The sequence below is a fragment of the Mesorhizobium sp. M0051 genome (assembly GCF_040323235.1).
Classification (GTDB): domain Bacteria; phylum Pseudomonadota; class Alphaproteobacteria; order Rhizobiales; family Rhizobiaceae; genus Mesorhizobium.
The window spans coordinates 1-55011 of record NZ_JAMYUT010000002.1; the positions used below are offsets into that span (position 1 = coordinate 1).

At 62.4% G+C, this 55011-nt stretch carries 52 protein-coding genes and 2 pseudogenes; 27 read left to right on the forward strand and 27 right to left on the reverse strand.

Annotated elements, in window-relative coordinates:
* Positions 1 to 115: 115 nt before the first annotated feature.
* Positions 116 to 559, forward strand: coding sequence for a bifunctional adenosylcobinamide kinase/adenosylcobinamide-phosphate guanylyltransferase (gene cobU / locus NKJ90_RS01865; protein ID WP_352485680.1), 444 nt, complete (start codon positions 116 to 118; stop codon positions 557 to 559).
* A gap of 1 nt (position 560) precedes the next feature.
* A complete protein-coding gene (gene cobO / locus NKJ90_RS01870) occupies positions 561 to 1175 on the forward strand; it encodes a cob(I)yrinic acid a,c-diamide adenosyltransferase (RefSeq protein ID WP_023757166.1) in 615 nt (204 codons plus the stop codon).
* Between the two features lie 128 nt (positions 1176 to 1303).
* Here the strand turns inward: cobO and cbiB are convergent, their stop codons facing one another.
* Positions 1304 to 2272, reverse strand: a complete 969-nt coding sequence (gene cbiB / locus NKJ90_RS01875; protein WP_023757791.1) for an adenosylcobinamide-phosphate synthase CbiB — start codon at positions 2270 to 2272, stop codon at positions 1304 to 1306.
* Between cbiB and cobD the strand changes: the two genes are divergently transcribed.
* The gene (gene cobD, locus NKJ90_RS01880; RefSeq protein ID WP_023757790.1) at positions 2271 to 3317 is read left to right on the forward strand and encodes a threonine-phosphate decarboxylase CobD; all 1047 of its coding nucleotides are present in this window, start codon (positions 2271 to 2273) and stop codon (positions 3315 to 3317) included. The genes cbiB and cobD overlap by 2 nt on opposite strands.
* Positions 3314 to 3823, forward strand: a complete 510-nt coding sequence (locus NKJ90_RS01885) for a tyrosine phosphatase family protein (protein ID WP_023757789.1) — start codon at positions 3314 to 3316, stop codon at positions 3821 to 3823. The genes cobD and NKJ90_RS01885 overlap by 4 nt, the downstream gene beginning before the upstream one ends.
* Here NKJ90_RS01885 and NKJ90_RS01890 read toward each other — a convergent pair whose 3' ends face one another.
* Both NKJ90_RS01890 and NKJ90_RS01895 read right to left on the reverse strand, forming a co-directional pair.
* Entirely contained in the window at positions 3824 to 4627 is an 804-nt protein-coding gene (locus NKJ90_RS01890; RefSeq protein WP_352485587.1) for a creatininase family protein, read from the reverse strand.
* A gap of 55 nt (positions 4628 to 4682) precedes the next feature.
* Positions 4683 to 5066, reverse strand: a complete 384-nt coding sequence (locus NKJ90_RS01895; RefSeq protein WP_023757787.1) for a RidA family protein — start codon at positions 5064 to 5066, stop codon at positions 4683 to 4685.
* Between the two features lie 266 nt (positions 5067 to 5332).
* Here NKJ90_RS01895 and NKJ90_RS01900 point away from each other — a divergent pair, with 266 nt between their 5' ends.
* The 7 genes from NKJ90_RS01900 to NKJ90_RS01930 all read left to right on the forward strand — a co-directional run bounded on the left by NKJ90_RS01900 (position 5333) and on the right by NKJ90_RS01930 (position 12090).
* Positions 5333 to 6337 carry an ABC transporter substrate-binding protein gene (locus NKJ90_RS01900; protein WP_023757786.1) on the forward strand — a complete coding sequence of 335 codons (1005 nt, stop codon included), beginning with the start codon at positions 5333 to 5335 and terminating at the stop codon, positions 6335 to 6337.
* Between the two features lie 11 nt (positions 6338 to 6348).
* Positions 6349 to 7176 (forward strand): ABC transporter ATP-binding protein, encoded by an 828-nt coding sequence (locus NKJ90_RS01905; protein WP_023757785.1) that lies wholly within the window; start codon positions 6349 to 6351, stop codon positions 7174 to 7176.
* Positions 7163 to 8014, forward strand: coding sequence for an ABC transporter permease (locus NKJ90_RS01910; RefSeq protein WP_023757784.1), 852 nt, complete (start codon positions 7163 to 7165; stop codon positions 8012 to 8014). Before NKJ90_RS01905 ends, NKJ90_RS01910 begins: the two co-directional genes overlap by 14 nt.
* A gap of 78 nt (positions 8015 to 8092) precedes the next feature.
* A complete protein-coding gene (locus NKJ90_RS01915) occupies positions 8093 to 9394 on the forward strand; it encodes a cytosine deaminase (protein ID WP_023757783.1) in 1302 nt (433 codons plus the stop codon).
* A complete protein-coding gene (locus tag NKJ90_RS01920; protein ID WP_031259671.1) occupies positions 9394 to 10797 on the forward strand; it encodes an FAD-binding oxidoreductase in 1404 nt (467 codons plus the stop codon). The genes NKJ90_RS01915 and NKJ90_RS01920 overlap by 1 nt, the downstream gene beginning before the upstream one ends.
* A gap of 202 nt (positions 10798 to 10999) precedes the next feature.
* Positions 11000 to 11503, forward strand: a complete 504-nt coding sequence (locus tag NKJ90_RS01925; RefSeq protein WP_023757781.1) for an NAD(P)H-dependent oxidoreductase — start codon at positions 11000 to 11002, stop codon at positions 11501 to 11503.
* Entirely contained in the window at positions 11503 to 12090 is a 588-nt protein-coding gene (locus NKJ90_RS01930; RefSeq protein WP_023757780.1) for an NAD(P)H-dependent oxidoreductase, read from the forward strand. Before NKJ90_RS01925 ends, NKJ90_RS01930 begins: the two co-directional genes overlap by 1 nt.
* Positions 12091 to 12259: 169 nt before the next feature.
* On the opposite strand, the gene NKJ90_RS01935 is transcribed toward NKJ90_RS01930, so the two are convergent.
* The 5 genes from NKJ90_RS01935 to NKJ90_RS01955 form a co-directional block, all read right to left on the reverse strand.
* Positions 12260 to 14710 (reverse strand): GcvT family protein, encoded by a 2451-nt coding sequence (locus NKJ90_RS01935; RefSeq protein WP_023757779.1) that lies wholly within the window; start codon positions 14708 to 14710, stop codon positions 12260 to 12262.
* Positions 14707 to 15888 (reverse strand): pyridoxal phosphate-dependent aminotransferase, encoded by a 1182-nt coding sequence (locus NKJ90_RS01940; protein ID WP_023757778.1) that lies wholly within the window; start codon positions 15886 to 15888, stop codon positions 14707 to 14709. The genes NKJ90_RS01935 and NKJ90_RS01940 overlap by 4 nt, the downstream gene beginning before the upstream one ends.
* Positions 15881 to 16786 carry a homocysteine S-methyltransferase family protein gene (locus tag NKJ90_RS01945; RefSeq protein ID WP_023757777.1) on the reverse strand — a complete coding sequence of 302 codons (906 nt, stop codon included), beginning with the start codon at positions 16784 to 16786 and terminating at the stop codon, positions 15881 to 15883. The genes NKJ90_RS01940 and NKJ90_RS01945 overlap by 8 nt, the downstream gene beginning before the upstream one ends.
* Positions 16783 to 19236, reverse strand: a complete 2454-nt coding sequence (locus tag NKJ90_RS01950) for a GcvT family protein (protein WP_023757776.1) — start codon at positions 19234 to 19236, stop codon at positions 16783 to 16785. The genes NKJ90_RS01945 and NKJ90_RS01950 overlap by 4 nt, the downstream gene beginning before the upstream one ends.
* A 99-nt stretch (positions 19237 to 19335) precedes the next feature.
* Complete coding sequence (locus NKJ90_RS01955) at positions 19336 to 19932, reverse strand: helix-turn-helix domain-containing protein (protein WP_352828469.1); 597 nt, start codon at positions 19930 to 19932, stop codon at positions 19336 to 19338.
* Positions 19933 to 20103: 171 nt separating this feature from the next.
* Between NKJ90_RS01955 and NKJ90_RS01960 the strand changes: the two genes are divergently transcribed.
* Positions 20104 to 20808: a nitroreductase gene (locus NKJ90_RS01960; protein WP_352485591.1), complete on the forward strand. Its 705-nt coding sequence runs from the start codon at positions 20104 to 20106 to the stop codon at positions 20806 to 20808.
* A 111-nt stretch (positions 20809 to 20919) separates the two neighbouring features.
* Here NKJ90_RS01960 and NKJ90_RS01965 read toward each other — a convergent pair whose 3' ends face one another.
* The 5 genes from NKJ90_RS01965 to NKJ90_RS01985 all read right to left on the reverse strand — a co-directional run bounded on the left by NKJ90_RS01965 (position 20920) and on the right by NKJ90_RS01985 (position 26371).
* A complete protein-coding gene (locus NKJ90_RS01965; RefSeq protein WP_023757773.1) occupies positions 20920 to 21537 on the reverse strand; it encodes a sarcosine oxidase subunit gamma in 618 nt (205 codons plus the stop codon).
* Positions 21530 to 24523, reverse strand: a complete 2994-nt coding sequence (locus NKJ90_RS01970; RefSeq protein ID WP_023757772.1) for a sarcosine oxidase subunit alpha — start codon at positions 24521 to 24523, stop codon at positions 21530 to 21532. Before NKJ90_RS01970 ends, NKJ90_RS01965 begins: the two co-directional genes overlap by 8 nt.
* On the reverse strand, positions 24520 to 24816 hold the full coding sequence (locus NKJ90_RS01975; RefSeq protein ID WP_023757771.1) for a sarcosine oxidase subunit delta: 297 nt from the start codon (positions 24814 to 24816) through the stop codon (positions 24520 to 24522). Before NKJ90_RS01975 ends, NKJ90_RS01970 begins: the two co-directional genes overlap by 4 nt.
* Positions 24817 to 24884: 68 nt before the next feature.
* Positions 24885 to 26144 (reverse strand): sarcosine oxidase subunit beta, encoded by a 1260-nt coding sequence (locus NKJ90_RS01980; protein ID WP_023757770.1) that lies wholly within the window; start codon positions 26142 to 26144, stop codon positions 24885 to 24887.
* A gap of 14 nt (positions 26145 to 26158) precedes the next feature.
* Positions 26159 to 26371, reverse strand: a complete 213-nt coding sequence (locus tag NKJ90_RS01985) for a hypothetical protein (protein ID WP_156938482.1) — start codon at positions 26369 to 26371, stop codon at positions 26159 to 26161.
* On the opposite strand from NKJ90_RS01985, the gene NKJ90_RS01990 reads away from it, so the two are divergent.
* The 9 genes from NKJ90_RS01990 (at position 26354) to NKJ90_RS02030 (ending at position 37473) form a co-directional block, all read left to right on the forward strand.
* Positions 26354 to 28843, forward strand: coding sequence for a mechanosensitive ion channel family protein (locus tag NKJ90_RS01990; protein WP_023757769.1), 2490 nt, complete (start codon positions 26354 to 26356; stop codon positions 28841 to 28843). The genes NKJ90_RS01985 and NKJ90_RS01990 overlap by 18 nt on opposite strands.
* Before the next feature lie 174 nt (positions 28844 to 29017).
* Positions 29018 to 29281 (forward strand): hypothetical protein, encoded by a 264-nt coding sequence (locus NKJ90_RS01995; protein WP_023757768.1) that lies wholly within the window; start codon positions 29018 to 29020, stop codon positions 29279 to 29281.
* 293 nt (positions 29282 to 29574) lie between these two features.
* The gene (locus tag NKJ90_RS02000) at positions 29575 to 32136 is read left to right on the forward strand and encodes a GcvT family protein (protein WP_023757767.1); all 2562 of its coding nucleotides are present in this window, start codon (positions 29575 to 29577) and stop codon (positions 32134 to 32136) included.
* 105 nt (positions 32137 to 32241) lie between these two features.
* Positions 32242 to 33063: a site-2 protease family protein gene (locus tag NKJ90_RS02005; RefSeq protein WP_198032178.1), complete on the forward strand. Its 822-nt coding sequence runs from the start codon at positions 32242 to 32244 to the stop codon at positions 33061 to 33063.
* A gap of 107 nt (positions 33064 to 33170) precedes the next feature.
* Positions 33171 to 34019 carry a DUF1194 domain-containing protein gene (locus NKJ90_RS02010; protein ID WP_023757765.1) on the forward strand — a complete coding sequence of 283 codons (849 nt, stop codon included), beginning with the start codon at positions 33171 to 33173 and terminating at the stop codon, positions 34017 to 34019.
* Between the two features lie 343 nt (positions 34020 to 34362).
* Positions 34363 to 34707 carry a peptidase inhibitor family I36 protein gene (locus NKJ90_RS02015; protein WP_023757764.1) on the forward strand — a complete coding sequence of 115 codons (345 nt, stop codon included), beginning with the start codon at positions 34363 to 34365 and terminating at the stop codon, positions 34705 to 34707.
* A 163-nt stretch (positions 34708 to 34870) separates the two neighbouring features.
* Entirely contained in the window at positions 34871 to 35821 is a 951-nt protein-coding gene (locus tag NKJ90_RS02020) for an ABC transporter substrate-binding protein (RefSeq protein ID WP_023757763.1), read from the forward strand.
* A 90-nt stretch (positions 35822 to 35911) separates the two neighbouring features.
* Positions 35912 to 36685: an ABC transporter permease gene (locus tag NKJ90_RS02025; protein WP_023757762.1), complete on the forward strand. Its 774-nt coding sequence runs from the start codon at positions 35912 to 35914 to the stop codon at positions 36683 to 36685.
* Positions 36682 to 37473 carry an ABC transporter ATP-binding protein gene (locus NKJ90_RS02030; RefSeq protein WP_023757761.1) on the forward strand — a complete coding sequence of 264 codons (792 nt, stop codon included), beginning with the start codon at positions 36682 to 36684 and terminating at the stop codon, positions 37471 to 37473. Before NKJ90_RS02025 ends, NKJ90_RS02030 begins: the two co-directional genes overlap by 4 nt.
* 18 nt (positions 37474 to 37491) lie before the next feature.
* Here NKJ90_RS02030 and NKJ90_RS02035 read toward each other — a convergent pair whose 3' ends face one another.
* The 3 genes from NKJ90_RS02035 to NKJ90_RS02045 form a co-directional block, all read right to left on the reverse strand.
* The gene (locus NKJ90_RS02035) at positions 37492 to 38430 is read right to left on the reverse strand and encodes a GlxA family transcriptional regulator (RefSeq protein WP_502904883.1); all 939 of its coding nucleotides are present in this window, start codon (positions 38428 to 38430) and stop codon (positions 37492 to 37494) included.
* Between the two features lie 343 nt (positions 38431 to 38773).
* Positions 38774 to 38908 carry a hypothetical protein gene (locus tag NKJ90_RS02040; RefSeq protein ID WP_013531161.1) on the reverse strand — a complete coding sequence of 45 codons (135 nt, stop codon included), beginning with the start codon at positions 38906 to 38908 and terminating at the stop codon, positions 38774 to 38776.
* 339 nt (positions 38909 to 39247) lie between these two features.
* Positions 39248 to 39433 carry a hypothetical protein gene (locus NKJ90_RS02045; protein ID WP_023757759.1) on the reverse strand — a complete coding sequence of 62 codons (186 nt, stop codon included), beginning with the start codon at positions 39431 to 39433 and terminating at the stop codon, positions 39248 to 39250.
* A gap of 219 nt (positions 39434 to 39652) precedes the next feature.
* Between NKJ90_RS02045 and NKJ90_RS02050 the strand changes: the two genes are divergently transcribed.
* A complete protein-coding gene (locus NKJ90_RS02050) occupies positions 39653 to 40552 on the forward strand; it encodes a LysR substrate-binding domain-containing protein (RefSeq protein WP_023757757.1) in 900 nt (299 codons plus the stop codon).
* 33 nt (positions 40553 to 40585) lie between these two features.
* Here the strand turns inward: NKJ90_RS02050 and NKJ90_RS02055 are convergent, their stop codons facing one another.
* The 9 genes from NKJ90_RS02055 to NKJ90_RS02095 all read right to left on the reverse strand — a co-directional run bounded on the left by NKJ90_RS02055 (position 40586) and on the right by NKJ90_RS02095 (position 49098).
* A complete protein-coding gene (locus NKJ90_RS02055) occupies positions 40586 to 41539 on the reverse strand; it encodes an alpha/beta hydrolase (RefSeq protein WP_023757756.1) in 954 nt (317 codons plus the stop codon).
* Positions 41540 to 41767: 228 nt separating this feature from the next.
* Positions 41768 to 41953: a hypothetical protein gene (locus NKJ90_RS02060; protein ID WP_023757754.1), complete on the reverse strand. Its 186-nt coding sequence runs from the start codon at positions 41951 to 41953 to the stop codon at positions 41768 to 41770.
* Positions 41954 to 42189: 236 nt separating this feature from the next.
* Entirely contained in the window at positions 42190 to 44343 is a 2154-nt protein-coding gene (locus tag NKJ90_RS02065) for an ASKHA domain-containing protein (protein WP_032907039.1), read from the reverse strand.
* On the reverse strand, positions 44294 to 45268 hold the full coding sequence (locus tag NKJ90_RS02070; RefSeq protein WP_023757752.1) for a methyltetrahydrofolate cobalamin methyltransferase: 975 nt from the start codon (positions 45266 to 45268) through the stop codon (positions 44294 to 44296). The genes NKJ90_RS02065 and NKJ90_RS02070 overlap by 50 nt, the downstream gene beginning before the upstream one ends.
* Positions 45269 to 45347: 79 nt before the next feature.
* Entirely contained in the window at positions 45348 to 46439 is a 1092-nt protein-coding gene (locus tag NKJ90_RS02075) for a methylenetetrahydrofolate reductase (RefSeq protein ID WP_023757751.1), read from the reverse strand.
* On the reverse strand, positions 46436 to 47047 hold the full coding sequence (locus tag NKJ90_RS02080; protein WP_352485596.1) for a methylenetetrahydrofolate reductase C-terminal domain-containing protein: 612 nt from the start codon (positions 47045 to 47047) through the stop codon (positions 46436 to 46438). The genes NKJ90_RS02075 and NKJ90_RS02080 overlap by 4 nt, the downstream gene beginning before the upstream one ends.
* Positions 47040 to 47342, reverse strand: a complete 303-nt coding sequence (locus NKJ90_RS02085; RefSeq protein WP_023757749.1) for a virulence factor — start codon at positions 47340 to 47342, stop codon at positions 47040 to 47042. Before NKJ90_RS02085 ends, NKJ90_RS02080 begins: the two co-directional genes overlap by 8 nt.
* A 306-nt stretch (positions 47343 to 47648) precedes the next feature.
* Positions 47649 to 48428, reverse strand: a complete 780-nt coding sequence (locus NKJ90_RS02090; RefSeq protein ID WP_023757748.1) for a formyl transferase — start codon at positions 48426 to 48428, stop codon at positions 47649 to 47651.
* A 94-nt stretch (positions 48429 to 48522) separates the two neighbouring features.
* Positions 48523 to 49098 carry a DUF4893 domain-containing protein gene (locus NKJ90_RS02095; RefSeq protein ID WP_023757747.1) on the reverse strand — a complete coding sequence of 192 codons (576 nt, stop codon included), beginning with the start codon at positions 49096 to 49098 and terminating at the stop codon, positions 48523 to 48525.
* A 147-nt stretch (positions 49099 to 49245) separates the two neighbouring features.
* Between NKJ90_RS02095 and NKJ90_RS02100 the strand changes: the two are divergent.
* Positions 49246 to 49512, forward strand: a pseudogene (locus NKJ90_RS02100) (NAD-dependent epimerase/dehydratase family protein); the annotation flags it as partial.
* A gap of 133 nt (positions 49513 to 49645) precedes the next feature.
* On the opposite strand, the gene NKJ90_RS02105 reads toward NKJ90_RS02100, so the two are convergent.
* Positions 49646 to 50278 carry a DUF1638 domain-containing protein gene (locus tag NKJ90_RS02105; protein ID WP_023757745.1) on the reverse strand — a complete coding sequence of 211 codons (633 nt, stop codon included), beginning with the start codon at positions 50276 to 50278 and terminating at the stop codon, positions 49646 to 49648.
* A gap of 64 nt (positions 50279 to 50342) precedes the next feature.
* On the opposite strand from NKJ90_RS02105, the gene NKJ90_RS02110 reads away from it, so the two are divergent.
* The gene (locus NKJ90_RS02110; protein ID WP_023757744.1) at positions 50343 to 50483 is read left to right on the forward strand and encodes an entericidin A/B family lipoprotein; all 141 of its coding nucleotides are present in this window, start codon (positions 50343 to 50345) and stop codon (positions 50481 to 50483) included.
* A gap of 86 nt (positions 50484 to 50569) precedes the next feature.
* Here the strand turns inward: NKJ90_RS02110 and NKJ90_RS02115 are convergent, their stop codons facing one another.
* Positions 50570 to 51268 carry a cobalamin B12-binding domain-containing protein gene (locus NKJ90_RS02115; RefSeq protein WP_352485599.1) on the reverse strand — a complete coding sequence of 233 codons (699 nt, stop codon included), beginning with the start codon at positions 51266 to 51268 and terminating at the stop codon, positions 50570 to 50572.
* Between the two features lie 275 nt (positions 51269 to 51543).
* On the opposite strand from NKJ90_RS02115, the gene NKJ90_RS02120 reads away from it, so the two are divergent.
* From NKJ90_RS02120 to NKJ90_RS02130, 3 genes and pseudogenes are all read left to right on the forward strand, one after another.
* Positions 51544 to 53118: a trimethylamine methyltransferase family protein gene (locus NKJ90_RS02120; protein WP_023757743.1), complete on the forward strand. Its 1575-nt coding sequence runs from the start codon at positions 51544 to 51546 to the stop codon at positions 53116 to 53118.
* Between the two features lie 89 nt (positions 53119 to 53207).
* Positions 53208 to 53897: a 4Fe-4S dicluster domain-containing protein gene (locus NKJ90_RS02125; protein ID WP_023757742.1), complete on the forward strand. Its 690-nt coding sequence runs from the start codon at positions 53208 to 53210 to the stop codon at positions 53895 to 53897.
* A gap of 107 nt (positions 53898 to 54004) precedes the next feature.
* A pseudogene (locus tag NKJ90_RS02130) lies at positions 54005 to 54742 on the forward strand (dienelactone hydrolase family protein).
* The last annotated feature ends 269 nt before the right edge of the window (positions 54743 to 55011 follow it).

The window sequence follows — 55011 nt, forward strand, 5'->3', positions numbered from 1 at the left end:
TTTTTTTTTTTTTTTTTTTTTTTTTTTTTTTTTTTTTTTTTTTTTTTTTTTTTTTTTTTTTTTTTTTTGCTGTGTCTGTGTCTCGCTTCCCTCCCCCCCCCCCCACGCCGAAACCCTGGCGACGGCCTTGCCCTCGCCATGGACCTATATCGCGACGGCGCAAGCCTATGACGATGAGATGCGCGAGCGCATCGCGCTGCACCGCTCACGCCGCGGCGAAGGCTGGACGACCATCGACGCACCGCTCGATCTTGCCGGCGCGCTCGCGGCCTTGCCCGACAACCAGCCGGTGCTTGTCGACTGCCTGACATTGTGGCTGACCAATCATATGCTGGCCGAACATGATCTCGAGCTGGAATGCCGGCGACTGGCGGAGGTGCTGTCGCGGCCGCGCGGGCCCTGGTTCGTGGTGTCCAATGAAGTCGGGCAAGGCATCGTGCCTGACAACGCACTGGCGCGCCGGTTTCGCGATGCCGCCGGCCGGCTTAACCAGCAGATCGCTGCCGTCGCCGACACAGTGCTGCTGATGGTGGCGGGACTCCCGCTGAAGGTGAAATGACATGACCGACGTCGACAATAAGGACGAAGAACGCCACCGCGCCAAGATGGCCAAGCGCAAGGCGGTGCAGGATGCCGAGGTGGCGAGCAAGACGGTCGAGAAGGGGCTGCTGATCGTCAACACCGGGCCGGGCAAGGGTAAGACGACGGCCGCCTTCGGTCTCGCGCTGCGGATGCTCGGCTACGGCAAGCGCGTCGGCGTCGTCCAGTTCATCAAGGGCAAATGGCATACCGGCGAGAAAGACGCCTTCGCCGCCTTCGGCGACCGCGTCATCTGGCACGCGATGGGCGAGGGCTTCACCTGGGAAACGCAGGATCTGAAGCGTGACATCGCCGCGGCCGAAGCGGCGTGGGCCAAGGTGCTCGAGCTGATGGCCGATCCGTCGATCAGCCTGCTGGTGCTCGACGAGTTGAACATCGCGCTGCGCTACGACTATCTCGATCTCGACAAGGTGGTTGCGGCGCTGAAAGCCCGGCGCGAGGGCCTGCACGTCGTCGTCACCGGCCGCAATGCCAAGCCGGCGCTGATCGAGGCTGCTGACCTCGTCACCGAGATGGGCGTGACCAAGCACCATTTTTCCGCGGGCGTGAAGGCACAGCAGGGGATTGAGTTCTGAGCATTTCCTACCCTCTCCCTTGTGGGGAGGGTCGATTCGCGAAGTGGAGCGGGGTGGGGGTCTTCGGCGCCGCACCCCCACCCCGGCGCTACGCGCCGACCCTCCCACAAGGGGGAGGGTGAAATAGGTCACGCCACAATGACGATGATCGAAATCAGCCCGAACAGCGCAATCAGCAGATAGTCGGCGACGCGATAGAGTTTCAGCGCCTGCCTTATATCGGTGCTGTCGGCTTCGCGGCGGCCGCCTCCGCCCATGAAGACGTCGTCGACCAGGACGCCGCCGTAGCTGCGCGGCCCGGCGAGTGCCAGGCCGAGCGCGCCAGCCATCGCCGCTTCCGGCCAGCCGGCATTCGGCGAGCGGTGCTTCTTCGCGTCGCGCCACACCGCGTGCCAGGCATTGCGCGGGTCGGCGTCCCTGACCAGGAAAGCCGCCAGCACGATCAGCAGCGCCGTCAGCCGTGACGCCGGCAAATTGATCCAATCGTCGAAGCGTGCCGCCGCCCAGCCGAACGCCTCATGGCGCGGGGTACGGTGACCGATCATCGAATCGGCGGTATTGGCGGCCTTGTAGGCGGCGCCGCCGGCGAGGCCGCCGATTCCGGTCCAGAAGGCGGGAGCGACGATGCCATCGGAAAAATTCTCGGCCAGGCTCTCGATCGCCGCGCGGCTGATACCGGCCCTGTCCAGCGTCTCGGGATCGCGGCCAACGATGCGCGAGACGGCCACGCGGCCCAGAGCGAGGCCGCCAGTGTCGAGCGCGTCCGCCACCGCCTCGACATGTTCGTAAAGGCTTTTCTGCGACAGGAGCGAGGTTGCCAGAAGGGCCGTGATGATGAGTCCCATGGGAACGAACCAGAGCAGGATCTGCATGCCGAGGCCGATCAGCGCCGGCACGAGCACGATGACCAGCAGCGCCTGGACACCGCGCTTGCGACGCAGTGCGTCGGGATCAGCAGCGTGGTTGAGCCTGCGGTCGAGAAAGGATATCAGCCTGCCGAACCATGTCACGGGATGGCCGATGGCGCGAAACAGCCAGTCGGGATAGCCGAGGGCGAATTCGACGGCCAATGACAGGAAAGCGATCAGAACTGACATGAAGCTTCTTGAAGGAGCGGTGGACCATGGTGGAAGTCTTGGCCGGGCGAGGGCGCTGTTCCCTCACGCTTCGCGGCCTTTCGTCGACCTCTCGACCGGTATCAATCCGCACTCCTACCCGCTTTTCGACCTGCCCGCCACCTCGCTGTCGCGATTGCCGGAGGCCGCGCGCACGCGTGACCTGTTAGAGATCGCGGCCAGCACCTACGGCGCGCCGTCGCCAGCCAACCTCGCGGCGGCACCGGGCACGCAGATCCTATTGCCGCGCGTTGCATCGCTGATCGCGCCCGGCAAGGCTTTGGTGCTGGGGCCGACCTATGCCGAACATGCCCGCGCTGCGGCGATCGCCGGACACCGAGTGTTGGAGGTCAACGATTTCGAAGCGCTGGCAGACGCCGACCTTGCCATTGTCGTCAATCCGAACAATCCGGATGGACGCATCGTCGAGCGGGACCGTTTGCTGGCGCTGGCCGCCCGACTGCGCGCCAAGGGCGGGCTGCTGGTCGTCGACGAGGCGTTCATGGATGTCGGCCCGCGTGAACATAGCCTTGCCGGCGATGTCGAGAGTGGCGGCATCGTCGTCCTGCGCTCGTTCGGCAAGTTCTTCGGTCTTGCCGGGCTGCGGCTCGGGTTCGCACTGTGCGATGTAGCGACGGTCGAACGGCTGGAAACGCAATTCGGGCCATGGGCTGTCGCCGGCCCGGCGCTTGAATACGGCATCCGCGCGCTTGCCGACATTGACTGGCAGGACGCGATGCGGGCATCCCTTGCGGAAGCATCGGCGCGGCTCGATACGCTGTTCGGCCGCTTCGGCATTCTCGTCGCGGGCGGCACGACCTTGTTTCGCTATCTCCGCCTGGCCGATGCCGATGGCCTGTTTGCAGCCCTTGGCGAGCGCGGCATCCTGCTTCGGCATTTTGCCGACCGGCCACATGTCCTGCGCGCCGGCCTGCCGGGGAGCGAGGAGGAATGGCAGCGGCTTGAATCCGCTCTTGCCGAATGGACGGCGCGGCGCGAGGATCGATCAAAGGGTTCGAAGCAATGATCTATGTCTGCTCGTTGGCAAAGATCGAGGAAACGGTGGCAAGGACCGGTGCCGAGCGCATGCTGTCGCTGCTTGCCGCTGGAACGGAGGTGGTACGTCCCGCCTCGATAGCGAGTGAAAACCATCTGCACCTGGTCATGCATGACATTGCGGTGGCGCAGGACGGCATGACCATGCCGGGCGAGGATCATGTCCGCAACCTGCTCGATTTCGCGCGCCGCTGGGACCGGGCAAGGCCGATGGTCGTGCATTGCTATGCCGGCATCAGCCGCTCGACCGCCTCGGCCTATATCATCGCTGCAGCACTGGCGCCGAAACGCGACGAGGCCGAACTGGCTCAAACGCTGCGAGCGCTGTCACCATCGGCGACACCCAATCCGCGACTGATTGCGGTGGCCGACACGCTGCTCGATCGCAACGGCCGCATGGTCGAGGCGATCGAAGCGATCGGGCGCGGTGCCGACGCTTTCGAAGGCACGCCTTTCGCGCTCAAGATTGACGGCTAGCTATTTCAGCCAGTCGACGAGTTTCGCCTTGCGCACATCCCGCAGCAGGCTGATGAAACCATCGGCCTGATATTCTGCCGTCAGCCGGCCTTTTTCCGATGTGGCGATGCTGGCGTCGCCGACCACGCCATTCGGGTTGAGATCGCTAGCGATCCAGGCAAAGGCGTGGGTGCCGGTGTGGCGCAGCAGCGAGAATTCCTTTTCGGCCTTGGCGACGTTGGAAACGAAATTGTCGGCCTTGCCCATGTCGACAAGGTCCGGCCGGAAATGCAGCATCAGCGAGGTCTCGACATCGCCGCCATGGATGCCGTGACGGTCCTCGAGCTCGGTGTACATGCCGGCCGGGCGGCCAAAACGCTGCCAGCTGGTCTTCACCGCCAGCATTTTTTCGCGCACGCGCAATTCGCGCGTGACGATGCCCATGATCTCCTCGTTGCCACCGTGCGAATTGACGACGACCAGTTTTCGCACGCCGGCGCGCGCGATCGACAGGCCTAGCTCGGTCCAAGCTTCGATCAGCGTGGTTGCCGGCAAGGTGAGGGTGCCCGGCGCGTGCAGATGCTCGTTCGACTTGCCCACTGCCTGGACCGGCAGGATTCGGATGTCGAGATCATCAGGCAGGCGCGAGATGACCGTGTCCAGCATGCCATTCATGATCGAGGTGTCGGTCGAAACAGGCAGGTGCGGTCCATGCTGCTCGATCGCAGCCACCGGCAGCACGGCGACCGTCGCCTCCGGATCGATCGAGGCGTATTCGGTGGTCCGGTAATCGCCCCACCACACGCGCTTCTTCGCAACCGTCATGTCATGCCTCTTCGATCAACCAGCCAGACCTAGCGCGGGAAGGACGGCCTGTCGATCACCCAGCCGCGATCGCCTCGACCTCGACCTTGAATTCGGGCCGCGCAAATCCGGAGACGATCATCAGCGTCGATGCCGGAGCGGGGCTGGAGAACAGGCGGTCGCGGACATCCATGTAAGGCCGCAGATGCGCGCGGTCGGTAACATAGGCGTTGATGCGCACGATATCCCCGAGGGCCAGCCCGGCCTCGCCGAGCACCGCGGCGATGTTGCGGAAACAGAGCTCGGCTTGTGCCCCCGCGTCTTCCGGGATCTCGTCGTCCGCCGTAATGGCAACCTGGCCCGAGCACAGTACCAGCCGCTTGCCGGCCGGCACTTCGACGCCATGGCTGTAGCGGGCAAAGGGCGGCTTGATCGACTTCGGGGTGAGGAATTTGAACATGGCAATCTCCTGGATGCCGCCAGCCTAAGGCCTGACCCGTCACGCATTCAAGATGGCGGTGCATGTTGCTGGTGCGATTGTGGACAGGCGTTCAAAAAATAGGCACGATGCCTCTCGTGCAGCACGACCTTGTCCGGCTTTCGCAGATGGCTGTGGTGCAAGCGGGCGGTCCCGGCGCAAGGCGCTGGTGGCATATGTCTTGCTTCTTGATTCTTTGGTGTCGAGCCTGGCGCGTGGCGCGCCGGAGCAAACAGAGGGTGGTGTCGATGTACGGAAAACAGAAGATTTCGGCGGCGGTGGTGGCGCTGCTTGCAGCCGGCACGCTGAGTGCCGCTGCGAATGAGAAAGTCACCTTCGGCACCAACTGGTTGGCCGAGCCGGAACATGGCGGATATTATCAATCCGTGGCCGATGGCACCTACGCTGCCTGCGGCCTCGATGTCACCATCATGCAGGGCGGCCCGCAGGTCAGCGGTCGGCCGATGCTGCTTGCCGGCAAGATCGATTTCTACATGGGCGGCAATCTCCTGTCGGCTTTCGATGCCGTCCAGCAAGGCATTCCGATGCGCGTGGTGGCGGCGGACTTCCAGAAGGATCCGCAGGTCATCATGTCCCACCCCGGCGAAGGGCTCGACAAGTGGGAAGACCTGAAGAACGCCGACCAATACATATTGGGCGACGAGGGCGTGCAGACCTTCTTCCAATGGATGGTCATCGAACTCGGTTTCGACGCCTCCAAGCGCGCGCCCTACACCTACAACACCGCTCCTTTCCTCGCCGACAAGAAGTCGATCCAGCAGGGCTACGTCACCTCCGAGCCGTTCGCGGTAAAGAAGGAAGGCGGCTTCGTGCCGAACCAGTTCCTGCTGGCCGACTATGGCTGGGACACCTACGCGACGACGATCGAGGTGATGCAGGACACGATCGACAAGAAGCCGGAGGTGGTCCAGTGCTTCGTCGATGGCTCGGCCAAGGGCTGGTACAAATATCTCTACGGCGACAACAAGGCCGCCAACGACATGATCAAGAAAGACAACCCCGACATGAACGACGAGCAGATCGCGTTCTCGATCGATCAGATGAAGAAGTTCGGCCTGGCCGATTCCGGCGACACGGAAAAGCTCGGAATCGGCGCAATGACCGATGCGCGGGTCCAGAGCTTCTACGACAAGATGGTCAAGGCCAAGGTCACGCCAGCCGGCATCGACGTCAAGAAGGCCTACACGCTGACCTTCGTCAACAAGGGCGTCGGGCTCGAGCTGAAGAAGTAGGCCGTCCCGGCATGATGCAGGAAAAAGTGGCGCCAGCGCCGTCTGCGTCGGGCACGTCCTCGACGCTTCTGGCGCTGCGTGGCGTCGGCAAGGTTTTTTCCAACGGTGTGACGGCGCTGAGCGATGTCGACCTGACGATCCGGGAAGGCGATTTCCTCAGCCTGCTCGGACCATCGGGTTGCGGCAAGTCGACGGCGCTGCGGCTGATCGCCGGCCTGTCGACGCCGACCTCCGGCGTGCTCGACTGGCGCGGCGGCGGCTCGCTTGACCGCTCGAACATCGGCTTCGTCTTCCAGGAGCCGACGCTTTTGCCCTGGGCAAATGTCTTCGACAATGTCTGGCTGCCGCTTCGGCTGAAAGGCATTTCGCGCGCCAAGGCGACACCGGCGATAACGGAAATGCTGGCGCGGGTGCATCTGACCGGTTTCGAAGACGCGGTGCCGCGCGAACTGTCCGGCGGCATGAAGATGCGCGTCTCGATTGCGCGGGCCATGGTGACCAAGCCACGTGTGCTTTTGATGGACGAGCCGTTCGCGGCACTCGACGAGATCACCCGCTTCAAGCTCAACAATGATCTGCTGGAGCTGTGGCAAGACGAACGCTTCACCGTCGTGTTCGTCACCCACAGCGTCTTCGAAAGCGTCTTTCTCTCCAACCGCGTCGTCATCATGGCGGCACGGCCGGGCAGGGTGTTCGACGAACTCGCGATCGAGGCCACCTATCCTCGCGACGAGGCGTTTCGCACCTCGCCCGACTATGCGGCACTGTGCCGCCAGGCCTCCGATGTGCTGGTCAAGGCCATCAACGCAACAGCAGGCACACACCATGACGGCCATTGACGAGAGGGTGCTCGAACTCGACCCCGAGGAAGCACGCCGGGTGCGCCAGGAACGCTTCGAGCGGATCGGCCGCTGGGTGCTGCCGCTGGCGATCATGATCCTGGCGATCTGGCTGTGGGACCGCATCTGCGTGTGGAACGAGATTCCGCAGTACATCCTGCCGCGCCCCGGTGTGGTTCTGTGGACGCTCTACAACGATGCCGGCCTGCTGTTTTCCTCCCTGCTGGTCACTTTGCGCATCACCTTCCTCAGCCTGGCTCTGGCCGTCATCGGCGGGGTCGGGTTAGCGGTGCTGTTCGCGCAATCGAAATGGGTCGAGATGTCGTTCTTCCCCTTCGCGATCGTGCTGCAGGTGACGCCGATCGTGGCGATCTTTCCGTTGATCAACATCTATGTGAATGACCAGACGACCAAGCTTCTGCTGTGCGCCTGGATCGTCGCCTTCTTTCCGATACTGTCCAACACCACGCTTGGCCTCAACTCCGTCGACCGCAATCTGCGCGACATGTTCAAGCTCAATGGTGCGACGCGCTGGCAGCAGTTGCGCTATCTCAGGCTGCCGGCGGCGATGCCTTATTTTCTCGGCGGGTTGAAGATCGCCGGCGGCCTGTCGCTGATCGGCGCCGTCGTGGCCGAATTCGTCGCCGGCACCACCGGCCAGTCGTCGGGGCTTGCCTCGCGTATCATCGAGGCTGGCTACCGGCTCAACGCGCCGCGGCTGTTCGCGGCGCTGTTCTTGATCTCGCTCACCGGCATTTTGATCTTCCTCGTGCTGTCGCTGATTTCGCATCTCATCTTGCGGCGCTGGCATGAAAGCGCACTGAAGCAGGAGCGCTAGGATGACTATAATGTTGGCGCGAAATACCCCCCTCTGTCCTGCCGGACATCTCCCCCTCAAGACAGATGGGGGCAGGCCTTGATACCAGCCTCCGGCTCTTATCAGCTCGCTAACGTCCGTGTTCATCAATCACTGACGTCGGGCCTTACTGCAACTTACGACAGTGACGGTTTCGCGCTGGGCGACATTGCCGTCGCCGACGGCAAAGTCGCCAGCATTGCAGCGCATGGCAAATCGAAGGCACGTGCCGATGCCGTCGACCTCGCCGGCCGTATAGTGCTGCCGTGCTTCGTCGACTGCCACACGCATATCGACAAGGGCCATATCTGGCCGCGAATGCCCAATCCCGACGGCACCTTCATGGGTGCGTTGAACGCCACCGGCGCCGACCGTGCCGCGCGCTGGAGCGCAGAGGACGTGGCGCGGCGTATGGATTTTTCGCTGCGTTCAGCCTACGCCCATGGCACAAGGGCGCTGCGCACGCATCTCGATAGCGTCGCACCGCAGGAGGAGATCTCCTGGCCGGTGTTCGAGACGATGCGCGAGGCATGGCACGGCCGCATCGAGTTGCAGGGCGCCTGCCTGCTCGGCATCGAGGGCGTGCGCGACAAGAAGTGGTTCGACAGGCTGGCCAAGCGGGTCGCGGCCGCGAAGGGCGTGCTCGGGGTCGTCACCTATATGGTGCCGGACCTCGAAGAGCTGCTTGACCATGTCTTCGCGCAGGCGATCAAGCATGGCCTCGATCTCGATTTCCATGCCGACGAGACCGGCGATGTTGCCGCCATATCGCTGAAGAAGATCGCGGAAGCCGCCCTTTGGAACGGCTTCGAGAGCAAGATCCTCATCGGCCATTGCTGTTCGCTGGCGCGCCAGCCGGACCTCGATGTGCTGGACACGCTGGACAAGGTGGCGAAGGCGGGGCTGGCCGTCGTGTCGCTGCCGATGTGCAATCTCTATCTGCAGGACCGGCGCGGCAACGGCACCACGCCGCGCTGGCGTGGCGTGACGCTGCTGCATGAGATGAAGGCGAGGGGCATTCCGGTGGCGGTCGCATCCGACAATACGCGCGACCCGTTCTATGCCTATGGCGATCTCGACATGCTGGAGGTCTACCGCATGGCGACGCGCATCCTGCATTTCGATCATCCGGTCGCCGACTGGCCGCAAGCAATCACCGCGACGCCGGCCAAAGTGATGCGGCTCGACGGCTTCGGTACGCTCGCCGCTGGTGGCGATGCCGATTTCATCGTGTTCAAAGGTCGAAGCTGGACGGAATTGCTGTCGCGGCCCGAATCGGATCGCGTTGTCGTGCGCGGCGGCAGGGCGATCGACCGGCAATTGCCCGACTATGCCGAACTCGACGAACTGATGGTGGAATGATGGACGTTTCGGCGCTCAAACGCGATCTCGAAGGCCTGAAGGTCGACGACAATCCGGCCATCGTCCAGCAGAAGAGCCGCGATTTCTATTGGTATAGCCCGGTGCTGAAGCAGCAGCTCGATCATGTCACCGGCGATTTGATCGTGACGCCGAAGACCGAGGCCGAACTGATCCGCGTGCTTGCGGCCTGCCATCGCCATGGCGTGCCGGTGACGCCGCGCGGCAGCGGCACCGGCAATTACGGGCAGGCGATGCCGCTCTCCGGCGGCGTAGTGCTCAACCTTGCCGAGATGAATGAAATCAAGTCGATCGCGCCAGGTCGCGTGGTGACCGGACCGGGAGCCATTCTGGCCGACATCGACAAGGCAACGCGGGCGCATTCCGGCCAGGAGCTTCGGCTGTCGCCGTCCACCTACAACACGGCCTCGATCGGCGGCTTCATCGCCGGCGGTTCGGGTGGCATCGGTTCGATCAATTTCGGCGGCCTGCGCGATTTCGGCAATGTGCTTCGGCTGCGCGTGGTGACGATGGAAGCGGAGCCAAAAGCGCTCGAACTCACCGGCGAGGACCTGCACAAGGTGACCCATGCCTATGGCACCAACGGCATCATCACCGAAGTCGAGATGCCGCTGACCGCTGCTTACGATTGGGTCGATGTCATCGTCGGCTTCGACACTTTCATGGATGCGGCCCGCTACGGCAATGCGCTTGCTTGCCAGGACGGCATCCTGACCAAGCTGATCACACCGATAGCGGCACCCGTGCCGCAGCTCTATTTCAAGCGCCACCAGAAATTCCTTCGGGAAGGGCAGAGCATTTGCGTGGTCATGGTGGCGTGGCATGGGCTGGATGCCTTCCTGGCCTTTACCCGCCGTGCCGGCGGCGAAGTGATCTTCAACGCGGCCACCGTAACGCCGGAGGAGAAAAAGGGCCTGCCGCCAGCCTATGAATTGGCGTGGAATCACACGACGCTGAGGGCGCTGCGCGTCGACCCTTCGATCACCTATCTGCAATCGCTTTATCCCTTTCCCAACCAGTTGGCGCTGGTCGAGAAAATGGACGCGATGTTTCCGGGCGAGGTTTTCTCGCATCTGGAGTTCGTGCGGCTGGACGGCAACATCACCTGCTTCGGCCTGCCGCTGGTCAAGTTCACCACCGAGGCGCGGCTCGACGAGATCGTGCGCCTGCATGAGGAGAATGGCTGCCCGATCTTCAACCCGCACCGCTACACGTTGGAAGAGGGCGGCATGAAGCAGACCGACGCGGTGCAGCTTGCCTTCAAGCGCGAAACCGATCCGCAAGGCCTGCTCAACCCCGGCAAGATGATCGCCTGGGAGAAGCCGGACTACGACTACCGATCGGGCCGGACTTTTTTGTTCAAGGGGCTGCAGAGGACGGGATGAGAGGTTCGCGCTTGAACACCCCCCTCTGTCCTGCCGGACATCTCCCCCGCAAGGGGGGAGATTGGCAGCCTCTCGGTCGCGACCATCCTGCGGCGTTGACAGTTGGCGAAAGCGATGCGGCAGTCCGATCTCCCCCCTTGCGGGGGAGATGCCCGGCAGGGCAGAGGGGGGTGCCTCGCGCTGACCTGCGAGACTTCATCCCATGAACATCCTCGTCCTCTACGCCCATCCGGTCGAGACCAGCTTCAATGCCGGCCTGCATCGGCTGACGCGCCGGGAAAGGCTGGACTATCACAACCAGCGCGGCTCCTCCGATGCGGTGGCTTCCTATGTCGAACGCCTGCTGCGGGCGGATGCGCTGGTGCTTTCCTATCCGGTCTGGAACTACGGCTTTCCGGCGATCCTGAAAGGCTTCTTCGATCGCGTCTTCCTGCCGGGCGTCTCGTTCAAGCTGGTCGACGGCAAGGTGCAGCCGTCGCTGCACAATATCCGTAAGGTCGCAGCGGTGACCACCTATGGCGGCAGCCGGTTCCGCGCCATGCTGATGGGCGATCCGCCCCGCAAATTGATCAAGCGTATGCTGCGCGCCACCGTAAAACCGGGCGCGCCGGTGAGCTATCTCGCTCACTATGCAATGAACCTGTCTACAGACGGCACGCGCAAGGCCTTCGCGGCAAGAGTCGCAGCCAGCATGGACGCCTTCTGATGCGCGCGCTGTTGGTCTACTGCCATCCGGTGCCGGAGAGTTTTTGCGCCGCAATCCGCGATACCGCCGTGGACGTGCTGAAGGCGAGGGGCTGGGAGGTGCGGCTGCTCGACCTCTATGCCGAGAAATTCGACCCGGTGATGACCTGCGACGAGCGGCGCTCCTACAACGACCAGGCGCCGCAGGACCCGGCGCTGAGGCCGCATTTCGAACTGCTCAACTGGGCCGAAGCGATCCTGTTCGTCTATCCGACCTGGTGGTATGGGCTGCCGGCGATGCTGAAGGGCTGGCTCGACCGGGTGTGGGCGACGGATGTCGCCTTCAAGCTGCCTGCTGGCAAGGGACGCATCAAGTCGCTGATGACGCATGTGACCAAGGTCGGCGTCATCACCACCTGCGGCGCGCCGACCTGGTGGAGCGTCGTCGTCGGCCAGCCCGGACGCAAGACCCTTTTGCGCGGCATGCGGGCGCTGTGCGCGACACGTTGCCGGACATTCTTCCTGGCGCACTATCTGATGGATTCCTCGACGCCACGGTCGCGCGCAGCGTTTCTGGCGAAAGTGCGGGCGAAGCTGGAGCGGTTTTGAGTGGCACGCCTTTCCCTTCTCCCCTTGTGGGAGAAGGTGTCGCCGAAGGCGACGGATGAGGGGTGTTCCAGGGAACGCCAACGTCTCACTCCGCTGGAACACCCCTCATCCGTCTCGGCGCTACGCGCCGATCCACCTTCTCCCACAAGGGGAGAAGGGTAGGGCTGCGCTATATCCTCACCCTCTCCGACTTCGGGTCGTACATCGGCTTCAGCGATGCTTCCGCCGCAAAACGCTCGCCGGCGATCTCGATCTCGTAGGATGAGGCCAGCACGTCCGCCTCGCTCTCGCCTTGGCATGGCACATAGCCGAGCCCGATGGCGCCGCCGAGATGATGGCCGTAATTGCCTGATGTGATCGGACCGGCGATCTTGCCGTCGCGCAGGATCGCCTCGTTGTGGAAGAGCAGGGGTTGCGGGTCCTTCAGGCGGAATTGCACCAACCGGCGTGACAGTCCGGCTTCCTTCTTGCGCAGCACGGCATCGCGGCCGATGAAGTCGCCCTTGGCCGCTTTAACCGCGAAGCCGAGGCCGGCTTCCAGCACGTCGTCCTCATCGGTAATGTCATGGCCGAAATGCCGAAAAGCCTTTTCGATGCGGCAGGAATCCAGCGTGTGCAGGCCGCAGAGTTTCAGCCCGACATCGGCCCCTGCCTCTTCGATTGCTTCGAAGACATGGGCTGCCTGGTCGGTCGAGACGTAGAGTTCCCAGCCGAGCTCGCCGACATAGGTGACGCGGTGGGCGCGGGCCAGGCCCATGCCGATCTCGATCTCCTGGAACGTGCCGAACGGATTGGCTTCGTTGGAGAAATCGTTCGGGCTCACCTTCTGGATCAGCTTTCGCGAGTCCGGTCCCATCAGGCAGAGCACGCTTTCGGCCGCCGTGACATCGGTGATGACGACGAATTCGTCGGTGAGGTGTTTTCTTAGCCAGGCGAGATCGCGCTGCAGCGTGGCGCCGGGAACGACCAGAAAGAACGCTGTCTCCGACAGGCGCGAGACGGTGAGGTCGCTCTCGATGCCGCCGCGCTGGTTGAGCATCTGGGTATAGACGATCTTGCCCGGCGCGACGTCCATGTCGTTGGCGCATAGTTTTTGCAGGAAGGCACAGGCGTCGCGGCCCTCGACGCGGATCTTGCCGAAGGAGGTCATGTCGAACAGGCCGACCTTGTTCCTGACCGCGAAATGTTCTTCGCGCTGGTTATCGAACCAGTTCTGCCGCTTCCAGGAATAGCGGTATTCGCGCTCCTGGCCTTCACGGGCGAACCAGTTTGCGCGCTCCCAGCCGGCGACCTCGCCGAAGACAGCACCACGCGCCTTCAGATGCGCATGCAGGGGTGAGCGGCGGACATTCCTCGATGTCGCCATCTGGCGATAAGGGAAATGGTCTGCATAGAGCAAGCCGAGCGTTTCGGAGACCCGCTCCTTGAGATAGCGGCGGTTCTTCTGGAACGGCTGGGCGCGGCGGATATCGACTTCCCAAAGGTCGAAAGGCGCTTCGCCATCGTTGATCCACTGCGCCAGCGCCATCCCGGCGCCGCCGGAGGAGACGATGCCGATCGAATTATAGCCGGTCGCCATCCAGTAGCCGGACAATTCTGGTGCCTCGCCGAGATAATAGCGGTCGTCCGGCGTGAAACTCTCGGGGCCGTTGAAGAAGGTGTGGATGCCGGCGGTCGCCAGCATCGGCATGCGGTTGACGCCCATTTCGAGGATGGGCTCGAAATGATCCATGTCCTCGGGCAGTTGGTCGAAGCAGAAATCCTCTGGGATGCCGTCCATGCCCCAGGGCTTTGCCACCGGCTCGAAAGCGCCGAGCATCATCTTGCCGGCGTCTTCCTTGTAATACGCGCACTCGTCGGGCACGCGCAGCACCGGCAGGCGGCCGAGACCGGGGATCGGCTCGGTGACGAGATAGAAATGCTCGCAGGCGTGCAGCGGGATGGTGACGCCGTTCTGCGCGCCAAGCTCGCGCGCCCACATGCCGGCGCAGTTGACGACGATGTCGGCTTCGATGGCGCCTTGGTCTTCGCCCTGTGCCCAGGACACGCCGGTGACGCGACCGGCCCTGGTGTGGATCTTGGTGACCTTCACATTCTCGACGATTGTGGCGCCGCGCTGGCGCGCGCCCTTGGCCAGCGCCATGGCGATGTTGGCGGGGTCGCACTGGCCGTCGAGCGGCAGATGCACGGCGCCGACGACATCGGAGACATTGAGATGAGGGTACATCTCTTTGACTTCATTGGGCGAAATCTCGCGGACATCGACATCGAAGGCGCGGGCGAGAGAGGCTTGTCGATAAATCTCGTGCTTGCGCTCCTCGGTCAGCGCCACGGTGATCGAGCCAACCTGGCGCATGCCGGTGCCGACCTCGGTCTCGGCTTCCAGCTTGACGTAGAGGTCGGCGGAATATTTCGCCAGCCGCGTCATGTTCTGCGAACCGCGCAACTGGCCGATCAGGCCGGCGGCATGCCATGTCGTGCCCGACGTCAGCTGCTTGCGTTCCAGGAGCACGATGTCGGTCCAGCCGAGCTTGGCAAGGTGATAGGCGACCGAACAGCCGGAGACGCCGCCGCCGATGATGACGGCTCTTGCTTTGGCGGGAACTGCCTTGCCCGTCATGCGGCCTCGCGACGGTAGCTGGAGGCAAAGCGGCGCAGCCGGAGCGCTGCTTCCTGCAGCACGAGTTCGGGCTGGCAGAGGCTGATGCGAATATGGCCGGCTGCGGCTTCGCCGAAGCTGGAGCCGGGCATCACGGCGACATTTTCCTTGTCGAGCAGAGCCCAGGCGAATTTCTCGTCGTCGGGTTCGAACGCACTGATGTCGAGCATGACAAACATGCCGCCCTCGGAACCGCGCACGTTGACATTGTTCATGCCGCGCACGGCGTCGAGCAGGACGGTACGGCGCGCCGCATAACGCTCGGCGATCTCCTTGACGCCATAGCGGTTCTCCAGCGCCTCGGCGCAGGCGATCGAGATGAAGGCCGGCAAGCCGTAAGTCGTCACCAGATTGAGATTGGTGAGCAGTGTGATCATCGCCTCCGGGCCTGTCAGCCAGCCCATGCGCCAGCCGGTCATGCCGTGGCTCTTCGACATCGAATTGATGACCAGCGTGCGCTCGGCCATCCCGGGCAGCGAGCGCGGCGAGACGTGCTCGCCGCCGCCCAGTGTCCAGTAGACCTCGTCGGATAGCAGCCAGAGGTCATGCTCCCTGCAGACCTCGGCGAGTTGTTCGAGCCGCTCTCGCGAATAGACCGCACCGGTCGGGTTGTTCGGCGTGTTGATCAGGATGGCGCGCGTGTTCGGCCGGAGTGCCGCCCGGATCATGTCGGCACGCGGTTGGAAGCCGTCTTCGGCGGGCGTCTCGACGACGGTGAAATCGGCGCCTGCAGCGCTGAACGTGTTTGGATAGGTGGCGTAGTAGGGCGCCACGACGATGGCGTGGTCACCCTGGTCGAGCACGGCCTGGATGGCCGCGTAGAGCGCGGCCTGGCCGCCGGGCGTGGCGATGACCTGATCTGGTGTCGTCTCGACGCCGGTGCAGGCGCTCGAGGCCGCCGCCATCGCCTTGCGCAGGCGCGGCAAGCCGGGAAGCGGGGTGTAGTGGTGGTTGCTGCCGCGAACCGCTGTCACGCAGGCTTCGATGGTTTGCGAGGACGTGTCGAAATCATGGTCGCCGACCGACAGCATGATGATGTCTTCGCCGGCCTCCTTGCGGGCCCAGGCGGCCGAATGGACTTCCCAGCCGTCCTTGCCCGAAGGCACGATGCCGGAGATGCGCGATGATGGCTTAGGCATGAAAAACTCCCGAAATTTCGTAGCCGGCCTGTTCGAGCCGGTCGCGCAGAGCTGCGATATGCGGCGGTCCAACCTCGCAGCAACCACCGACAATGTCCGCGCCGGCCTCCACCCAGCCGATCGCCTGGTCGGCATAGGCGTCCGGGCCGAGATCATGTCGGGCATGCAGCACGTCGACGGTGCCGCCGTGCTTGAGCGCTTCGGTGGAGGTGAAGCCGTTGGCATAGGCGCCGACCGGGCCGCCGAGGTCGATCAATTCAGGCAGTGCCGCGGCAATCGCTTCCGGCCGGCAGCAGTTGAGCAGCCGTGCAGTGACTGCCAAGCCGTCGAGCGCGCTTGCCGCGGCGGTTATTGCCTCGCCGCTGCGCAGCCGCGGTTTGCCGTGATCGGCCAGCGTCCACGAGACCCATACGGGCTTGCCGCTTTCCGATGCCGCGGTGACTGCCGCGCGCGCCTCCTCTGCGGACGCCATGGTTTCGCACAGGAACAGGTCGACGCCATCAGCCTGCTCGGCAACGACGCGCCGGTAGATGTCGAGCGTATCCTGATATGAAATGGTCAGTGCCGGTGCGTAACTGCCGAACAGCGGCGACAGGCAGCCGGCGATCGCCGCATCGCCGGCCTCGTCGCGGGCTTGCCTCGCCAATTCGATGCCGCGCTTCTGCAATGGCTTGAAGAGGTCCTCGGCGCCCTCACGCGCCAGGCGTTCGGGTGTCGCTGAATAGGTGTTGATGGTGATGACGCGAGCGCCGGCACGGATGAATTCCGCGTGCAGGCCGCGCACCAGATCCGGCTCATCGATCAGCACCCTGGCCGACCAGAGCGGTGTCGGCTCGGATTTGCTGCGGCGAACCAGTTCCTGTCCCATGCCGCCATCGGTGAGAATGATCCTCTTCATGCGCGCAGCCTCTCGTTCTTCGGATCCCATAGCGGCTCATCTTTCTGCACGACCGCCTGGAAACGGTCGCCGAAGATTTCGACCTCGATTGTGGTGCCGGGTTCGGTCAGGTCGGCGCGCAGCATGCCGAGCGCGATCGATTTATCGATTCGATGGCCCCAGCCGCCCGACGTCGTCTCGCCGACGATCCGGCCGTCATGCCACAGCGTCGACATGTAGGGAGCGTCGCAGTCGCCGGGATTTTCGACGATCAGCGTGACGAAACGCTTCTTCACACCCTGTTGTTTTTCGTTCAGCAACGCCGACTTGCCGCGGAACTCGGGCTTATCCCATTTGACGAAGCGCTCGAGCCCGCCTTGCAGGATCGAATAGTCGGTCGAAAGGTCGCCCTTCCAGGTGCGGTAGCCTTTTTCAAGCCTGAGCGAATCCAGCGCATACATGCCGAACGGCTTCAGTCCGTGCTGCTGTCCTGCCGCGCAGACCGCGTCGAAGATGGCGGCAGTGTCGTCGACCCTTGTGTGGATCTCCCAGCCGAGTTCGCCGGCGAAGGAGACGCGCACAAGTTTCGCCCAGCGGCCGGCGATCTTGGTCTCCTGATGCGTCAGCCATGGCAGAGCGAGGTCGGCTTCGCAGACATCGGCGAGAATTTTTCGCGAGTTGGGGCCGGCCAGGACCTGTGTCGAGAATTCCTCGGTCCGGTCGATCAACTTGAATGGTGCATCCTTGGGCATGCGCGACTTCAGCCATTCGAAATCATGCCATTGCGCGACCGCCGCGGTGATCAGCGTCATCAAATTCTCGTCGTGACGCACGACGGACATTTCGGTGACGATGCGGCCCTTGTCGTCGGCGAAATAGACGAGGCCGATGCGGCCGGGTTTCGGCACCAGCCCGGTAACCTGCAGGCTCAGCCATTCGGCGGCGCCCGGGCCGTCGAGGTTGAAGCGCGAGAAGCCTGGCAGGTCGAGGATGCCGGCTGCGTCGCGCACCGCCAGGCATTCTTCGCGCACGCGATGCTGCCATGGTCCGTCGCGGCGGAAGGTCAGTGTGGCTTCCTCGGAAACATCATCGCCGTCTTTCGCATACCAGGTGGCGCGCTCCCAACCATTGTAGGCGTCGAAGCGGGCTCCGAACGCCTTGATGCGATCGTGGATCGGCGACAGCTTGCGGTCGCGGCCTTCAGGCCAGACATGGCGCGGAAACTGGATGGCGTATTCGTTGCCATAGATCTCCATGCCCTTGGCGACGCAATAGTCTGGCGCCGAGGCAAAGGACGTGAAGCGGCGCGGATCGCACGACCACATGTCCCATTCGGTCTGGCCTTCGGTCACCCATTCGGCCAGCACCTTGCCGGCGCCGCCGCCCTGGGCGATGCCGAAGGTGAAGACGCAGGCCTCGAAGGCATTGGGAACGCCGGGCATCGGCCCGATCAACGGGTTGCCGTCCGGCGTGTAGGGGATCGGCCCATTGATGATCTTGGACAGGCCGGCCGTGCCCAGGATCGGCACGCGGGCGACGGCGTCGGCCAGATAATGTTCGAGCCGGTCGAGATCGTCGGGGAACAGCTGGAAGGAAAAATCCTCCGGCATCGGATCGTTGTGGGTGGCCCAATGCGCGCGGCAATTGCGCTCGTAGGGGCCGAGGTTCATGCCGTTCTTTTCCTGGCGCAAATAGTAGGAGGTGTCGACGTCGCGCAGCAGCGGCAATTTCTTGCCCTGTTCCTTCGACCACGCCGCCAGTTCCGCAATTTCCTCGAACAATATGTACTGATGGCTCATCACCATCATCGGTACCTCGCGGCCGAACATCTTGCCGACTTCGGCGGCGCGGTAACCGGCAGCATTGACGACGATCTCGCAGCGGATCTCGCCTTGCGCTGTCTCGACCACCCATTCGTCGTTCTCGCGGCGCACGCCTGTGACCGGGCAGAAACGGATGATTTTCGCGCCCATGTCGCGTGCGCCCTTGGCCAGCGCCTGCGTGAGCTGCGCCGGATCGATGTCGCCATCGCTCGGATCGTAGAGCGCGCCCTTCAAATCATGCGTCTCGATGAAGGGATAGCGGCGCTTGATCTCATCGACGCCGACAATGTCGATGTCCATGCCCTGATAGCGGCCCATGCCCTTGGCGCGCTGAAACTCCTGCATACGCTCTTTCGTATGAGCAAGGCGCAGCGAACCGGTAACGTGGTAGTTCATGGGATAGTCGACCGCTTCGGCCAGCCCGCGATAAAGCTCGGTCGAATAGCGCTGCATGTTCATCAGCGACCAGGACGAGGAGAAGGTCGGGACGTTGCCGGCAGCATGCCAGGTCGAGCCGGAGGTCAGCTCGTTCTTTTCCAGAAGCACGCACTCGGTCCAGCCCGCCTTAGCGAGATGATAGAGCGAGGAGGTGCCGACGGCACCGCCTCCGATGATCACCACGCGAGCCGTGCTCGGCAAACCCGCCATGTTCTTCTCCCAAACCTGAAGCGCGTCGCGCTTCTATTTTTGTTTTGATGCATGTCGTTCTCCCAAAACCGCTGCACACTTTTGGGCGACATGCATTCTTCAATAGACTGGTGGTGAAACCACCCAGATGACAATTGCCGGCTCGGAACCCGGATTGCGCCAACGGTAGGGCTTGCCTTCGAAGCGAAAGGAATCGCCCTCGCCAAGCCGATGCCAGACGCCGGCTATTTCGATGTCGAACAGTCCGGATGCGACGTACCCGGCTTCCTCGGTCGGCCGCTGTGCCTCGGCCTTCAGTTCGGCACCCGGCGCGAAGACCGAACGCACCATTTCGAAGCTACCGCCGAGATCGGGCGACAGAAGCTCCTCCACCAAGCCGGTTTCGCTTGTGCCAAGCGTGCGACGTCTGCCGGCGCGCACAACCACGCCGCGCTCGCTTTCGACAGGCACGTCATGGCTGAAGAACAGGCTGATCGGCACACCAAACAGTTCGGCGAAAGCTCTGAGGTCGCTGAGCGATGGCGTTGACAAGCCACGCTCCACCTGACTGACCCAACCGACCGAACGGCCAAGCTTCAGGCCGATCTCCGCCAGCGTCAGACCACGCAGTTTGCGCAAGGCCCTAATATCGCCGGCCAGCACGCGTTCGTCAGGTCCCTGCAATGTACTTGCTGTAGGCGAAGGCAAGGCGCTCACTTCATGAAAAAATCCGCATAAATTTCATGAGAAATCAAGCGCATGAAAAAATCAAGTGGATTTTCACGCTTGCTCAAGATTTGCTTGCACGATTTTGATGGTTCATGCAAAGGCTCGGGCACGAACGGCGAGTGGGGACGTCTGGTCGAGACGAGGGTTAAGGGACGGCCCATGCTGGAAAACAACACTCGAATCGCGAGCGAGGCCGAGATCGTCGACGAGGCGATTCTGTCGCGCCGCTCGGTGCGCGCTTTCCTGCCCGACATGGTCGACGACGATACGATCCGCGCCATTCTGGCAGTTGCAGCGCGGGCTCCGTCGGGCACCAACATGCAGCCGTGGAAGGTCTATGTCACCAAGGGCGAGACCAAGCAGCAGATTACCGACGCCATTCTCAATTCTGGCATTCGCGCCGAAAAAGCCGACTGGGACGAGTACCGCTACTATCCCACCCAGTTCTTCGAGCCGTACCTGACCCGGCGCCGCGCCAACGGCTTCGGCCTCTACGGCGCGCTCGGCATCGGCCGCCGCGAGGTCGACAAGATGCGCGCCCAGCACGACCGCAACTTCGTCTTCTTCGACGCGCCGGTCGGCATGATCTTCACCATCGACCGCCGGCTCAAGCAAGGCTCATGGATCGACTACGGCATGTTCCTGCAGAACATCATGGTCGCGGCGCGCGGTAGGGGTTTGCACACTTGCCCACAGGCAGCGTTTGCACCCTACCATCGGCAGATAAGGCCGGTGCTCAACATTCCCGACGAGGAGATCGTCGTCTGCGGTATGGCGCTTGGCCATGAGGACCTATCCAAACCGGAAAACACCTTCCGCACCGACCGCGTGCCGCTGGAAGAGTGGGTGACGTTCAGCGAGTAAGCCGGTCCGGCTAGGAACCCAGGTGGTAGGTAGGCAAGCAGCGCACAGAGCGTGATGACGCCCTCAATCACGAACAGGAGGCGGAAGTCGTCGGCGAGAGGCCGGCCGCCTCTACTGCACCTCGTAGCCAACTTCCTCGCTTGCATGACAGAGCGCCTTCCAGAACGACCGGGCGAAGGAGCGGAAGACGTAGATGTCGAACTGGTCGGCGCCGGTGCGCTGGATCTGGGCGAAGACGTCGTGATGGGTGGTCGACCGGCCGGCGCCGACCGGGAAGGCCGGCAGCGAAAAGTCGATGGCGAAGAATTTCGCCAGCACCCATTCGGCCTTCGGCCCGGCGATGCGGATGGCGGTGCGGCCATGCGAGAGGTCGGTGACGGTACCGATGGCCGGGGTAACCACCTTGGCAAAGGCCGCGGCCAGCCCCTCGGCCTCGTCGGCAACGGTGAACTTTCCTGGCGCGAAGCCGAACACCGACTTCACGCCGTCGCTCACACCGCCGCCGGCGCCATCGGGCAGCGCAAGCCCAGTGACGGTGCGGATGGCTGCAATCAGCTTCTTCTCCTCGCCGGGCCAGGCGGCGAGCTGCACGATCGAGCCCGGCGTCGTTTCGGTCAGGATGATTTCGACGCCATGCTCGAAATTGCCGTGCGAGCCGACGTGAAATTCCGGCTCGAGTGGCGACAAGTGCTCTGGCGGCTTGCGCTCGGGTGATTGGCGCTCAACCATGCATGCGACTCCCATCCGGATCGAAGAAGTGGTTGGAGACGATCTCGACCGGTCCGAACCGCTTGCGCAAGGGATCGGAGACATGGGCGCGCGTGCCCTGCCTGGCCTTGCCGCCCTTGATCAGCGCAAGCGCGATATGCTTGCCGAGCGCCGGCGAATAGCAGCAGGCGGTGATGTGGCCGATGGAACCGTGCGGATTGGCCTCGTCCAGTTCTTCGACGATGTGCGCGCCGCCGTTGAGTGGCCGGTTGTCGAGCGAAATCAGGCCGACCAGTTCCAGGCGGTCAGCGGCGATCAGGCCTTCGCGGTCCATCATCGCCGAGCCGATGAACGGCTTCTTCTTCGACAGCATCCAGTCGAGATGCAAATCGCGCGCAGTGGTGCGGCCATCGATCTCGGCGCCGGTGACATGACCTTTCTCGATGCGCATCGTGCCGAGCGCCTCGAGCCCGTAGGTGACCAGCCCGAATGGCTTGCCGGCCTCGATCAAGGCTTCCCAGACATGGGTGCCGTAGCCGGCGCCGGAATAGACTTCGAAGGCCATTTCACCGGAGAAAGACAGCCGGCAAATCATCACCGGTACGCCTGATATCTCGCCACGAACGATGCCCATGAACGGCAAGGTAGCGTTGTCCACCGCTGTGCCAGTGACACATGTAGCAAGGATCTGCCTGGCCTTGGGCCCGCCGATCGCGGCGCCCGCCCATTCGTCGGTCACCGAGGTGACGTGGACTTTCAGGTCCGGCCAGATCACGTCGAGGAAATATTCGAGATGCTGCATCACCTTGCCAGCGTTGGCCGTGGTGGTGGTCATCAGGAAATCCTGCTCGCCGAGTCGCCAGGTGGTGCCGTCGTCGAAGGCGAGGCCGTCCTCGCGCAGCATCAGGCCGTAGCGGGCCTTGCCGACGGCGAGCGTCGAAAACATGTTGGTATAGACGCGGTCGAGGAACAGAGCGGCGTCGGGCCCTTGCACCGCAATCTTGCCCAGTGTCGAGACATCGACGATGCCGGCGCTCTCGCGCGTCGCCTTGGCTTCGCGGACATAGGCCTGCTCGACCGTCTCGCCGGCATGGCCATAGATCATCGGACGGTACCAGAGGCCGGCGGAATACATCGTTGCACCATTGGCTAGATGCCAGTCATGCATCGGCGTCAGCCGTTCGGGCTTCAGGTCGCCGAAGCGCTCGGCCGCCAGCGAACCAATGGAAACCGGCGCAAAGGGCGGCCGGAAACGCGTCGTGCCGACCTCTGGGATCGGCTTGCCCAGCGCTTCGGCCATGATGGCAAGGCCGGGCACGTTGGAGCTCTTGCCCTGGTCGGTCGCCATGCCGAGCGTGGTGTAGCGCTTTAGATGCTCGACCGAGACAAAGCCTTCGCGGTGCGCCAGCCGCACGTCCTCGGCGGTGACGTCGTGCTGGAAGTCGACAAAGCTCTTGCCCTTGGCCCTGATCTCGAACACCGGGGCAGGACGGGGGTCACAAGGCAAGGATTCGATAATCGGGTACGCCATCGGCGTGACTGTTGCGCCGACCGCCGAAAAACCCGCGTTGCGGCCGTCCAGTATTGCCTCGAGGGTCATGAAATGGCCGTTGAAGGCGCCGGCGCCGACCCATTTCTGCGTCGGCTTCGGCGGCAGGAAAGCTTGCAACGCCTCGTTCCATTCCGCTTTGGCGCCAGCCTGACTTGCGAGATGAATGGTCGGCGACCAGCCGCCTGACATCAGCAGGCAATCGGCATGGATGCTGCGCGCATCGCCGGTGAGCGTTCCGTTGGTCATGTCGAAGCGTTGCAACTTGAGACCGGACAGCGCCTTGCCACCTTCGGTGGCGATGACGGCGTGACCGGCGAAGATCTCGGCTTCGACTTCCGCGGCCAACTTGCGCATTTCTGGCGAAAGCTCCGGCCTGATATCGGCGATGGCGACGATCGCGGCGCCGGCCCTCTTCAAGGCGACAGCCGCGCCATAGGCGCTGTCATTGTTGGTGAACAGCGCGATCCGCTCCCCCGGCAGCACGCCGAACTCGTTGGCATAGCGCTCGGCGGCATGCGCCAGCATCACGCCTGGCCGGTCATTGCCGGGGAACACCAGCGGCCGTTCGAAAGCGCCGGTGGCCAGCACCACGGATTTGGCGCGGATCGCCCAGTAGCGATGGCGCGGCTCGCCTTTGCCTGGCTGCTCCTTGTGATCGTTGACCCGTTCGAGCGCGGCGAGCGTGTTGTTATCGTAGTAGCCCCACACCGTGGTGCGCGGCAAAAGCCGGACATTGTCGCGGCCTTCGAGCTGGGCGACGATGCGGCGAGCCCAATCGGCGGCCGATGCGCCATCGATGGTCTCGTCGGACCAGTTGGCCGAGCCGCCGAAACGCGGTTCGAGATCGGCCAGCATGACGCGGACGCCCAGATCGGCGGCGGTCTTGGCTGCCATCAGGCCGGCCGGGCCGGAGCCGACCACCAGCACATCGCAAAATGCGTTCATGCGCTCGTAGCGGGCCGGGTCCTTGGCCGATCCGGCGCTGCCGAGCCCGGCGGCACGACGGATGAAATGCTCGCAAAACATCCAGAAGCGCGTGCCCTTCAGCGGACCGAACACCGGTCCCATGAACGTCTTGTAGTAGAAGCCGGCCGACAGGATCTTGCCGCCGAGCTGGTTGACGGCGTTGATGTCCCAGGTAAGCGAGGGAAAGCGGTTCTGGCTGATGGCAACCAGCCCGTCATGGATCTCGACCATGGTCGCCGGAATATTAGGCTCGCGAACCTCGCCCCTCAGCACTGTCACCAGGGCGTTGGGCTCCTCGATGCCTGCGGTGACCAGGCCGCGCGGGCGGTGGTATTTGAACGAGCGACCGAAGAGGGTGATGCCCTTGGCCAGCAGGGCCGACGCCAGCGTGTCGCCGGCATGGCCGGTGTAGGTCGCGCCGTCGAAGGTGAAGCGGATCGTTTTCAGCCGGTCGATGCGGCCGCCGGTGTCGGTGCGGCGCGGGCTCATGCCTTGTCCTCCGCCTTGCGGCGCGCGGCCGAGCCATGATCGCCGCGCACAAAGGCGACGCTGGAAATCTCATGCGTCAGCGTGTTGCGCACGACCCTCAGATGCGCGCGGCAACCACCGGAATGCTGCCAGATCTCGTTGTGTTCGCCGGCCGGGTTCAGGCGGTCGTAGACATAGGCGTTCCACGCCTCGAAATTCTGCGAGGCAGGGTCGGGACGCTGACGGTTGCCGTCACCTTGATAGGTAAACTCGATGACGTCGCGCGGGCCGCAATAGGGGCAGGTGATCAGCATCGAATTTTATCTTCTTGGTTGACCATGAGCTTATCGGAAAACCGTTCTCCACTTTTCCGCATCATGGTTTAATGCAGCCGCGGGTTTGCACCCTGGCCCTTGTCGTCGATCATCAGGCCGCGATGGAAGCGGTCAAGCGTGAAGGGGGCGTTGAGGTCGTGCGGCTGATCCTTGGCGATGGTCCAGGCGAAGCACCAGCCGGAAGCCGGCGTCGCCTTGAAGCCGCCATAGCACCAGCCGCAGTTGAGATACATGCCGGGCAGGGGGCCGGTGGTGATGATCGGCGAGCCATCCATCGACATGTCGCAGACGCCGCCCCAGGAGCGCAGCATGCGCACGCGGGCAAGGCCCGGAAACAGCGCCAGCATCTCGCTCATCACCTCATCGACGATAGGCAAATTGCCGCGCTGGGCGTAACTGTTGTAGCCGTCGATGTCGCCGCCATAGATGAGGCCGCCCTTGTCCGACTGCGACATGTAGAAATGGCCCATGCCAAACGTGACGACGGTGTCGATGAAGGGCTTCAGCGATTCCGTCACGAAGGCCTGCAGCACATGGCTTTCGATCGGCATCGTCTCGATGCCGGCCAGCTGCATGACGCGTCCAGTGCTGCCGGCCACCGCGACAGCCACCTTCTTGGCGCGGATGTCGCCGCGCGACGTCGTGACGCCCGTGATGCTGTCGCCATCGCGAAGGAAGCCGGTGACCTCGCAATTCTCGATGATATCGACGCCACGGCGGTCGGCGCCACGCGCATAGCCCCAAGCCACCGCATCGTGGCGAGCAGTGCCGGCGCGCCGCTGCATCAAGCCGCCGACCACCGGAAAGCGTGCGTCGCCGGAAACGTCGAGCGCCGGGATCAGGCGCTTGATCTGCGCCGGTGTCATCAGCTCGGCGTCGACGCCGAGATGGCGCATGGCGTTGCCGCGCCTTGCATAGTCGTCGAACTGGGCCGGCGTGTGCGCCAGGTTCAGGCAGCCGCGCTGCGAAAACATGACGTTGTAGTTGAGCTCGTGCGAAAGGTTCTCCCACAACTTCATCGAGTGTTCGTAGAAGCGCGTGTTGGCCGGCAGCAGGTAGTTCGAGCGCACGGCTGTCGTGTTGCGGCCGACATTGCCGGAGCCGAGCCAGCCTTTCTCCAGCACGGCGACATTGGTGATGCCGTGCTCCTTGGCGAGATAATAAGCGGTCGCCAGCCCGTGGCCACCGCCGCCGATGATGACGACATCATAGGACGCTTTCGGGTCCGGCTTCCGCCAGGCCGGCTTCCAGTCCTTGTTTCCCTTGAGCGCGTTCGCGAGCAGCGAAAAGGCCGAGTACTCTGCCATCATGGTCATCCGGTTCAGGCGATGCGGCAGACTATAGAGCAGGCCGCATCGGCAAAGCCAATATTGCGCCATTGCCTTTCGACTGGCCGACGCACTGTGTGATCGGACGGGCCAGTGATGGTTGCGACGGCTTGCCCCATGATATGGCCGTCTCTATCAAGGACAGGCAATTTCAAATTGCCTTTGCCGCACGAGTCGCCATCAAAATCATGATTTTCCGATTGCATCGCCTCATTTTGATCCTCGCGCTCGTTTTCTCGGCGCTGCACCCGTTCGACGCTACTGCGCAGGCGCTCGGCCAGGGCGCCGCCGGACTGATCACCGATCAGCAGAAAGTCATTCAGGGCCTGACGGCCAAGACTGACGACCTCGAGAAGAAGATACAGCAGGACGGTGAGGACGATGCCTCGCTGGTGGATATACGTCTGCAACTGGAGGGTCTGTCGCGGGCGGCCCTCACCGGTGCGCTGGCGTTCCGTTCGCGCCTCAACGATATCAACAATCGGATCGAGACACTGGGTCCGCCGCCGGCGGCAGGCCAGCCGCAGGAGCCCGACATAGTGACCGGCGAACGCCAGGCGCTGGCGTCGGAGAAGGCCGAGATCAATGCGGTCGTCGCCAGCGCGCAGAACCTGTCGATCCGCATCAGCGGGCTGATCGACAGGATCGGCAGCATGCGCAGCGAGCTGTTCCGCAATCTTTTGACCAAGCGCTACGTGCTATCCGATGCACTGAGCCCGCAGGTCTTCTCCGACGCCAGGGACGAATTCGACAATTTCTACAAGGCGGTATCGTCCTGGCTGAGCTTCGCCTTCAAGTTCAAGTTCCAGGCCGTCCTTGCCGCGACCTTCGTGGCGCTCGGGCTGGCCCTGGTGCTGCTGGTCGGCGGCAGGCGCCTGTTCGGGCGGGTGTTCGAGGCTGACCCCACCAACGAAGATCCATCCTATCTCAGCCGTCTTTCGGTGGCCTTCTGGTCGACCTTGCTGCCGACGATGGCGGTCGGTGTATTCCTGGCCTCCACGGTATTCTTTTTCAACTATTACAATGTGCTGCGCGGCGATATCGGCCTCTTCCTGAATGCGCTCGCGGCGGTTATCGGAGTGGTGTTCTGCGTCAACAGGCTGACCAACGCGGCGCTTGAGCCGCGGCTGCCGAACTGGCGGCTTATCCCCGTCGAAACCGGCCCGGCGCGCTGGCTGGCGCGGCTGACGACCGCCATGGCGGTGGTCATCGGCGTCAACTATTTCCTGTCAGTGGTCAACGACAAGATGGGCTCGCCGCTGTCGCTGATCATCGCCCGCAGTTTCGGTGCCACCATCATCGTCGGCGTTATCCTGATCCTGATGGCGATGCTGAGGCCGTTCAAGGCGCATGACGGAAGCTGGCGGCCGTGGCCGGCATGGCTCCGCTATACATCGCTTGCGCTTGGTCTTTTCACTATCGTTGCCGCGCTGCTCGGCTATATCGGACTTGCCTTGTTCGTCTCTCAACAGGTGGTTGTTACCGGCACCGCGCTGGTCACAGCCTATATCGGCTTCCTGTCGGCACGCGCGATCGGCGAGGAGGGCGCTTTCACCAACACGTCCGTCGGGCGCTGGCTGTCAGCCAATTCAAGTTACGAGGATACCGCGCTCGACCAGCTGGGCCTCGTCGTCAGCGTCGCCATCAATGTGATGATCGTGCTGGTATTTCTGCCGCTGATCCTGCTGATGTGGGGCTTCCAGCCCGGCGATATCGAGGCCTGGGCCTACAAACTGGCAACCGGGATCAATATCGGTTCGGTGACGATTTCGGTCACCGGGATTCTTTCGGGCATCGTCGTCTTCATCATCGGTTATTTCCTGACGCGCTGGTTCCAGGGCTGGCTCGACGGTTCGGTGATGGCGCGCGGCAAGGTCGATACCGGGGTGCGCAATTCGATCCGGCTGGCGGTCGGCTACGCCGGTGTTGCGCTGGCGGCGCTCGTCGGCATATCGGCGGCGGGCATCGACCTCTCCAGTCTGGCGCTGGTTGCCGGCGCTCTTTCCCTCGGTATCGGTTTTGGTCTGCAGAACGTTGTGTCCAATTTCGTTTCCGGCCTGATCCTTCTGGCGGAACGGCCGTTCAAGGTCGGCGACTGGATCGTCGCCGGCGATGTCAGCGGCACCGTCAAGAAGATCAGCGTGCGCGCCACCGAGATCGAAACTTTCCAGCGGCAATCGGTCATCCTGCCCAATTCAAACCTGATCAACAATGCCGTCGGCAATTGGACGCATCGAAACAAGCTCGGCCGTATCGATATCAAGGTCGGCGTTGCCTATGGCAGCGACGTCAAGCAGGTACATGCCGTCCTGCTGGACATCGCCCGCAGCCATCCCTTGGTGCTGAAAAACCCCGAACCCTTCGTGCTGTTTTCCAACTTCGGGCCTGCCGCACTCGAATTCGACATCCGCGTGTTCCTGGCCGATGTGATGAACGGCAACATCGCGCAGAACGACATCCGATTTGCCGTGCTTGAGAAATTCAGCGGCGAGCACATCGAAATTCCATCGACCCCGCGCGCCGTCGTCGATGTCCACAAACCCAAGGCCTGGCCGACCGATGATGACAAGATCGAGGCCGACTTCGCCGAACAGGAGCAGGCCAAGATGGAGGCTGCCGCCGAAGCAAGACGGGCCGCCAAGACGGGACGCAAGGTGCGCAAGCCAGATCCCGACTAAGGTTGTGCCGATTTCAGCCAGCCCGCCAATTGACGCGCTCGGACGGCAAAGCCAATTACGGCATGAATGCGGCATTCAGTTGCGGTTCAGCTTCCATCTCATATAAGCTCCCATGCAAAGGCGAAAGTGCCTTGCGAAATGCAACAGAGGCGGTGGGAACACCGATATTGCACCATGTGGAAGTCTCTCGTCGCTGCCGTCGCTTTGCTCGCCGTGAGCGGCTCGACCCATGCCGCAAGCGCGGTCAACAAGGACGCCGAGACCCGCACGCTGATCGTGACCGAGGGTGGCAGCAAAAGCGACCTGGCGCTGGCCGCTGGCGAAACCGTCGAGTTCTGCCCGAATGGCTGTTTCGTCACCTTGCCCAACGGCGACCTCGAAGCCCTGACCGGCTCGGAAACGGTCGAAATCTCGGGTGGCGTCGCCCGCATCAAGTAATCTTGGCGGCATGATTGGAAAGGCCGGGCATTTGCTCGGCCTTTTGCCGTTCCGGTATCGAGTGTTTAACAATGACGCCGGAAATAGCGCCACGGCAGCCACAACCAAACGCAACCGGCCTGCCAGCGGTGCCTGAGTTAACCCCGCTTCGGAAGGCGACCCGCTCAAGTCCCCAATGTGAAGCATTTCACCCTGTGGTCGCTCGGCTTTTTGCCAATGTCGCAAACAGGCTTCATCAGCGCCACCGCTCCGCCCTATAGTCCGCCCGCTTTATCACTTTGGAGTCGCGGGCAATGGCAGAGTTTCCGAAAAAGGCGAAGGTCGTCATCGTCGGTATGGGCGGTATTGTCGGCGCATCGATCGCCCATCATCTGATCGAGCGGGGCTGGGACGATATTGTCGGCATCGACAAGTCAGGCATCCCGACCGATATCGGCTCGACCGCGCACGCCTCCGACTTCTGCTACACCACCAGCCACGATTTCCTGTCGTGCTGGACGACGCTCTACTCCATCGATTTCTACGAAAAGATGGGCCACTACGCGCGCATCGGCGGGCTCGAGGTCGCACGTGTCGGCGACGACAGCCGCATGGAAGAAATCAAGCGCAAGATCGCTTCGGCCAAGGCGTTTGGCACGCGCGCCCGGCTGATCGAACCGGCTGAGATCAAGGAAAAATTTCCGCTTATCGAAGAAGCGATGGTGCAGGGCGGCCTGTGGGACCCGGACGCCGGTCTCGTCATTCCGCGCTCGCAGACCGTCGCCGGCAAGCTGGTCGACCAGGCTGAAGCGTCGGGCAAGCTGAAATCCTTCGCCAACACGCCGGCCCGATCGCTTGTCGTCAAGGACGGGCGCATATCAGGCGTGGTGACCGATCGCGGCACCATCGAGGCAGACTATGTCGTTGTCTGCGCCGGCATCTGGGGCCGGCTCATCGCCGAAATGGTGGGCGAGGACCTGCCGGTCATGCCGATCGACCATCCGCTGACTTTCTTCGGCCCGTACAACGAGTTCGCCGGCACCGGCAAGGAGATCGGCTGGCCGCTGCTGCGCGACCAGGGCAACTCGGCCTATATGCGCGACACAGGCGACCCCAGGACCGCCGAGGGCGGGCAGATCGAATGGGGTTATTACGAAGAGACCAACCCGCGCCTTTGCCATCCGCGCGACCTGCTAGAGAAGGACCAGGCGCGGCTTTCGCCGTCGCAGCGCGATCTCGACATGGAACAGATACTGGCCCCGCTCGAACGCGCCATGGAGCTGACGCCGATCCTCGGCGAACTCGGCTATAACGAAAGCCATTCCTTCAACGGTCTCTTGCAGGTGACCGCGGATGGCGGCCCGTCGATGGGCGAAAGCCAGAAGGTGCGGGGCCTTTGGTATGCCGTCGCCATCTGGGTCAAGGACGGCCCCGGCATGGGCAAGCTCATCGCCGATTGGATGACCGACGGCCGCACCGCGATCGATCACCACGCCATCGACTATGCGCGCTTCTATCCGCACCAGACAAAGGAGCAGTTCATCTGGGATCGCTGCACCGAGACGGCGATGAAGGTCTACAATCCGGCGGTGCATCCGCGCGAGCCTTTCTCCAAGGCCCGCAACATCAGACGTTCGCCGTTCTGGGAGCGCGAGAAGGAACTCGGCGGCTATTTCATGGAGCTGGGCGGCTGGGAGCGCGCGCATGGTTATGCCGCCAACGAGCATCTGCTGGAAAAATACGGCAACCGGGTGCCGGTGCGCGAGAACGAGTGGGACAACCGCCATTTCTGGCGCGTCTCCAATGCCGAACACCTCGCCATGAGCGAGGATGTCGGCATCGTCAACCTGTCGCACTTCGCCATGTATGACATCGAAGGTTCCGACCATGTCGCGTTGCTGGAATGGCTTTGCGCGGCCAAGATCGGTGGCGACAACAACATCGGCAAGGGCATCTATACCCACTTCCTCGACGAGGAAGGCATGGTGCGCGCCGACTTCACCGTCATCCGCATGGCCGACCGCTGCCGTTTGATCGACGGCGCCGACGCCGGCCCGCGCGACTTCCAGTACATGCGCCGCACCGCACAGGACAAAGGCTTTAACGTCACCATCACCGATGTGACCGAGAAATTCGTTACCATCGGCATCTGGGGGCCGAACGCCCGGGCGACCCTGCAGAAAGTTGTCGAGAATCCGGACGGGCTTTCGCATGAGAATTTCCCGTTCGCGGCGATCAAGCCGGTCAGCATCGGTGGCAAGGATGTCACGGCTTTCCGCATCTCTTATGTCGGCGAGCAGGGCTGGGAACTGCATATGCGCTACGAGGATGGCTTGGCCGTCTGGGATGCGTTGCGCTCGACCGGCGTGATGCCGTTCGGCGTCGAGACCTATGCCAATACGCGCCGCATGGAGAAGAGCCTGCGCCTGCAGAACGCCGACCTTTTGACCGAGTACAATCTGCTCGAAGCGGACCTCGCTCGTCCGAAGGTCAAGGAGAACGATTTTTGCGGCAAGGCCAAGCATGTCGAATACCGCGCCCGCGAGCACCAGCCGGCCATGCTGTGCACGCTGGTGATGACCGAAAACGTCGATTCCAAAGGCGTTGCCCGTTATCCCGTCGGCACAATGCCGGTGATGGATCCGAAGACCGGCGAAACGCTGGTCGATGAGCTCGGCCGGCGGTCCTTCACCACCTCGATGGCCTATGGCCCGACCATCGGCAAGAATATCGGTCTCGCCTATCTGCCGTGGGCCTACGCCCAGGAAGGCCGCAAGCTCACCGTCGAGTATTTCGGCGAAACCTATCCGGTCGAAGTGGCCGCCGTCGGCTACAAGCCGCTCTACGACCCTGAGAACCTCAAGCCGCGCAGCTGATTGCCCGTGCAGAACGACATGATTGCAAAGCCCGGCTTCGGCCGGGTTTTTGTCTTTTTAACCGGGTGATTCTCGCTTACCGTCACGCCGGGCGGAGAAATGCACTTGCAACGGTTCGGCTGGGACAGGAAGAACGATGTGTTTGTGTTCAGGACGAGCTGGAATATTCCCGTTCGTATCAGCTGGACTTTTGCTGTTCCAATCATCCTGCCTTTTCTGCGTGAATGGTTGACGCGGCCCGCCGACGCCTTGATCCATACAGCCGTTTTTGCCGTGCTTTTCTTCGTGTCGGTGTTTTTGCATGAACTGGCGCATGCATGGGCCGCTCGCCGGCAAGGCATAGGCACCGAGAGGATAGAGCTCTATCTCTTTGGCGGGATAGCTTATTTCAAGCGGGGCGTAGCTTCGTCGCGGGGATGGGCATGGATCGCCTTTGCAGGCCCATTGGCGAACATCGTTTTGGCGGCAGGTTTCGTTGCTTCCTACTGCCTCATGGTGGCGCCGTTCCTGCCCGTTGAATCAGATAGTTTCTTCAATTCGCCGCCTCCAAGGCCGACCAGTCTTGTGGAGTGGACGCTTTGGCTTGGCGCTTTGCTGAATGGGGTGCTCTTTGTCGTCAACATCCTCCCGGCCTATCCCCTAGATGGCGGCACGATCGCACGGCATCTGCTTACAAGCCGCTTCGGACCCGGTAGGGCCGTGCGAATCGTTGGTTTCTGTGGCCTCGTCCTCTCGATCTTGCGTTTTGCCGTGATCCTCTCTGCTGCCGTCGCAGGCGTTCTGCTATGGCTTCCACCGTCGTTCAGGCCGAACTGGCGAGCGTTTCGCGGCACGGGCCGGAAAACCCCCAGTCCGCCGGGCTCAGCGGTCGAGGTTACCGATGAAGTGGAATGGCGCGGCAGAGGCGGATGGCCGATCAACAAGTGATCCCGGTCGAGCGCAGCCATCCTCTGGTCCTTTGAAGGGTAGATCCCCGAAGCCGCGCTCCCTGCTTTTTTCTTTGCCGCACAGCGATTCTCGCTTACCCTTGCGGCATGTCTGCTTACTCTTGCGCAAGACATTTCCTTTCAGGCTGCGCCGCGTTCGCGCTGACGCTCTGGCTGACGCCGGTGTCCCTCGCGGATGAGCCGGTCGATGTGGAATTGGTGCTGGCTGTCGATGTTTCGCTGTCCATGTCGCCCGACGAACTCGAGATCCAGCGTCACGGCTATGCAGCGGCGCTGACGCACGACAATGTGCTGCAGGCCATTGCCGATGGCGCCCACGGCAAAATCGCCGTCACCTATGTCGAGTGGGCCGGCACCAGCTGGCAGCGCGTCATCGTGCCGTGGACGGTGATTGCCAGCCGCACCGATGCGGAGCGAGTGGTTGCGCAATTGTCCGCCCAGCCTCCCAACAGTGCGCGACGAACCTCGATCTCCGGCGCGCTCGAATTCGGCAACGACCTGTTCGCCGAAAGCGGCTACCAGGGGACGAAGCGGGTCATCGATATTTCGGGCGACGGCCCCAACAACCAGGGCGCGCCTGTCAACCTCACTCGGGACGAGCTGATCAAGCAAGGCATCGTCATCAACGGCCTGCCGCTGATGACCCGAGGCGGTTTTTCCGGCGCCTACGACGTCAACAATCTCGATCGCTACTACAGCGACTGCGTCATCGGCGGCCCCGGGGCCTTCATGATCCCGGTCAACGACTGGACGCAGTTTCCCGAAGCCATCCGCCGCAAACTGGTGCTGGAACTCGCCGGCCCGGCCTCGCCGCAATGGGCGGTGGAAGAAGCCGCGCATCCGCCGGTGGTGTTGGCGCAGGACAGTCCCGCCACAGACTGCCTGGTCGGCGAGAAAATGTGGCGCAACCGCAGCTGGATGTTCGACAGCCGCTAGGCGGCAGGGCAACGAACTCGGGTTAACGGGTTCCTTCGGAGCCTTCGCCGGCGCGTTGGCTGACTGAGCATCAAACGAAAAACCCGCCTGTGCGGCGGGTCACTGGCGCAAATCAGCACCATGGACGAATATGTACCATAGCTGAGGGCACGGAGTCAAGAAAAAATTCCTATCCTGAAAAGCTGCCGGCACAAAAGCTGCCGACACCGCCGAACTGGCTGCCGTAAGGTCCTTTGTTAAGCTGAGTTCGGTGCCCTACGCTATGCGGCCGAAGCATTGGCAAAATGGCCGGACCGCGCTATCCAGCCGGAGGGGGCCGCGGTCGAAACGGAGGAAACATCAGATGAAACGTCTAGCCATCCTGACTGCTGTCGCGTCCGTGCTTTTTGCAGACGGCGCGAGCGCCCAATACAATGACGAGCCCGCCTGCATGATGTTCGAGCACGCGAATTTTCGCGGACGGTCCATCGGTATGGGCCCCGACGATTCCGTGAACTTTCGCGGCGGTCAGTTCTGGAACGACCGTGTCTCGTCGGTGATCGTTCGCCGCGGCTGCACGCTAGTTGCCTACGAGGACTCGCGCATGGGGGGCCGCTCGATCGAGATACGGCGCAGGATCCGCGATTTTGGTGGCAGCGACTGGAACGACCGCATCTCCTCGGCGGAGTGCTACTGCAACGACTACTGAAGGCCATGCTGGGTTTCTGGCCGCCCGCACCTGTTCGGGGACGGGCTGCCGATCGAGCTGCCTTCGCCACCGGGCCTGCCCGGTGCCTCACCAAGCTGTTCATTGACAAGCCGACTAGCGTCTGTGAGACAATTTCCTCAGCGAAAACAAAAGGGGAACTGACATGACTAGGATCGCCGCTCTTGCCGCAACATTGACAGTTGCCGCCGGTCTGTCCGCACCGGCGATGGCCGCTACCTCGGTTACCATCGGCATCAGCGGCTGGACCGGCTTCGCGCCGCTGACGCTTGCCAAGCAAGCGGGCATTTTTGAGAAGCACGGTCTGGATGTGACCTTGAAGAAAGTGCCGCAGGCGAGCAGGCCGCTTGCCATCGCCAGCGGCGACCTGCAATGCGCCGCTACCACGGTCGAGACCTGGCTGGTGTGGAACGCCAGCGGGGTTACTACCAAGCAGATATTCCAGCTCGACAAATCCTATGGCGCCGATGGCATCGTTGCCCGCAACGACATCAAGACCGTCGCCGACCTCAAGGGCAAGACCGTCGCATCCTCGGCCCCGGGCACGTCACCCTATTTCATGCTTGCCTGGGTGCTGAACAAGAACGGCATGTCGACCAAGGATGTGACCGTCGTCAACCTGGAGCCGGACGCGGCGGCGCAAGCCTTCCTCGCCGGGCAGAACGATGCGGCGGTGACCTATGAGCCGTTCATTTCGGCGGTGCGCGACAAGTCCGACCAGGGCCACATCCTGGCAACCACGCTCGACTACCCGATGGTGCTCGACACGGTTGGCTGTACGCCCGAATTCCTCAAGGCCAATCCGGATGCGGCCAAGGCGCTCGCCGATAGCTATTTCGACGCGCTCGACCTGATCAAGAAAGATCCGCAGAAATCCTACGAGACCATGGGCGCCGATGTGAAGCAGTCGGCCAAGGAGTTCGAGGATTCGGCGAAATACCTGAAATGGGCCGACAGGGCGGAGAACAAGCAGTTCTTCACCAAGGAATTCCAGGATTTTTCCAAGACCGCCGGCGAACTGCTGCTGCAGATGGGGCTGATCAAGGAAGCGCCCGACGTCACCACACTGGCCGACACCAGCGCGTTGTCGAAGTGACGGTGCTGCCTTTGACCGCAATGCGGCGGCGCTTGGCGCCGCCGCCTTCTCCTGGACAAGTGACGATTTGACGATGGGGACGATTTGACGATGCGCCCCTTGCATCCGGTCTCGCCGGGCACCCGAACCGTGCTCGGCATTTCCTTCTTCGTGCTGTTCGTGGTCTTCTGGGCGTGGATCACGCTTGGCGGCCACGTCAACCGCATCTTCCTTGCCGATCCGCTATCGATGCTGCGGGATGGCTGGCGGCTGCTGGTCGAGGATCGTTTCTGGCTCGACATACTGATCACGATCTGGCGGGTTTTCGGCGGCTTCCTGCTAGCGTCGGTTGTCGCGGTGCCGCTCGGCATCGCGATGGGCGCCTGGAAGCCGGTGGAAGCGTTTTTGGAGCCGTTCGTCTCCTTCGCACGCTACTTGCCGGCCTCGGCCTTCATTCCGCTGCTTATCCTGTGGGCCGGCATTGGCGAGCTGGAAAAATTGCTCGTCATCTTCGTCGGCTCGGTGTTCCAGATCGTCCTGATCATCGCGGTCAAGGTCGGCAGCACGAGACGCGACCTCGTCGAGGCGGCCTATACGCTCGGATCCACCAACGACGGCATCGTCAGACGGGTGATCATGCCGGCCAATGCGCCCGAGATCGCCGAGACCTTGCGCCTGGTGCTCGGTTGGGCCTGGACCTATGTCATCGTCGCCGAGCTTATCGGCTCGTCCTCCGGCATCGGCTACATGATCATCAACAGCCAGTCGCGGCTGGCAACGGGGCAGATCATCTTCGGCATCATCGTCATCGGGCTGATCGGGCTGTTGTCCGACTTCGCCTTCAAGGCATTCAACCGCTGGCTCTTTCCGTGGAGCCTGGCGTGAGCAAGCTTCTCATCGAAGGGGTCTCGCGCACTTTTGCTGGCGTGAGCGGCGGAGAGCCGGTCAAGGCATTGATGCCGATCGACGTGGCGGTCGCCGCCAACGACTTCATCACCATCCTCGGGCCATCCGGATGCGGGAAGTCGACATTGCTGCGGATCGTCGCCGGGCTCGAAGCACCGAGCGAGGGCCGCGTGCTGCTCGACGGCAAGGTGGTGACCCGGCCCGGGCCGGATCGCGGCATGGTCTTCCAATCCTACACGCTGTTTCCCTGGCTGACGGTTGCCGAAAACATCGCCTTCGGCCTGCGCGAACGCGGCATGCCTGAGAGGGAGCGGGACGGGATCGTCGCCTCCTATGTCGACCTTGTCGGCCTGAAGGGGTTCGAGAACCATTGGCCGAAGCAGCTCTCCGGCGGCATGCAGCAGCGCACGGCGATTGCACGGGCGCTGGCCAACGATCCCGAAATCCTCTTGCTGGATGAGCCGTTCGGCGCGCTCGACAACCAGACCCGCGGGCTGATGCAGGAGCTGCTGCTCGGCATCTGGGAACGCCGCAAGAAGACGGTGCTGTTCGTCACTCACGACATCGAGGAGGCGATCTTCATGGCCTCGCGGGTGATCGTGATGACGGCGCGGCCTGGCCGCATCAAGTCGGATGTCGCCATCGACCTGCCGCATCCGCGCCATTACACGCTGAAGACCAGCCTGGAATTCTCGGCGCTGAAGGCACGGCTGACGGAAGACATCCGTGTGGAGGCGATGCAGACAGCGCAGGCTCAGCCGGCGTAGCTCCCCAGATCTATCCGATCAGGCCGCCAGCAACTGCTTGCGGTCGACGCGCTCCTGCTGCGGCGAGCGGGCGTAGAGTTCGCGGTAGCATTTGGAGAAATGCGAGGCCGAGACGAAGCCGCAGGCGACCGCCACCTCGACCACCGGCATCGACGACTGGATCAACAGGTGTCGAGCGCGGTCGAGCCGGATTTCGAGATAATAGCGGGCGGGGGATCGGCCCATCTCGGTGCGGAACAGCCGTTCGATCTGTCGGCGCGACAGGTCGACATGGTCGGCGATCTCTATCAGCGACAGCGGCTCGGAAAGATTACCCTCCATCAGTTCGATGATGGTCAGCACTTTCGAGTTCTGGACGCCGAGGCGAGCGCGCAGCGGCAGACGCTGGCGGTCGGTAGGGCTGCGCACGCGATCGGTCAGCACCTGCTCGCAGACGCGGTTGACGAGGTTCTCGTCAAAGTCGTCGCCGATAAGTTTCAGCATCATGTCGAGCGCCGCGGTGCCGCCGGCGCAGGTGTAGACGTTCTGGTCGATTTCGAACAGGTCGGCAAAGACATTGGCCTTCGGGAACGCCTCGGAAAAGCCCGGCAGGTTCTCCCAATGGATGGCGCAGCGCTTGTTGGACAACAGGCCGGCTGCCGCGAGGATATGCGCGCCGGTGCACAGACCGCCGACGGCGACGCCGCGATTGTACTCCTCGCGTAGCCAGGCAAAGGCTGACTTGTTCTGATAGCGCTCGACATCGATGCCGCTGCAGACGATGGCCATGTTCGGCCGGTCGGGGCCCGCCATCTTCCTGCGCTCTTCCTCCAGCGAGGTGTTGACAGCGCATTCGACCCCGTTCGAGGCACGCACCGGCTTGCCATCAATGCTGGCCAGGCGCCAGCGGTAGGCTTCGTAGCCGAGCATGCGATTGGCGGAGCGTAGGGGATCGAGCGCGGTCGCAAAAGCGATCATGGTGAAATCGGGAACAAGGAAGAATACAAACGATCGCTTGATCGGATGCTTTACGGCGTTCAAGTGAACCTCACTCATCCATGGCGCGAACAGGATGTCGCGAATAGCATAGCGACATCAGGAAAAACCATGTCTGTCAATTGGCTACGTCGCCCGGAAAAGATTAAATTTGCGACATGGGTCGCAAATGGGCAATCTGCGTGCAGCGAGCCCCGGAAGTGGCACCCGCTGTTCAAAGGACAGGCAGCGTGCGTCCACCGGCAGAACAAAAACGCCGCTCTGGCTGGAGCCAGGCGGCGTTACAGTTCTAAAGCAGCGGCAGGGATGCGCTGCCTCTTAATCTTCAGGCGACGAAGCCCAGGCGCGCCGCATTCATGGCGCCGGTCTGGCCGGGCATGGTGTTGGCGAGGCGCTGGCGCTCGAGAGCGGTGGTCAGGTTCATTTCGCGGCGGGCGAAGAGGCGTGCAAAAAGCTTCATAATCATCTCCATTTGTTGCTCAGACGGGTCGCCTTCGCTTGATGGAGTGGGGCAGCTCGTTTGCTGGCGGTGATATAGGCTCGTGTAAGCAGAAACTAAATCGCAAAAGCGAAGCACTTGATATGAAAAGCGACATCCAATGCGACAAATTTGGGCAAGATGCCCGAAATTTATCATTGTTTACAACGAATTAATTGGAAACAGGAGCTGCTATGCGGCTTTCTCATATGCGTCATGCGCGAACCACATGGCTCCGAAACTCATTTGAATACAAATAAAATAGGGAAGGCCTGCCGGGCTGGTTCGCGCGGCAGGCCTTCAGCAAATGCTACACACGATCTACTTTGCTCCAGCCCAGGATCCGGCGCCATGGCGTGCATTGGTCTTGGCGTCGGAGGCTTCAGGCCAGCCGATATCCTTCTGCAGTTCGATCGGCAGGGAGCGGATAGCGCGTTCGGTCTGGTAGCGGGCGCGGGCCGCGCTGAATTCGGCCGCGATACGACCGATGGACGACAGAATAGACATTATGTTCTCCTTTGGCATCTGGCGCAGCCAGACTGCGCGTTGGCAAATCGGGTTCGTTTCAACTTCATTCGCGTCGAAGGCAGGTCCTGGTTCGCAGGTCATTTCATGGTGCCGATGGCAGCGACCTGCTTCGATGGAGTTGACTATCCTCCCGTTCTGATGTTCAATCAAACGAAATGGAATGATGTTTTGTATCAGAAAAATTGAAGGTCGGTCCCCATGAACGCCCCGCTCAATCATCCACTGCCGTTGCTCGATCTTGACGTTTTGCGCACTTTCGTGGCGATTGCCGAGACCGGCAGTTTCACCACCGCCGCCAATGCCGTCTTCCGCACGCCGTCGGCCGTCTCCATGCAGATCAAGAAGCTGGAGGACATCCTTGGCCGCTCGATGTTCGCGCGCGACGCCCGCTCGGTGTCGTTGACCACGGATGGCGAAATGCTGCTCGGCTATGCCCGCCGGCTGCTGTCGATCAACCGCGAGGTGGTGTCGAAGTTCATCATTCCCGAGATTGTCGGCGTGGTGCGGCTTGGTTCGCCGGATGATTACGGCGAGCGCGTGCTGCCGCATGTGCTGAAGCGTTTTGCGCAGTCGCATCCGTCGATCGCCGTCGACGTCACCATCGACCAGAGCAGCAATCTGCGCCGGCGCATGGACGACCGGGCGCTCGACATCACACTGCTGACCAATTCCTACAAGACCAGCGCGCTCGGCGCCGAGGTGCTGCTGACCGAGCCTATCGTCTGGGCCGGCGCCAAGGGCGGCTGCGCGCATCTGCGCGAGCCGTTGCCGGTATCGCTGTGGGAAGAGGGATGCGCCTGGCGGGCGGGAGCGCTCGATGCGCTTGGCCGCGAGGGCCGCAATTACCGCATTGCCTATATGAGCGCGCACACGGCCGGCCAGCGTGCCGCGATCATGTCCGATCTCGCCGTGGCGCCGCTGCCAAAGTCGTTTCTCGGCAACGACATGGTCGAGCTTTGCCCGAAGGACGGCATGCCCGACATCGGCACCTACAATCTGGCGATGGTGGTGGCGCCGGACGCCAGCGCGCCGGTCAAGGCAGTCGCCGACCACATCCGCGCGACCTTCGAAGTGTTCCGGGAAACCGGCAAGTTCTGATCCGCCAATAGGTTCGAACTGAAAGCAGAAGCACTACTCCGCCGCCGCGGCGGAGGGCGCTTCGAGGCCGGTTCTCATGTCTTGCCCGATCGGCAAGCGGTCCTCACTGAGAAATGCGACGATGTGCTGGCGGGCGCGGCGTGATTCCGGCATGTCGATCAACGGCCAGACGTGGAACATGCCTTCCTCGTAGACGACATCGACTTCGACGCCGGCGGCACGCGCCTTTTGCGCGAAGATCAGATTGTCAGGCGTCAACAAATCGCGTGAGCCAGTCAACAGCAGCGTTTTCGGCAGCACCGACAGATCGCCATAGAGCGGGCTGATGTGCCAGTCTGACGGATCTATTCCTGCACTATAAAGGCGGATTGCCTCCCGCCCGCCCGCAATGCCCAGCCATGGGTCGTCGCGTTCGGCCTCGAACACTTCGGGGTTAGCAAGCGACACGTCGAGGCCGGGTGAAATCAGCACATGGCGCGACGGCACCGGCAGGCGCTGTTCTGCGGCCATCATGGTCAGCACCACAGCCATGTTGCCGCCGGCGGAATCGCCCATGAAGACGATGTCTTCGGCCTCCGTCTCGTCGAGCACCTGGCGGTAGACGTCGCCGACCATGCCGAACATGGCGTGGAAATCGTGTTCGGGGGCGATGGGGTAGATCGGCACGGTGATGCCGTAGCCCAGCCGGTCGGCCATGTCGGCGATCAGGTGCCAATGATAGGGCGTGATTTCAAAGACATAGGCGCCACCGTGTAGATACAGTATCCGCTTCCGCTCGCCGGCCCTGGGGGCGATTTCATAGACGGGGAAGCCATCGATCGTATGCATCTCGACGTTAAGACGCTGACGCAGCGAGACAGGAGGCTGGTGATCCTCGGTCTTGCGCGCGGCGGCGATCCAGCGCTGCAGGTTCTCCGGGCTGGAAAACGCCTTCTTGCGGCTGTGCCTGAGCACGAAGGACACGACGTGGCTTTTCAGACTTGGCATGCTGATACACGAACTTCGGCCAAAGCCGACTAAGAGAACCCCTCTATTTCTGAAGATTGTGCCGTCGCTGAAAATGTCAAGATTTGTGTGTCTACACGGTGGTGTGATCCGCGCGCGGAGGTCAGCGATGCGGCAAAAGCGCGGCACGCAGCCGGTTGCTTGTGATTGTCGGGGCCATGCGAGGTCCGCGGCGGACGCCGAGCAATTTACATTTGTCGGCGAAGGTCATCAGCGCGATGTAGCCAGAAGCAGCGAGGCAAGCGCGGCTTGAGGATCGTTCGGCGGCGATGCTGGCCAACCAATATCCTTCTGGACATGAGCCGGCAGGCTATTCAGCGCGCGGATCGCCTTGTTGCTGGCGTGGGTCTGCCTGATGGTCACACCGAAGCGACCGAGATTTCCAAACATCGACATTTTCATCTCCCTTGACGAGCGGGGCCGAGGACTATCTTCGGCCGCCTTTCGATGCTCGGGTAAATGCACCTGCCATGTATCAGACGGATTTCGCTAAAACGGCGGTTTGGTTTCCAAGTCGTCGCGATTTGGAAACATTTGCATACAAATGAAATTATACCGAAGTCAGTGCTCCGGCGCCAACGCGCGTGAAAAAACGAGGCGTCCGATGACTCGAATAATTTCCTGTTGCGCCCTTACTGCTCCCGACCACGCCGCCGCCCCTCGTGGCCTTCGCGCGAACGCCGGCGCGGGGCGGCATCGCCGGCAACGCCATCCTCGCTGACCGTCTTGCGCGGCGGCAGTTTCACCGCCGCCGATAGTTTCGGGAATGGATCGACCTTGTTGGGCAGCGCCATGGCGTAGACGAAATGCTCCTGGAATTTCGGTTCGAGCGCCGTCTCGATCTTCTCGATCTTGCTGACCGTGTCCTCGATCTCGCGGCGATAGCCCCGATTGAGCAGCGCCATGCGGGCGCCGGCACCGGCGGCGTTGCCGACCGCTGAAACCTTGTCGAGGTCGCAATCCGGGATCAGACCCAACACCATGGCGTATTTCGGATCGATGAAGGAACCGAAGGCACCGGCGAAGTGGATGCGGTCGACATGCTCGGTGTTCTGCTTTTCCATCAACAGCTTGGTGCCGGCATAAAGCGCTGCCTTGGCGAGCTGAATGGCGCGCACGTCGGTCTGGGTGATGGTGATCTTCGGCCCATCTTCCTTCAATGCGGAGCCTTCCTTCAGCACGTAGGAGAAGGTGCGGCCGTTGGCGACGACACGCGGCGAGCGGGCCGCAAGCCCTCCATCGATGACGCCGTCCTCCGAGATGATGCCGGCGAGATACATCTCGGCTACCACCTCGATGATGCCGGAGCCGCAGATGCCGGTGACGCCGGTTGCCTGGACGCTGTCGACGAAGCCCGGCTCGTCGGACCACAGGTCCGAGCCGATGACGCGGTATTTTGGTTCCAGAGTGTCGGGATCGATGCGTACGCGCTCGATTGCGCCGGGCGCGGCTCGCTGGCCGCCGGAGATCTCAGCACCTTCGAAGGCTGGGCCCGTGGGTGAGGAGGCCGCGACGACGCGCGTGCGGTTGCCAAGCACGATCTCGGCATTGGTGCCGACGTCGACGATCAGCATCATCTCGTCCTGGCGATGCGGACCTTCCGACAGCGTCACCGCCGCCGCGTCGGCGCCGACATGGCCGGCGATGCAAGGCAGCATATAGAGCCTGGCGCCCGGGTTGAGCTTCAGGCCGATGTCCGATGACTTGATATGCACCGCGCCCGAAACGGCGAGCGCGAAGGGCGCGCCGCCAAGCTCGGTCGGATCAATGCCGAGGAACAGATGGTGCATGATCGGATTGCCGACGAAGACGGAATCCAGGATGTCGTTGCGCTGGACGTTGCCTTCGGCGCAGACCTTGTCGACAAGACTGGAAATCGCCTCGCGCACGGCGACCGTCATGCCTTCGCGGCCGTCCGGGTTCATCATCACATAGGAGACGCGGCTCATCAGATCCTCGCCGAAGCGGATCTGCGGGTTCGATGTGCCCGACGAAGCGGCGACGCGGCCCGACAGCAGCGACACCAGATGCATGGCGATGGTCGTCGAGCCGATGTCGCAGGCGAGCCCATAGGCCTCGTTCTTAAGACCGGGCCAAAGTGCCACGACACGCGCGGTCTCGCTGTCGGCATCCTTGTAGATCGCGGCGGTGGCGGTCCAATTGCCCTTGCGCAGGATGCCTTGCACCTGCGGCAGCAGATAAAAATCGAAATCGAGGCTTTTCAGGCCCCAGTCGTGCATCAGCGCGATCTTCAGGCGGTCGAGGTCGCCAAGCGGCTTATGCATGTCGGGTTCTTCGATCTCGACATAGCACATGCGGATCGCCGAATCGCGGGCGATCACCCTGGTGTCGGCATCCTTGCGGATCGTCTGCGCGTTGATGACCGTGTCCTGCGGCACGTCGATGACGAGGTCGCCCAGGATCTGCGCCGAGCAGGAGAGGCGGCGCCGTTCGGGCAGGCCACGGACGCGCTCATAGCGCTCTTCCTTGGCGCCCTTGGGCGTGATGTGATCGTTGGAGGAAACGATCTTGTGCTTGGCAAAATTGCCTTCCTGCACCTCGACCTGGCAGCGCCCGCAGGTGGCACGTCCACCGCACACACTTTCGACGTAGACGCCGAGCTGGCGCGCGGCATCGAGCACCGGCGTCCCGACAGGAAACCGCCCGCGCTTGCCCGACGGCATGAACAGCACGAGCGGATCGGTGATATTTGCAGGTGAGTTCACGATTGCGCGCTTATCCTCGACCCATCCGAGCTTCACGGCCGCCACGGCGGCGGCCGCCATTGTTGGCGCCTTCGCCCGGCGCGTTGACTTGCGTCGGCGCGGCGACCGCCTGGCCGCCCTCGGCCGGCTTGTAGTCCTTGTAGGTGCGGATCCAATTGGTGCAGTTCTCATCGGTGCCGTTGAGCACATTGGCGCCGCGCACGGCTTCCATCTCCTGCGGCCGCACCGGGTTCATGATCGCCGACGTCATGCCGGCGCCGATCACCATTGGGATGAAGGCGGCGTTGATGCCGTGGCGATGCGGCAGGCCGAACGAGATGTTGGACAGGCCGCAGGTGGTGTTGACCTTGAGCTCCTCGCGAAGACGGCGCAGCAGCGCGAAAACCTGGCGGCCGGCATCGCCCAGCGCGCCGATCGGCATGACCAGAGGATCGACGACGACGTCATGGGCGGGAATGCCGAAATCGGCGCAGCGCTGCACGATCTTCTTGGCAACGGCGAACCGCACATCCGGATCCATCGAAATGCCGGTCTCGTCGTTGGAGATGGCGACGACGGGCACATTGTATTTCTTGACCAGCGGCAGGATGGCTTCGAGCTTTTCTTCCTCGCCGGTGACGGAGTTGACCAGCGGCCGGCCCTTGGCGACCTTGAGCGCGGCTTCGATCGCGGCGGACACCGAGCTGTCGATCGACAGCGGCAGGTCGACCAGACCCTGGACGATTTCCAGCGTCTGCACCAAGAGGCCGGGTTCGGTCTCGTTCGGGTTGACCGAGGTTACGCCGGCATTGACGTCGAGCATGGTAGCGCCACAGGCTGCCTGCTCGAGCGCATCCCTGATGACGGTCTCGAAATTGCCCGCGATCATCTCGGCCGCCAGCTTTTTGCGGCCGGTCGGATTGATGCGTTCACCAATCACGCAGAACGGCTGGTCGAAGCCGATGATGATTTCTCGTGTCGCCGAGGCGACGATGGTACGGGTCATGAATTCTCTCCGCCATGATATAAAGATTTCTTTATATCGTTGTCTGTTTTCGTTCAAGCGAGCCGGTGGTCGTGCGCTATCAGTGCGCGGTCCTCACCATGTCCACCTGCGTTTCGGTAATGTCGTCGTGCAAGATGCTGTCGAGCCGGTCGGCGACAAGCTGGTCGTCGCGACGGATTTCGCGTTTCCACGGCTGGCGGCCCTTCAGCACGCCCGATTCATCAACGATCTCGGCGACATATTCCTCCTGCCGGTAGGCCATCACATGGACGCCGGAGACGCCTGATATTTCCTTCACCTCGTTGATGATGTCGATGCAGAGCTGCTTGCCTTCCTTCTTCTGGTCCTGGGCGCCTTCCAGCCGCTTGATGACCTGATCGGGAATATGGATGCCTGGCACGTTCGAGCGAATCCACTTGGCCGTCTTGGCCGAGGCGAGTGGGCCGACGCCAACCAGGATGAAGCATTTTTCGGTGTAGCCGAGGTCGCGCACCTTCTGCATGTAGGTGCGAAACATCGGCACGTCGAAGCAATACTGGCTCTGCACGAATTGCGCGCCGGCGGCGATCTTCTTGCCCAGGCGATGCGGGCGGAAATCGATCGGCGGCGCGAATGGATTGATCGCAGCACCGAGGAAAAGCTGGGGCGGCGTCGTCAGCTTGCGGCCGGACAGGAACTTGCCGTTATCGCGCATGATGCGGCAGGTCTCGAGCAATGACATGCAGTCGAGGTCGAACACCGGCTTGGCGCCGGGCTGGTCGCCGGCCTGCACGCCGTCGCCGGTCAGGCACAGCATGTTGGCGACGCCCATCGCGGCACCGCCCAGCACATCGCCCTGGATGGCGATGCGGTTCTTGTCGCGGCAGGCGATCTGCATGATCGGCGCATAGCCCATGCGGGTCAGCAGTGCGCAGATGCCTACCGACGACATATGGCAGTTGGCGCCGGATGCATCGACGGCATTGATGGCATCGACCCAGCCATCGAAAATCTTGGCGCGGTTATAGACGTCTTCCGGATCGGCGCTGTCGGGCGGATTGAGCTCTGTCGTCACCGCGAACTCGCCACGCCGAAGCACGCGCTCCAGCCGGCCGCGCGAGGTGTGGCCGGGCAGGGGGTCGAGCGGCAGGTGGATACCGGCCGGGTTCTCATCGCGCTGGCGTCCGATCATGCCGATGCCCCGGTGTTTGCCGCCTCATTCTTGGCGGCAGCGGCGGCTTCACGCGCGGCGGCGGCCTGCGCGGTCACCCGCAGCCACGCCGAGGTCTCACGCAGAGACTGGTCGACCGGCTTCTGCACCGTCAGGATCCTGTCGCCGTGAACCATGTTCTGCGAGCCTTCCCAGGCCTTGACCCAGACGCAGGGCATATCGGGCTCGACCTCGCAATTGCCGTTGGCGCGGACGCCGCCGCAAGGGCCGTTGCGCAGCTGCTTGGGGCAGTTCATTGGGCACGACATGCCGGTCGACGACAAGATGCACTGGCCACACATGCGGCAGTCGAACATGAAGCCCTTGACGCGCTTCTCGACGAATTTGATCGGTCCTTCGACGCGGCCGTAGCCGATGCCTTTCCACAGGGGATGGAGCGTCAGGAACATATCGGCGAATCTGGCGTAGAACCATTCGAGCAATCGCGAGTGCCGCACAGACCATAATCTGACCGCGAAGGAACGCTGCACGCGCCGCTGCGGCGACACGTCAGCCGGCTTGTAGTCGGATTTTGGCGCTGCCTTCTTGACCAAAGTGGCCTGGGTAATCGCCGGGGTGGTTTCAGACATTTTCCTTGCCGCCCGCCTTGACCAGACCGACAAGCCGCTCGCGGTCATATTTCGTGTCGATATCGTTGAAGGCCTTCTCGACCTCGGCTTCAAGGTCATCGCTGACCGGAACGGGATCGGCCTTGCGCCATTCGGCCAGATAGTCGTCAGTGCCACCGGCGCCGGTGCGCATAGCGCACATGTCGATCGCCTCGGTGAAGCGCAGCGGCAGTTCGCGCTTGGCGTTCTGCCGACCCTTCTTGACGATCACCTGGGCAGGAATGTCGCGCCAGTAGACGACGATCAGATCGGCCATGAATTCTCGCTCCCGTAGAACGCCTCCCGTCCGCTTGGACGCACACAAGGACACTCTACCACTTCAATTTGCTGCATCAGGCTTTCCGAAGATCGATTCCTATTTTCGGGGCCGATGCAATATCCGAGCATTGCCGCAACCGCAGTTGGGTCGCTTGTTATGGGACGACGCGCGCGCATTCAAAAGCGACGCATTTGGATGTCGTAAAATGAAAGGTGTGCTTATTCGTCTGTGGCGCGTGCCGGCGGCAGATTAGACGCGTTGGAAAAGCCGGCGCGCGGCATGCGGATCCGGGAGAAGAACGCGCTACCAGATGCCCGTTCTCAGGCCAGTCCAGAGGTAGAACCAGATCGTTGGATGATACCATTGTTGCGACGGCAGGCCCGGGTCGATGGTGGTGAGTTTTCCGGCCAGCGCGTCGCTGATAGCCTCGACGCAGATGTCGCGCGAGAACGCGGCCTGACGAAGCGCGTAACTGGAGATGGTGTCGCCGCGTTTCGGCTGACCGTGCACCTGTTTCAGCACGCCGCCAGTGTCGACGCCGGCATCGACCAGATGCACGGTGGTACCGAAATTCTGCGGATCGCCTGAAGTCAGTGCCCAATAGCCGCCGTTCATGCCGCGGTATTTCGGCGTAATGCCAGCGTGATAGTTGAGCACCGGGCAAGGCATCCTGGCCAACATGCCCTTCGATAACAGCCTGCAGCCGTTCAGCAGGACAACGCCAGGCTGGAGCTTGTTGATCGCCTCGAGGCACTCCGGCCCGTTGGCCGAAGCAACATGGATGATTTCCTGGCCTCGCCGCGGCTCGACCTCCAACTTTTCTTCGGCAATTAGCCGCGCGGCATGGCTGGCGAGAAGCCGTTTGCCGAGTCTGCTGAGCACCATCGTGCCAAGTTGACCCACGGCGGAGATCCAACCCTGACGGCGAGCCCGACCACGAAGCAATTGCTTTTTGGATTCAGGCGTTTCGAGGACGACGCTGACAGGGCCGACGCGGTCGGTGATCGCGTTGACGATAGCCCAGACATGCTGGCCTCCTCCAGTGACGACCACGATCCGCGTACTGGATTCTGATGCTGCCATGGATCTTGCCCCCTCCAAGCAACCCGTTCTCGACAATGGGCGGGATGCTAGGGCGTTCGGGTTAATCCTTGGTGATCAGCTCTTCGATACATGGTCAGCGCTGGAACTCGATGATGTCGAGCTTCGATTCATAGTAGGGCGCCGGAAATTCGATGCGCCATTCCTTGGCGCTGTTGCGAAAGGCATAGCCGACCTGGTCGGTCTGCGGACCACTGCCATAGGGCTTTGCCGGATCGCTGTTGACATAGAAGGAGCCGAGATAGATCGCACGTTTTTCGCCATCGTCGAAGAAACGGCCCTTGGTGCGCTGCGAGCCGCTGATCTTTTCCAGCTGCCAGCCGGAACCGTCGTCGGTCACCTTACATTTGAACCAGCCATAGATGACGAGCGGCAAAGGGCCGCCGGCCTTGATCGTGCGGCACTGCCAGTTGCCGGTCAGGCCCTTGTCGGAGAAGGAAACCAGCGGCTTCGCCAGCAAGGTATCGAGTTGCTTGAGCTCGGCCGGGTCTCCCGCTTTCGCCTCGGCGAGCGCCGCCTTGCGCGTCTCGCCATACTTATCGAGCCGCGCCTTGTCTGCGGCGGTGATGAGTTTCTGCACCTCGCCATCGGCAAGGGCGGGAAGAGTGCAGCAGAGCAGGCCGACAAGGGCGAACAGCGGGCGAAGGGTCATAGGAGGCTCCCGGTTGAAGTCTGGTGCAGTGCCGGCTGGTGCATAATCTATCGGGTCGCTGGCGCCTGTCATCCGTGCTTAACAGCGTCACGGTCAAAAATCATGGTGTGACGAATGCGAATCTTGCTCACGGGATCGTCGGGTTAGTTGGGCAGCGCACTGGCACCGCGCCTGCGCGCGATTGGGCATGACGTCATCGGGCTCGATCCTGCGCCATCCGCGGAGAAGCGCCTTGTCGGCTCGATCGCTGATCGCGACCTTGTCATGCGGACGGTCAGGGAAAACCAGATCGACGCGATCATTCACAGCGGCGCGCTGCACAAGCCCAACATAGAGAGCCGCGCAAACAGCGATTTCGTCGCCACCAATGTGCAAGGCACGCTCAACCTGCTCGACGCGGCGGTGGCCGCCGGCGAGCAGCGCTCTGATCGCCGATGCTCCGTCGGTCGTAGTGCGCAATTTCCCGGATTTTCCGGGCCCCTACGCGCGAAAGGGCTGGACGATATTTTCCTCGATCGACCGGGTCTACGGCGCCGCGCGGGGCGGCCTAGCCGGTGCCGGCAGCGGCCTGCGCCACTCCAGCCGTCAGATCGCCATAGCCGGTGGCGCGGCGCTCATAGACCAGACCGAGCATTTTCGCAGCCTTTTCGGCTACCTTGTCGAGCTCCGGATCATCGGTCTGGGCGAGATAGATCAGCTTCTCGTAATTGCCGAAATAATCCTTGATCAGCTCCGGGTGCTTGTCGAGGCCGAGCGGCTTCATGAAGAAGGCGTCGAACTGACGGCACAGGAAGTCGGTCATGTAGAACGACATCATGTCGTCGTCGGCGACCTTCGTATAGGCGTCCATGCCTTGGTAGAAGGCGAAGCAGTGCGGCCCTGCCATGCGCTCGACGCCATGCTTCTCGCAGACGCGGTCGAGCATGCCGCCCGTGCCGCAATCGGCATAGCCAACGAAGATGTGCTGATAGCCGTCCGCCCTGGCCTTTTCGATCGCATTGTCCATGGCCGGCGCTATGCGGTCCGGATAGAAATGGAACTCCGCCGGCAGGCAAGTCAGGTCGAGATGATCGAGCTTGAGCTGCTCCTTGACGGCCAGAACCTCGCGCGCAATCATCCCACAGGCGATAACGAGCAGCCTGTCGTCTTGATTCGGTTTCGTTATTTGCGTCTTTGCCATGGGACCAGTCGGGTCGGCTTTCGTTGCTGTGGCGCTGATTTATCTATTGAGGGAGACACCGTTCATGAAACTGCTACGCATCGCGCCGATTGCCATATTGGCCTGCGCGCTAGCCCTTACGGCTTGCGCGAACACTGTCCGCGGCGTCGGCAAGGACGTCAAGTCGACGGCCAAGGCAGTCGAGGACACCGTCACCAAGCCTTGATCCACGCGCAGCCTTCCTCATCATCTGGGGACAAAAAAGCCGCGCTGCAAGGCGCGGCTTCTTTCATGGAGCATTTCGGGGCCGGCTCAGGCCGAAGCGCGAACGTTGTGCTTGCGCTTCATGTAATCCTTGGCGGTCTCGACCGCCACCGCCGCGTCGCGGCAGTAGGCATCGGCGCCGACGGCCTTGCCGAATTCCTCGTTCAGCGGGGCGCCACCGACCAGCACGACATAGTCGTCGCGGATGCCCTTTTCCTTCATCGTGTCGATGACGACCTTCATGTAGGGCATGGTCGTGGTCAGCAGTGCCGACATGCCGATGATGTCTGGCTGATGCTTCTCGATCGCATCGAGATATTTCTCGACCGCATTGTTGATGCCGAGGTCGATGACGTCGAAGCCGGCGCCCTCCATCATCATGCCGACAAGGTTCTTGCCAATGTCATGGATGTCGCCCTTGACGGTCCCGATCACCATCTTGCCCTGCTTCGGCGCACCAGTGGCGGCGAGCAGCGGACGCAGGATGAACATACCGGCCTTCATCGCATTGGCCGACAGCAGCACTTCGGGAACGAACAGGATGCCGTCGCGAAAATCCTCGCCGACGATGCGCATGCCTTCGACCAGCGCTTCGGTGAGCACCTTGTAGGGCGCCCAGCCGCGCTCGAGCAGGATGTTGGTGCCTTCCTCAATCTCTTCCTTCAGCCCGTCATAGAGATCGTCGTGCATCTGCTGCACCAACTCGTCGTCGGAAAGTTCGGAAAGGATGATCTCGTCGTCGGACATTTGTATCGAACTCCTGCCGGCATCGCGACTGCGTCGCAAGGCACCAAATATTCACGGTCATTCCTAACCCGCTAGGGGCATGTATCCATAGCTGATTTGCGACTTCCCGCAAAAGGAAAGCGACCGCAAATCTCTTGCAATTCTTGTCGATTTTGCGACAGGCGTTGGCGCTGGCGGGCCGTTTCGAATAGGGTGCATGGCTACGATCTGGCAGGAAGCGGCGAGAGGCAGTCGCTACGGATTCCAGACAAGAACAAATTCAGGGAAGAACGACTATGAGCGAACACGCGGCAGTCGATCAGGAAGCGTCAAACGCGCGACGCGGGCGCGGCGCTAGCGGCGGTGCTGCTGCCCGGCGCGCAGCACGTTCGGGCGGTGGCCCCGGCACCCAGCTCACCTACATCAAGCGCAAGATCAACATCTATGAGGTGCTGGATGAGGAAGGCCTGGCGCTGATCGAGAAGAACACCGACACGGTGCTCGAGGAGATCGGCATCATCTTCCGCGATGACGCCGAAGCGCTGCAGCTCTGGAAAGAGGCGGGCGCCGACGTCAAGGGCGAGCGCGTGCACTTTCCGAAAGGGCTTTGCCGTTCGCTGCTCAGGACCGCACCGTCCGTCTACACCCAGCACGCCCGCAATTCCGAGCGCTCGGTGCAGATCGGCGGCAATGCCACGGTCTTCGCGCCGGTCTACGGTCCGCCCTTCGTGCGTGACCTCGATGGTGTCAGGCGTTACGCGACGATCGAGGATTTCCGGAATTTCGTGAAGCTCGCCTATATGGCGCCGTCGATCCACCATTCGGGCGGCACTGTGTGCGAGCCGGTCGACGTGCCGGTCAACAAACGCCATCTCGACATGATCTACAGCCACATCAAATATTCCGACAAGCCATTCATGGGTTCGGTGACCGCGCCGGAGCGCGCCGAAGACACCGTCGCCATGGCCAAGATCGTGTTCGGCGACGATTTCGTCGAGAACAACACGGTGCTGACCAGCCTGATCAACGCCAACTCGCCGATGGTGTTCGACGAGACCATGCTCGGCGCGCTGAAAGTCTATGCGCGCCACAACCAGGCCTGCATCGTCACGCCATTCATCCTTGCCGGCGCGATGAGCCCGGTGACGGTGGCCGGCACGCTGACGCAGGTTCTGGCCGAGGTGCTGGCCGGTGCATCGTTCACGCAGCTGATCCGGCCGGGCGCGCCGGTGCTGTTCGGCACCTTCGCGTCGTCCATCTCGATGCAGTCGGGCGCGCCGACCTTCGGCACGCCGGAGCCGTCGCTGGTTTCCTATGGCGCGGCACAGCTGGCGCGCCGTCTCGGCCTGCCGTTCCGCACCGGCGGCTCGCTCTGCGCGTCCAAGGTTCCGGATGCTCAGGCAGCCTATGAAAGCGCCAACACGTTGAACTCGACCATCCTGGCCGGCACCAATTTCGTGCTGCACTCTGCCGGCTGGCTCGAGGGCGGGCTCGCGTCCTGCTATGAAAAATTCATGATGGATATCGACCAACTCGGGATGACGCAGAAATTCTCGGAGGGCATCGATCTGTCGGAAAACGGCCAGGCGATGGATGCGATCCGCCAGGTCGGGCCGGGCAGCCACTATCTCGGCTGCGACCACACCCAGGCCAATTTCCAGACCGCCTTCTATCGCTCCAATATCGCCGACAACAATTCCTATGAGCAGTGGCTGGCCGAAGGCGAGAAGACAGCGCCGCAGCGAGCCAACGAGCTTGCCCGCCGCTGGCTGGAGAGCTACGAGGCGCCGCACCTCGATCCGAGCATCGACGAAGCCTTGAAGGACTTCATCGCCAAGAAGAAGGGATCGATGCCCGACGCCTTCACTTGAAAGGAGCCCGAGTCAGGCGGGGCTAAAGTCGCCAACATCATTCACAAGGAAGTCTGGCGGAGCGCTTTCTCCGATCCGGTCAAGAAGGAATGACTACGCCTGCCTGCAGCGTTGACAGCATCGCTGGGGCGTTTCTCGCCAACGGCCTCGTTCTTCGCGGCGGTTTCAATTTTGCGCCTGGCGAAGCCTCGCCAAGGGGACCATCGGGCGCGCCGGCCAGAGCTATTCTGCTGGTGGGGCAGGCGGGTGCCGCTCCCTGGCCGTATTTCATGCGTTGGCGCGAACAGCAACCACAGAAAATCGCCAATCCGCTCGACAGCTGGTCGCGCGAAGCGATCGGTGCCGTGGCGAAGACATTCGGGGCGCGCGCCGTTTCGCCTTCCGACAAGCCTTACCTGCCGTTCCAGCAATGGGCGATGCGAGCGGAGGGGCTGAAGCCTTCACCGCTCGGTATCCTCATGCATCCGCAATACGGGCTCTGGCACGCCTATCGCGGCGCGCTGCTGTTCGAGGACGAGCTTCCGGTTCGGGCCGCCGAGGCAGCGCCCCACCTTTGCGATACCTGTGTCGAAAAGCCCTGCCTAAAATCCTGTCCGGTCGCTGCTTATTCCCCGCAAGGATTCGCCTATCAGTCCTGCTTGGCGCATGTACGAGGGGCGGACGGCGAACCGTGCCGTGCCGGCGGCTGCCTCGATCGCAATGCCTGTCCCTATGCCACGGCCTATCGCTATCCCGCGGAAGTTCAAGTCTTCCACATGGCGGCATTCGCGGGGCTGTAGGCCGACACCCAATCCCGCACGATATGTTGACTACCAGGTTTAGAGAGCGCCTTGCCGTATCGGCTTGGCCGGATATGTATCGCACGACAACCGAACGGAGCCGGGCGATGACGAAACAACACCTTCACATCGAGACCAGGGATGGCGTTGCCAAGGCAGGGCTTTTCCGTTCGGCAAAGGCATCTTCGACCAAGGCCGGCGTCATTCTTTATCAGGACGCTTTCGGTCCGCGGCCGGCGCTCGTCAGCATGGCCGAGCGGCTGGCAATGAAGGTTATGCAGTGCTGGTGCCGGACCTGTTCTACCGAAATGCGCCTTACGGGCCGTTCGACGCCAAGACCGCCTTCGTCGAGGAAAACACCAAGGCAGCGCTGACGGCGCTGGTCAGTGGTACGACGCAGGAGATGACCATCCGCGACAGCGGTGCATTCCTCGACGCTCTGGCTGCTGAAGGCATCACTGGACGCATCGGCACCGTTGGCTATTTGCATGGGTGGCGGCCGGGCACTGAATGCCGCCGCGACCTATCCGGACAGGATAAGGGCCGCGGCGAGCTTCCACGGCGGCAATCTGGCCAGCGATGCCGCCGACAGCCCGCATCGCAAGGCAGCCTCCATCAAGGCGCGGGTCTATGTCGGCATGTCGGGTACCGACAGAAGTTTCCCGCCGGAACAGTCGGCACGACTGGCCGAGGCGCTCAGGGTGGCGGACGTCGACTACCTCATCGAGAACTACGTCGGCGTGGCGCATGGCTGGTGTGTGCCCGACCATAGCGCTTTCAATGCCGTAGGTGCGGAGCGCCACTGGAAGCGATTGACGGAGTTCTTCGCCGAGACGCTCGTCTAATGTCGGGATTCACTGCCAGGTCAGAAGATGACTATCTGCGCGCACCGTCATAGCGACGTGGCCTATTCCATTGATCGCACAGATCGCCCTGCGCGGAGCGCCATGCGATTACGACCGCACGACCGATGGAACGAAGAATGAGCGGCGGCGGCAGATGATTTTCACCTTGCCGCCGCTCCCAGGCAGCGCCTACTAGCTCTGCTCTTCCGCGGCTGTTCTTGCCTGTTGGCTGCCCGTCTCGTTCGCTGTATCAGGCAGCACAAATGGCG

Excerpts from the sequence above, each read along its gene's own strand:
- cobO (WP_023757166.1), top strand. The coding sequence starts at position 561 with ATGACCGACGTCGACAATAAGGACGAAGAACGCCACCGCGCCAAGATG.
- cobD (WP_023757790.1), top strand. The coding sequence starts at position 2,271 with ATGAAGCTTCTTGAAGGAGCGGTGGACCATGGTGGAAGTCTTGGCCGG.
- cbiB (WP_023757791.1), bottom strand. The coding sequence starts at position 2,272 with ATGTCAGTTCTGATCGCTTTCCTGTCATTGGCCGTCGAATTCGCCCTC.
- NKJ90_RS01885 (WP_023757789.1), top strand. The coding sequence starts at position 3,314 with ATGATCTATGTCTGCTCGTTGGCAAAGATCGAGGAAACGGTGGCAAGG.
- NKJ90_RS01890 (WP_352485587.1), bottom strand. The coding sequence starts at position 4,627 with ATGACGGTTGCGAAGAAGCGCGTGTGGTGGGGCGATTACCGGACCACC.
- NKJ90_RS01895 (WP_023757787.1), bottom strand. The coding sequence starts at position 5,066 with ATGTTCAAATTCCTCACCCCGAAGTCGATCAAGCCGCCCTTTGCCCGC.
- NKJ90_RS01900 (WP_023757786.1), top strand. The coding sequence starts at position 5,333 with ATGTACGGAAAACAGAAGATTTCGGCGGCGGTGGTGGCGCTGCTTGCA.
- NKJ90_RS01905 (WP_023757785.1), top strand. The coding sequence starts at position 6,349 with ATGATGCAGGAAAAAGTGGCGCCAGCGCCGTCTGCGTCGGGCACGTCC.
- NKJ90_RS01910 (WP_023757784.1), top strand. The coding sequence starts at position 7,163 with ATGACGGCCATTGACGAGAGGGTGCTCGAACTCGACCCCGAGGAAGCA.
- NKJ90_RS01920 (WP_031259671.1), top strand. The coding sequence starts at position 9,394 with ATGGACGTTTCGGCGCTCAAACGCGATCTCGAAGGCCTGAAGGTCGAC.
- NKJ90_RS01925 (WP_023757781.1), top strand. The coding sequence starts at position 11,000 with ATGAACATCCTCGTCCTCTACGCCCATCCGGTCGAGACCAGCTTCAAT.
- NKJ90_RS01930 (WP_023757780.1), top strand. The coding sequence starts at position 11,503 with ATGCGCGCGCTGTTGGTCTACTGCCATCCGGTGCCGGAGAGTTTTTGC.
- NKJ90_RS01935 (WP_023757779.1), bottom strand. The coding sequence starts at position 14,710 with ATGACGGGCAAGGCAGTTCCCGCCAAAGCAAGAGCCGTCATCATCGGC.
- NKJ90_RS01940 (WP_023757778.1), bottom strand. The coding sequence starts at position 15,888 with ATGCCTAAGCCATCATCGCGCATCTCCGGCATCGTGCCTTCGGGCAAG.
- NKJ90_RS01945 (WP_023757777.1), bottom strand. The coding sequence starts at position 16,786 with ATGAAGAGGATCATTCTCACCGATGGCGGCATGGGACAGGAACTGGTT.
- NKJ90_RS01950 (WP_023757776.1), bottom strand. The coding sequence starts at position 19,236 with ATGGCGGGTTTGCCGAGCACGGCTCGCGTGGTGATCATCGGAGGCGGT.
- NKJ90_RS01960 (WP_352485591.1), top strand. The coding sequence starts at position 20,104 with ATGCTGGAAAACAACACTCGAATCGCGAGCGAGGCCGAGATCGTCGAC.
- NKJ90_RS01965 (WP_023757773.1), bottom strand. The coding sequence starts at position 21,537 with ATGGTTGAGCGCCAATCACCCGAGCGCAAGCCGCCAGAGCACTTGTCG.
- NKJ90_RS01970 (WP_023757772.1), bottom strand. The coding sequence starts at position 24,523 with ATGAGCCCGCGCCGCACCGACACCGGCGGCCGCATCGACCGGCTGAAA.
- NKJ90_RS01975 (WP_023757771.1), bottom strand. The coding sequence starts at position 24,816 with ATGCTGATCACCTGCCCCTATTGCGGCCCGCGCGACGTCATCGAGTTT.
- NKJ90_RS01980 (WP_023757770.1), bottom strand. The coding sequence starts at position 26,144 with ATGGCAGAGTACTCGGCCTTTTCGCTGCTCGCGAACGCGCTCAAGGGA.
- NKJ90_RS01990 (WP_023757769.1), top strand. The coding sequence starts at position 26,354 with ATGATTTTCCGATTGCATCGCCTCATTTTGATCCTCGCGCTCGTTTTC.
- NKJ90_RS01985 (WP_156938482.1), bottom strand. The coding sequence starts at position 26,371 with ATGCAATCGGAAAATCATGATTTTGATGGCGACTCGTGCGGCAAAGGC.
- NKJ90_RS01995 (WP_023757768.1), top strand. The coding sequence starts at position 29,018 with ATGTGGAAGTCTCTCGTCGCTGCCGTCGCTTTGCTCGCCGTGAGCGGC.
- NKJ90_RS02000 (WP_023757767.1), top strand. The coding sequence starts at position 29,575 with ATGGCAGAGTTTCCGAAAAAGGCGAAGGTCGTCATCGTCGGTATGGGC.
- NKJ90_RS02010 (WP_023757765.1), top strand. The coding sequence starts at position 33,171 with ATGTCTGCTTACTCTTGCGCAAGACATTTCCTTTCAGGCTGCGCCGCG.
- NKJ90_RS02015 (WP_023757764.1), top strand. The coding sequence starts at position 34,363 with ATGAAACGTCTAGCCATCCTGACTGCTGTCGCGTCCGTGCTTTTTGCA.
- NKJ90_RS02020 (WP_023757763.1), top strand. The coding sequence starts at position 34,871 with ATGACTAGGATCGCCGCTCTTGCCGCAACATTGACAGTTGCCGCCGGT.
- NKJ90_RS02025 (WP_023757762.1), top strand. The coding sequence starts at position 35,912 with ATGCGCCCCTTGCATCCGGTCTCGCCGGGCACCCGAACCGTGCTCGGC.
- NKJ90_RS02035 (WP_502904883.1), bottom strand. The coding sequence starts at position 38,430 with ATGATCGCTTTTGCGACCGCGCTCGATCCCCTACGCTCCGCCAATCGC.
- NKJ90_RS02040 (WP_013531161.1), bottom strand. The coding sequence starts at position 38,908 with ATGAAGCTTTTTGCACGCCTCTTCGCCCGCCGCGAAATGAACCTGACC.
- NKJ90_RS02045 (WP_023757759.1), bottom strand. The coding sequence starts at position 39,433 with ATGTCTATTCTGTCGTCCATCGGTCGTATCGCGGCCGAATTCAGCGCG.
- NKJ90_RS02050 (WP_023757757.1), top strand. The coding sequence starts at position 39,653 with ATGAACGCCCCGCTCAATCATCCACTGCCGTTGCTCGATCTTGACGTT.
- NKJ90_RS02055 (WP_023757756.1), bottom strand. The coding sequence starts at position 41,539 with ATGCCAAGTCTGAAAAGCCACGTCGTGTCCTTCGTGCTCAGGCACAGC.
- NKJ90_RS02060 (WP_023757754.1), bottom strand. The coding sequence starts at position 41,953 with ATGTCGATGTTTGGAAATCTCGGTCGCTTCGGTGTGACCATCAGGCAG.
- NKJ90_RS02065 (WP_032907039.1), bottom strand. The coding sequence starts at position 44,343 with ATGGCGGCCGCCGCCGTGGCGGCCGTGAAGCTCGGATGGGTCGAGGAT.
- NKJ90_RS02070 (WP_023757752.1), bottom strand. The coding sequence starts at position 45,268 with ATGACCCGTACCATCGTCGCCTCGGCGACACGAGAAATCATCATCGGC.
- NKJ90_RS02075 (WP_023757751.1), bottom strand. The coding sequence starts at position 46,439 with ATGATCGGACGCCAGCGCGATGAGAACCCGGCCGGTATCCACCTGCCG.
- NKJ90_RS02080 (WP_352485596.1), bottom strand. The coding sequence starts at position 47,047 with ATGTCTGAAACCACCCCGGCGATTACCCAGGCCACTTTGGTCAAGAAG.
- NKJ90_RS02085 (WP_023757749.1), bottom strand. The coding sequence starts at position 47,342 with ATGGCCGATCTGATCGTCGTCTACTGGCGCGACATTCCTGCCCAGGTG.
- NKJ90_RS02090 (WP_023757748.1), bottom strand. The coding sequence starts at position 48,428 with ATGGCAGCATCAGAATCCAGTACGCGGATCGTGGTCGTCACTGGAGGA.
- NKJ90_RS02095 (WP_023757747.1), bottom strand. The coding sequence starts at position 49,098 with ATGACCCTTCGCCCGCTGTTCGCCCTTGTCGGCCTGCTCTGCTGCACT.
- NKJ90_RS02105 (WP_023757745.1), bottom strand. The coding sequence starts at position 50,278 with ATGGCAAAGACGCAAATAACGAAACCGAATCAAGACGACAGGCTGCTC.
- NKJ90_RS02110 (WP_023757744.1), top strand. The coding sequence starts at position 50,343 with ATGAAACTGCTACGCATCGCGCCGATTGCCATATTGGCCTGCGCGCTA.
- NKJ90_RS02115 (WP_352485599.1), bottom strand. The coding sequence starts at position 51,268 with ATGTCCGACGACGAGATCATCCTTTCCGAACTTTCCGACGACGAGTTG.
- NKJ90_RS02120 (WP_023757743.1), top strand. The coding sequence starts at position 51,544 with ATGAGCGAACACGCGGCAGTCGATCAGGAAGCGTCAAACGCGCGACGC.
- NKJ90_RS02125 (WP_023757742.1), top strand. The coding sequence starts at position 53,208 with ATGACTACGCCTGCCTGCAGCGTTGACAGCATCGCTGGGGCGTTTCTC.